This window comes from Streptomyces sp. NPDC006655 (assembly GCF_040703965.1).
GTDB lineage: Bacteria > Actinomycetota > Actinomycetes > Streptomycetales > Streptomycetaceae > Streptomyces.
The window spans coordinates 1-55,400 of the sequence record NZ_JBEYJU010000032.1; the positions used below are offsets into that span (position 1 = coordinate 1).

At 70.3% G+C, this 55,400-nt stretch carries 51 protein-coding genes and 9 pseudogenes (1 of these 60 running past the window's edge); 23 read left to right on the forward strand and 37 right to left on the reverse strand.

Translation table 11 applies throughout. The annotated features are described in order from the left end of the window. Positions 1-186: 186 nt before the first annotated feature. Together AB0958_RS20020 and AB0958_RS20025 are read left to right on the forward strand one after the other, a co-directional pair. Positions 187-509 (forward strand): annotated as a pseudogene (locus AB0958_RS20020) (LLM class flavin-dependent oxidoreductase); the annotation flags it as partial. 121 nt (positions 510-630) lie between these two features. Then, positions 631-930 carry a hypothetical protein gene (locus AB0958_RS20025; RefSeq protein WP_366891867.1) on the forward strand — a complete coding sequence of 100 codons (300 nt, stop codon included), beginning with the start codon at positions 631-633 and terminating at the stop codon, positions 928-930. Here the strand turns inward: AB0958_RS20025 and AB0958_RS20030 are convergent. Both AB0958_RS20030 and AB0958_RS20035 read right to left on the reverse strand, forming a co-directional pair. Continuing rightward, a pseudogene (locus AB0958_RS20030) lies at positions 893-1,343 on the reverse strand (hypothetical protein); the annotation flags it as partial. The gene AB0958_RS20025 and the pseudogene AB0958_RS20030 overlap by 38 nt on opposite strands. Positions 1,344-1,354: 11 nt before the next feature. Beyond that, on the reverse strand, positions 1,355-2,497 hold the full coding sequence (locus AB0958_RS20035) for an NAD(P)/FAD-dependent oxidoreductase (protein WP_366891798.1): 1,143 nt from the start codon (positions 2,495-2,497) through the stop codon (positions 1,355-1,357). Positions 2,498-2,609: 112 nt separating this feature from the next. Here AB0958_RS20035 and AB0958_RS20040 point away from each other — a divergent pair, with 112 nt between their 5' ends. Together AB0958_RS20040 and AB0958_RS20045 are read left to right on the forward strand one after the other, a co-directional pair. Beyond that, complete coding sequence (locus tag AB0958_RS20040) at positions 2,610-3,308, forward strand: TetR/AcrR family transcriptional regulator C-terminal domain-containing protein (protein ID WP_366891799.1); 699 nt, start codon at positions 2,610-2,612, stop codon at positions 3,306-3,308. Positions 3,309-4,992: 1,684 nt separating this feature from the next. Then, positions 4,993-6,519 (forward strand): hypothetical protein, encoded by a 1,527-nt coding sequence (locus tag AB0958_RS20045; RefSeq protein WP_366891800.1) that lies wholly within the window; start codon positions 4,993-4,995, stop codon positions 6,517-6,519. Positions 6,520-7,077: 558 nt separating this feature from the next. Here AB0958_RS20045 and AB0958_RS20050 read toward each other — a convergent pair. Further along, positions 7,078-7,362: pseudogene (locus AB0958_RS20050) on the reverse strand (hypothetical protein); the annotation flags it as partial. 158 nt (positions 7,363-7,520) lie between these two features. Between AB0958_RS20050 and AB0958_RS20055 the strand changes: the two are divergent. After that, positions 7,521-8,314 (forward strand): annotated as a pseudogene (locus tag AB0958_RS20055) (IS5 family transposase). 601 nt (positions 8,315-8,915) lie between these two features. On the opposite strand, the gene AB0958_RS20060 reads toward AB0958_RS20055, so the two are convergent. From AB0958_RS20060 to AB0958_RS20070, 3 genes are all read right to left on the reverse strand, one after another. Next, entirely contained in the window at positions 8,916-9,485 is a 570-nt protein-coding gene (locus AB0958_RS20060; RefSeq protein ID WP_366891802.1) for a DUF4232 domain-containing protein, read from the reverse strand. A 910-nt stretch (positions 9,486-10,395) separates the two neighbouring features. Continuing rightward, complete coding sequence (locus tag AB0958_RS20065; RefSeq protein ID WP_366891803.1) at positions 10,396-10,536, reverse strand: hypothetical protein; 141 nt, start codon at positions 10,534-10,536, stop codon at positions 10,396-10,398. 104 nt (positions 10,537-10,640) lie between these two features. Further along, on the reverse strand, positions 10,641-11,555 hold the full coding sequence (locus tag AB0958_RS20070; RefSeq protein WP_366891869.1) for a zinc-binding dehydrogenase: 915 nt from the start codon (positions 11,553-11,555) through the stop codon (positions 10,641-10,643). Between the two features lie 84 nt (positions 11,556-11,639). On the opposite strand from AB0958_RS20070, the gene AB0958_RS20075 reads away from it, so the two are divergent. Further along, on the forward strand, positions 11,640-12,038 hold the full coding sequence (locus AB0958_RS20075; RefSeq protein ID WP_366891804.1) for a helix-turn-helix domain-containing protein: 399 nt from the start codon (positions 11,640-11,642) through the stop codon (positions 12,036-12,038). 635 nt (positions 12,039-12,673) lie between these two features. Here AB0958_RS20075 and AB0958_RS20080 read toward each other — a convergent pair. Continuing rightward, positions 12,674-13,195, reverse strand: coding sequence for a MarR family transcriptional regulator (locus AB0958_RS20080; RefSeq protein WP_366891805.1), 522 nt, complete (start codon positions 13,193-13,195; stop codon positions 12,674-12,676). Between the two features lie 51 nt (positions 13,196-13,246). On the opposite strand from AB0958_RS20080, the gene AB0958_RS20085 reads away from it, so the two are divergent. Next, positions 13,247-14,179 (forward strand): EamA family transporter, encoded by a 933-nt coding sequence (locus tag AB0958_RS20085; protein WP_366891806.1) that lies wholly within the window; start codon positions 13,247-13,249, stop codon positions 14,177-14,179. Here the strand turns inward: AB0958_RS20085 and AB0958_RS20090 are convergent. Beyond that, complete coding sequence (locus AB0958_RS20090; RefSeq protein WP_366891807.1) at positions 14,137-14,526, reverse strand: transposase family protein; 390 nt, start codon at positions 14,524-14,526, stop codon at positions 14,137-14,139. The two genes, AB0958_RS20085 and AB0958_RS20090, sit on opposite strands and share 43 nt — an antisense overlap. Before the next feature lie 406 nt (positions 14,527-14,932). Between AB0958_RS20090 and AB0958_RS20095 the strand changes: the two are divergent. From AB0958_RS20095 to AB0958_RS20105, 3 genes and pseudogenes are all read left to right on the forward strand, one after another. After that, positions 14,933-15,151 (forward strand): annotated as a pseudogene (locus AB0958_RS20095) (hypothetical protein); the annotation flags it as partial. A gap of 578 nt (positions 15,152-15,729) precedes the next feature. Continuing rightward, a pseudogene (locus AB0958_RS20100) lies at positions 15,730-15,879 on the forward strand (ankyrin repeat domain-containing protein); the annotation flags it as partial. Positions 15,880-15,903: 24 nt separating this feature from the next. Then, entirely contained in the window at positions 15,904-16,299 is a 396-nt protein-coding gene (locus AB0958_RS20105) for a HEAT repeat domain-containing protein (RefSeq protein ID WP_366891870.1), read from the forward strand. A 49-nt stretch (positions 16,300-16,348) separates the two neighbouring features. Here the strand turns inward: AB0958_RS20105 and AB0958_RS20110 are convergent, their stop codons facing one another. From AB0958_RS20110 to AB0958_RS20120, 3 genes and pseudogenes are all read right to left on the reverse strand, one after another. Continuing rightward, entirely contained in the window at positions 16,349-16,531 is a 183-nt protein-coding gene (locus AB0958_RS20110; RefSeq protein ID WP_366891873.1) for a hypothetical protein, read from the reverse strand. Between the two features lie 332 nt (positions 16,532-16,863). Next, positions 16,864-17,223: pseudogene (locus AB0958_RS20115) on the reverse strand (hypothetical protein); the annotation flags it as partial. Beyond that, on the reverse strand, positions 17,220-17,615 hold the full coding sequence (locus tag AB0958_RS20120) for an MmcQ/YjbR family DNA-binding protein (protein ID WP_366891808.1): 396 nt from the start codon (positions 17,613-17,615) through the stop codon (positions 17,220-17,222). The pseudogene AB0958_RS20115 and the gene AB0958_RS20120, both read right to left, overlap by 4 nt. Before the next feature lie 127 nt (positions 17,616-17,742). Between AB0958_RS20120 and AB0958_RS20125 the strand changes: the two genes are divergently transcribed. Further along, positions 17,743-18,675, forward strand: coding sequence for an AraC family transcriptional regulator (locus tag AB0958_RS20125; protein WP_366891809.1), 933 nt, complete (start codon positions 17,743-17,745; stop codon positions 18,673-18,675). A gap of 358 nt (positions 18,676-19,033) precedes the next feature. Here AB0958_RS20125 and AB0958_RS20130 read toward each other — a convergent pair whose 3' ends face one another. Beyond that, positions 19,034-20,014, reverse strand: a complete 981-nt coding sequence (locus AB0958_RS20130; protein ID WP_366891871.1) for a zinc-binding dehydrogenase — start codon at positions 20,012-20,014, stop codon at positions 19,034-19,036. A 159-nt stretch (positions 20,015-20,173) separates the two neighbouring features. Next, entirely contained in the window at positions 20,174-21,610 is a 1,437-nt protein-coding gene (locus AB0958_RS20135; RefSeq protein WP_366891810.1) for a carboxylesterase family protein, read from the reverse strand. 580 nt (positions 21,611-22,190) lie between these two features. On the opposite strand from AB0958_RS20135, the gene AB0958_RS20140 reads away from it, so the two are divergent. After that, complete coding sequence (locus tag AB0958_RS20140; RefSeq protein WP_366891811.1) at positions 22,191-22,448, forward strand: hypothetical protein; 258 nt, start codon at positions 22,191-22,193, stop codon at positions 22,446-22,448. Positions 22,449-22,604: 156 nt separating this feature from the next. Here AB0958_RS20140 and AB0958_RS20145 read toward each other — a convergent pair. Then, positions 22,605-23,113: pseudogene (locus AB0958_RS20145) on the reverse strand (transposase); the annotation flags it as partial. A 22-nt stretch (positions 23,114-23,135) separates the two neighbouring features. Next, on the reverse strand, positions 23,136-23,987 hold the full coding sequence (locus AB0958_RS20150) for a methyltransferase domain-containing protein (protein WP_366891812.1): 852 nt from the start codon (positions 23,985-23,987) through the stop codon (positions 23,136-23,138). 443 nt (positions 23,988-24,430) lie between these two features. Between AB0958_RS20150 and AB0958_RS20155 the strand changes: the two genes are divergently transcribed. Next, a complete protein-coding gene (locus tag AB0958_RS20155) occupies positions 24,431-25,195 on the forward strand; it encodes a MerR family transcriptional regulator (protein ID WP_366891813.1) in 765 nt (254 codons plus the stop codon). Between the two features lie 29 nt (positions 25,196-25,224). Here AB0958_RS20155 and AB0958_RS20160 read toward each other — a convergent pair. The 3 genes and pseudogenes from AB0958_RS20160 to AB0958_RS20170 form a co-directional block, all read right to left on the reverse strand. Continuing rightward, positions 25,225-25,619: pseudogene (locus tag AB0958_RS20160) on the reverse strand (transposase); the annotation flags it as partial. After that, positions 25,576-25,854: a hypothetical protein gene (locus tag AB0958_RS20165; protein WP_366891814.1), complete on the reverse strand. Its 279-nt coding sequence runs from the start codon at positions 25,852-25,854 to the stop codon at positions 25,576-25,578. The pseudogene AB0958_RS20160 and the gene AB0958_RS20165, both read right to left, overlap by 44 nt. Before the next feature lie 755 nt (positions 25,855-26,609). Continuing rightward, positions 26,610-27,446 (reverse strand): hypothetical protein, encoded by an 837-nt coding sequence (locus AB0958_RS20170; protein WP_366891815.1) that lies wholly within the window; start codon positions 27,444-27,446, stop codon positions 26,610-26,612. Between the two features lie 394 nt (positions 27,447-27,840). Between AB0958_RS20170 and AB0958_RS20175 the strand changes: the two genes are divergently transcribed. Further along, a complete protein-coding gene (locus tag AB0958_RS20175) occupies positions 27,841-28,185 on the forward strand; it encodes a hypothetical protein (protein WP_366891816.1) in 345 nt (114 codons plus the stop codon). 981 nt (positions 28,186-29,166) lie between these two features. Here AB0958_RS20175 and AB0958_RS20180 read toward each other — a convergent pair. After that, positions 29,167-29,781 (reverse strand): class I SAM-dependent methyltransferase, encoded by a 615-nt coding sequence (locus AB0958_RS20180; protein ID WP_366891817.1) that lies wholly within the window; start codon positions 29,779-29,781, stop codon positions 29,167-29,169. Between the two features lie 461 nt (positions 29,782-30,242). After that, the gene (locus AB0958_RS20185) at positions 30,243-30,782 is read right to left on the reverse strand and encodes a phenolic acid decarboxylase (protein WP_366891818.1); all 540 of its coding nucleotides are present in this window, start codon (positions 30,780-30,782) and stop codon (positions 30,243-30,245) included. A 139-nt stretch (positions 30,783-30,921) separates the two neighbouring features. Between AB0958_RS20185 and AB0958_RS20190 the strand changes: the two genes are divergently transcribed. Continuing rightward, complete coding sequence (locus AB0958_RS20190) at positions 30,922-31,455, forward strand: MarR family transcriptional regulator (protein ID WP_366891819.1); 534 nt, start codon at positions 30,922-30,924, stop codon at positions 31,453-31,455. A 212-nt stretch (positions 31,456-31,667) separates the two neighbouring features. Here the strand turns inward: AB0958_RS20190 and AB0958_RS20195 are convergent, their stop codons facing one another. Beyond that, positions 31,668-32,726, reverse strand: a complete 1,059-nt coding sequence (locus AB0958_RS20195) for an epoxide hydrolase family protein (RefSeq protein WP_366891820.1) — start codon at positions 32,724-32,726, stop codon at positions 31,668-31,670. Positions 32,727-32,745: 19 nt separating this feature from the next. Here AB0958_RS20195 and AB0958_RS20200 point away from each other — a divergent pair, with 19 nt between their 5' ends. Further along, positions 32,746-33,306, forward strand: coding sequence for a TetR family transcriptional regulator (locus tag AB0958_RS20200; RefSeq protein ID WP_366891821.1), 561 nt, complete (start codon positions 32,746-32,748; stop codon positions 33,304-33,306). A gap of 338 nt (positions 33,307-33,644) precedes the next feature. On the opposite strand, the gene AB0958_RS20205 is transcribed toward AB0958_RS20200, so the two are convergent. Beyond that, the gene (locus AB0958_RS20205; RefSeq protein ID WP_366891822.1) at positions 33,645-34,709 is read right to left on the reverse strand and encodes an aldo/keto reductase; all 1,065 of its coding nucleotides are present in this window, start codon (positions 34,707-34,709) and stop codon (positions 33,645-33,647) included. 117 nt (positions 34,710-34,826) lie between these two features. Between AB0958_RS20205 and AB0958_RS20210 the strand changes: the two genes are divergently transcribed. After that, a complete protein-coding gene (locus tag AB0958_RS20210; protein WP_366891823.1) occupies positions 34,827-35,663 on the forward strand; it encodes a helix-turn-helix transcriptional regulator in 837 nt (278 codons plus the stop codon). A gap of 168 nt (positions 35,664-35,831) precedes the next feature. On the opposite strand, the gene AB0958_RS20215 is transcribed toward AB0958_RS20210, so the two are convergent. From AB0958_RS20215 to AB0958_RS20225, 3 genes are all read right to left on the reverse strand, one after another. After that, positions 35,832-37,301 carry an oxygenase MpaB family protein gene (locus AB0958_RS20215; protein ID WP_366891824.1) on the reverse strand — a complete coding sequence of 490 codons (1,470 nt, stop codon included), beginning with the start codon at positions 37,299-37,301 and terminating at the stop codon, positions 35,832-35,834. Continuing rightward, positions 37,298-38,017, reverse strand: a complete 720-nt coding sequence (gene uppS / locus AB0958_RS20220) for a polyprenyl diphosphate synthase (RefSeq protein WP_366891825.1) — start codon at positions 38,015-38,017, stop codon at positions 37,298-37,300. The genes AB0958_RS20215 and uppS (AB0958_RS20220) overlap by 4 nt, the downstream gene beginning before the upstream one ends. Positions 38,018-38,350: 333 nt before the next feature. Beyond that, positions 38,351-38,599 (reverse strand): hypothetical protein, encoded by a 249-nt coding sequence (locus AB0958_RS20225; protein WP_366891826.1) that lies wholly within the window; start codon positions 38,597-38,599, stop codon positions 38,351-38,353. Between the two features lie 162 nt (positions 38,600-38,761). On the opposite strand from AB0958_RS20225, the gene AB0958_RS20230 reads away from it, so the two are divergent. The 6 genes from AB0958_RS20230 to AB0958_RS20255 all read left to right on the forward strand — a co-directional run bounded on the left by AB0958_RS20230 (position 38,762) and on the right by AB0958_RS20255 (position 44,424). Next, entirely contained in the window at positions 38,762-39,367 is a 606-nt protein-coding gene (locus AB0958_RS20230) for an ABC transporter ATP-binding protein (protein ID WP_366891827.1), read from the forward strand. Next, positions 39,364-40,188, forward strand: coding sequence for an ABC transporter permease (locus tag AB0958_RS20235; RefSeq protein ID WP_366891828.1), 825 nt, complete (start codon positions 39,364-39,366; stop codon positions 40,186-40,188). Before AB0958_RS20230 ends, AB0958_RS20235 begins: the two co-directional genes overlap by 4 nt. Positions 40,189-40,251: 63 nt before the next feature. After that, positions 40,252-42,069: a polyprenyl diphosphate synthase gene (uppS, locus tag AB0958_RS20240; protein WP_366891829.1), complete on the forward strand. Its 1,818-nt coding sequence runs from the start codon at positions 40,252-40,254 to the stop codon at positions 42,067-42,069. Positions 42,070-42,206: 137 nt separating this feature from the next. Further along, positions 42,207-43,019, forward strand: coding sequence for a hypothetical protein (locus AB0958_RS20245; protein ID WP_366891874.1), 813 nt, complete (start codon positions 42,207-42,209; stop codon positions 43,017-43,019). Further along, positions 42,923-43,312, forward strand: a complete 390-nt coding sequence (locus tag AB0958_RS20250) for a cytochrome P450 (protein WP_366891872.1) — start codon at positions 42,923-42,925, stop codon at positions 43,310-43,312. Before AB0958_RS20245 ends, AB0958_RS20250 begins: the two co-directional genes overlap by 97 nt. A gap of 206 nt (positions 43,313-43,518) precedes the next feature. After that, positions 43,519-44,424, forward strand: coding sequence for an oxidoreductase (locus tag AB0958_RS20255; protein ID WP_366891830.1), 906 nt, complete (start codon positions 43,519-43,521; stop codon positions 44,422-44,424). Between the two features lie 180 nt (positions 44,425-44,604). On the opposite strand, the gene AB0958_RS20260 is transcribed toward AB0958_RS20255, so the two are convergent. From AB0958_RS20260 to AB0958_RS20315, 12 genes are all read right to left on the reverse strand, one after another. Next, positions 44,605-45,309: a FadR/GntR family transcriptional regulator gene (locus AB0958_RS20260; RefSeq protein WP_366891831.1), complete on the reverse strand. Its 705-nt coding sequence runs from the start codon at positions 45,307-45,309 to the stop codon at positions 44,605-44,607. After that, positions 45,300-46,328 (reverse strand): aldo/keto reductase, encoded by a 1,029-nt coding sequence (locus AB0958_RS20265; protein WP_366891832.1) that lies wholly within the window; start codon positions 46,326-46,328, stop codon positions 45,300-45,302. Before AB0958_RS20265 ends, AB0958_RS20260 begins: the two co-directional genes overlap by 10 nt. A 46-nt stretch (positions 46,329-46,374) precedes the next feature. Beyond that, complete coding sequence (locus AB0958_RS20270) at positions 46,375-47,469, reverse strand: sugar kinase (RefSeq protein WP_366891833.1); 1,095 nt, start codon at positions 47,467-47,469, stop codon at positions 46,375-46,377. Then, positions 47,466-48,107 (reverse strand): bifunctional 4-hydroxy-2-oxoglutarate aldolase/2-dehydro-3-deoxy-phosphogluconate aldolase, encoded by a 642-nt coding sequence (gene eda, locus AB0958_RS20275; RefSeq protein WP_366891834.1) that lies wholly within the window; start codon positions 48,105-48,107, stop codon positions 47,466-47,468. The genes AB0958_RS20270 and eda overlap by 4 nt, the downstream gene beginning before the upstream one ends. Further along, on the reverse strand, positions 48,104-48,865 hold the full coding sequence (locus AB0958_RS20280) for an SDR family oxidoreductase (RefSeq protein WP_366891835.1): 762 nt from the start codon (positions 48,863-48,865) through the stop codon (positions 48,104-48,106). Before AB0958_RS20280 ends, eda begins: the two co-directional genes overlap by 4 nt. Then, positions 48,862-49,905, reverse strand: coding sequence for an alcohol dehydrogenase catalytic domain-containing protein (locus AB0958_RS20285; protein ID WP_366891836.1), 1,044 nt, complete (start codon positions 49,903-49,905; stop codon positions 48,862-48,864). Before AB0958_RS20285 ends, AB0958_RS20280 begins: the two co-directional genes overlap by 4 nt. Then, the gene (locus tag AB0958_RS20290; protein ID WP_366891837.1) at positions 49,902-50,339 is read right to left on the reverse strand and encodes an RbsD/FucU domain-containing protein; all 438 of its coding nucleotides are present in this window, start codon (positions 50,337-50,339) and stop codon (positions 49,902-49,904) included. Before AB0958_RS20290 ends, AB0958_RS20285 begins: the two co-directional genes overlap by 4 nt. Beyond that, positions 50,333-51,232 (reverse strand): amidohydrolase family protein, encoded by a 900-nt coding sequence (locus AB0958_RS20295; protein WP_366891838.1) that lies wholly within the window; start codon positions 51,230-51,232, stop codon positions 50,333-50,335. Before AB0958_RS20295 ends, AB0958_RS20290 begins: the two co-directional genes overlap by 7 nt. Continuing rightward, entirely contained in the window at positions 51,225-52,550 is a 1,326-nt protein-coding gene (locus AB0958_RS20300) for an L-fuconate dehydratase (protein ID WP_366891839.1), read from the reverse strand. The genes AB0958_RS20295 and AB0958_RS20300 overlap by 8 nt, the downstream gene beginning before the upstream one ends. A 92-nt stretch (positions 52,551-52,642) precedes the next feature. Next, positions 52,643-53,683, reverse strand: coding sequence for an ABC transporter permease (locus AB0958_RS20305; RefSeq protein WP_366891840.1), 1,041 nt, complete (start codon positions 53,681-53,683; stop codon positions 52,643-52,645). Then, positions 53,676-55,241, reverse strand: a complete 1,566-nt coding sequence (locus AB0958_RS20310) for a sugar ABC transporter ATP-binding protein (RefSeq protein WP_366891841.1) — start codon at positions 55,239-55,241, stop codon at positions 53,676-53,678. Before AB0958_RS20310 ends, AB0958_RS20305 begins: the two co-directional genes overlap by 8 nt. A gap of 47 nt (positions 55,242-55,288) precedes the next feature. Next, a protein-coding gene (locus tag AB0958_RS20315) for a sugar ABC transporter substrate-binding protein (protein WP_366891842.1) crosses the window boundary here: on the reverse strand, positions 55,289-55,400 show its 3' portion. 950 nt of this gene lie beyond the right edge of the window; the window shows 112 of its 1,062 coding nt (coding positions 951-1,062); its start codon lies beyond the right edge, outside the window; it ends in the stop codon at positions 55,289-55,291.

The window sequence follows — 55,400 nt, forward strand, 5'->3', positions numbered from 1 at the left end:
GGCGCGCGGGGCGCGGATCCGCGGGAGCGGGTGGTTCGGCATGGGACGTGCTGTCAACCGTGCCGCGCAAGCTCTCTCTCCGCAGAGCTCAGCAGATCTCAGCAGACCTCAGCCGGCCTCAGCCGACCCAACGAGCCCCCGATGTCCGAGTCCCCCGCAGTGACCGCCCGCGGCAGCGTCGGCGTCATGCTTCCGCTCGATCTTCCCGTGGGCGAGGTGGTGCCCTACGTCCGCCGTGCCGAGGAGCTGGGGTTCGACCAGGTCTGGGTGGTGGAGGACCTCGGCTGGCGCGGCGGTGTCGCCCAGGCCGCCACCGTCCTGGCGTCCACCACGCACCTCACCTGGGCATCGGCATCCTGCCCGCCGGGGCCCGCAACGTGGCCTTTGCCGCGATGGAACTGGCCACCCTGGCCCAGCTGCACCCCGGCCGGGTGATCGCGGGCATCGGCCACGGCATGCCCGGCTGGATGCGCCAGGTCGGGTCCTGGCCCGCCAGCCCGCTGACGCTGATCAAGGAGTACGTGAGAGCGCTGCGCCTGCTCGTCGCCGGTGAACCCGGCCCCGAGAACGGCCGGTACGTACGCTGCGAGGGCGTCGTCCTCACCGAGATCCCGGACATCGTGCCCCCGGGTGCTCCTGGGTGTGCGCGGCCCCAGGTCGCAGGCGGTCGCAGGCGAGGTCGCCGACGGACTCCTCCTGGCCGAGCCGGCCGCCCCCGGCTACATCACCGCTTCCCTGCGCAATCTGGGCCCCGACGCCGCCGCGGGCTCTCCGGAGATCGTCGTCTACGACGCCGCCTCCGTGGACGACGACGAGGAGGCCGCCCTGACGCGGGTCCGTGCGGCTCTGGAACCGGTCGGTGAGCCGCAGTGGGCCGCGCACATCGACCTGGGCTGCCGCGGAAGAACTTCAACGGGCCGTCGGCGATGACGTACCGGGTGTTGGGGCTCCGCCGCCCCAGTACTCGAAGGTGAGCATCCATCTGCCGTCCGACATGGGGACGACGTTGGTCATGCCCGGCCGCCGCCGATCTCGGTCTTGCCGCCGCCCATGTCCTGGACGGCCCCGGAGACATCGACGACGGCGTCGCTCCAGCTGGCGCTTCTCCCCTCCCAGGTCCGGTGCACCAGGATCTGGCCATGCGAGTCGGTGGCCGTGTCGTTGGCGGGATCCTTCTTCGGGACGCCGGTGACCGGGTCGAAGCCGGCGTGGTCGTTCTCGTCGGAGTAGGAACAGACCAGCTTGCCGTCGTAGACCATGAGGTAGGGCTCCCACAGGGGGTTCACCCGCCGGTACGTGTTGGCGGCGACGTTCTGCCTGACGGCGCCGGCGCTGCCGCCCCGGGTGTCGCTTGTCACTCGGCCTGGCCGGGGGCGGTGAAGAGGTCGAGGAATCCGGCCGGTGCGTTGTCGCCGATCATGAGGTTCAGCATGTCGTGCGCCTCGGCGTAGAAGGGTTCGGTTCGGGGGAACAGCGCCTCTTCGTAGGCGGTGAGAGCCGCCTCGACGTCGTGGGGGTGAGCGGCGATCGCCTTGCCGAGTTCGGCGCCGTCGAACATCGCCAGGTTTGCGCCGTCACCGGACGGCGGCATCAGGTGTGCGGCATCGCCGAGGAGCGTCACTCCGGGCACGCGCGCCCATCGGTGTCCGTCCGGGAGTGTGTGGACCGGGCGGGCGACCGGAGCGGTCTCGCCGTCGGTGATCAGCGCGGTGAGCTCCGGGGCCCAGCCGTCGAACTCGGCCGCGATCCGGGCGGTCGCGGCGGCGGCGTCGGTGAAGTCGATGGCGGCGATCCACTCGGCGGAGCGGTTCAGCTCGACGTACGTGTGCAGGATGTTCCCCGCCTCGCGGTGCGCGATGATCCCCTTGCCCGGAGCCAGTGCGTACATCGCGCCGACACCGACCGTCTCGGCCGCCGCGGGGTGCCGCTCGTCGGCGTCGTACAGGTAGATGTCGATGAATGTCGTGCCGGTGTAGCGGGGCTCGGCGTCGGAGAGCAGTGGGCGGACCTTCGACCAGGCGCCGTCGGCGCCGACGAGCAGACCGCTGGTCACGGTCGTGCCGTCGGTGAAGGTCAGCTCGTGCAGGCCGCCGCCGAGGGACCGGACACCGGTGGCCTTGTGTCCCCACCGGACCGTCTGATCGGGCAGGGAGTCGAGCAGGATCCGGCGCAGGTCTCCGCGGAGCACTTCGGGACGCTGCCCCGTGCCGTCGTCGGGAGCGTCGAACAGGAGCTTGCCGTCCTGGTCGAGCACGCGCGACGCCTCGGCGCCTGCGTGGATGATCGCCCGGAACTCGTCGGTGAGGCCGGCGTCGGCGAGCGCACGCTGTCCGTCGGCCTCGTGGATGTCGAGCTGGCCGCCCTGCATGCGGGACTTCTCCGAGGGATCGGCCTCGTAGACCGTCGCAGGGATGCCGTGGACGTGCAGGACCCGGGCGAGAGTCAAGCCGCCGAGGCCGGCGCCGACGATGGCGATCGGATGGTGGCTGGTGTTCATGGGCTTCCTCGTTTCCGCACGGCGCAGCGTCGGGCACGCACCCGACATCCATATGGACCGGCGTTCCATTAGGAATATGGAACACCGGTCCATGGTGTGTCAAAATGAGGGCATGCAGCGGACGCGAGGAAGAGCACCCACCGGGGGGCGCGCCGACGCCCTCTCACAAGAGCTGATCGTCGGCGCGGCCCTCCCACTGCTGGACGAGCTGGGCGAGCGGGGGCTCACCTTCAGGCTGCTGGCCAAAGAGCTGAAAACCGGGCCCGGCGCGCTGTACTGGCACGTGCCGAACAAGGACGAGCTGGTCGCCCTGGCCGCCGATCAGGTGCTCGGCCACGCCTTCGCCGCGCACCCGAGCCTTGAGGAAGAGGCCGGCTCCGGGCTGCGCGCGCTTGCCCTCGCCGTCTTCGACGCCCTTGACCGGCACCCGTGGGCGGCGTCCCACGTCTCCGCACCACCCACGCTGGCGAACGCACTGCGCCTGCTCGACCGCATCGGCACTCTGGTCGCACGCACCGGGCTGCCGGCCGACCGGCATTTCGCGGTCTCCACCGCGATCTCCTACTACATCACCGGCGTCAGCGCCCAGATCATCACCCCGCGCATCACCCACGACCCGACCGTCAGCCGCGACGACTTCCTCGCCCGGACCGCCCGACACTGGGAAGAACTCGACCCGGCCGACTACCCCTTCCTGACCCGCACCACCCAGCACCTGCGCGACCATGCCGATCGTGACCAGTTCATCGCCGGCCTCGACATGCTTCTGAACGGCCTGAACACGACCGCGGACCCGCGACCGCCCGCATGACACCGCGATCCAGGCGGTGCGGAGTCGATCGCTCGGCCGTCCGCACCGCCGTGCACCGTGGCGAACTGGGGCAGTGAACTTTGACGACGCATCTGGACCACAGCAGCGCCGCGGGCCCAGTCGCCTCCGCCACCAAGATGTCGGAGGAGTCGCGTACGCCTTCCACCCGCGCAGCGGTCCCGGGAAACAGCACATCCTCAACCGTCTTCTCGCCACGGTAGGAGGCACGTTGCCGAAACGATCCCGCGTTCCTGCTCCCGACCTGGGCATGCACAGAACTGCAGCCAGAGTCTTGGATTCGGCCAGGGCTACCCGTCGCCCCACTTGGGCCGACGTTGAACAATGGTGAGGGGCCCGGTCAGCAGGCTCTGAGGGCCGGACCCTGCGAGTTTGCTCCGTACCGTCGCACGGGCGACACCCGATCATCCAGAATCGGACTTAACGTCCTCTCACTTCCGACGGACGCAAGGGGGACGACGGCACGGCGGGCAGCGACCGACGGCGAGCGGTGACGGTACGGCCGGCCGGGCGGCGGCCGGGGTCCCGCGGGGTCAGGATCAAGACGGCGCCCGCCGGACCGACAGGGATTCGGCAAGGGTGGCGCAGCATCGACTGGGGCAGAGCGGGCACCATCACCGCGGTTGTCGCCGCTCCCGCGGGACTGCTCCTCACGGGCGTCTTTTCGCTCTACGATGCGCTCGTCGCTCAAGGCGACCTGGGACAGGCGCGCCAGACGACCGATCAGGAAACCCGCACCCGGGCGCCACGCGTGTCCTACCGGACGGATTTCTTGACCCTCTTCGTCAAGCGCATCCATGACATCAACAGTTCGTCCGATCCGGTCATCGAGGCCGATCTGCTCCTGGCGCCAGCGGAGGCGGGACAAGTGTGCCCTGGCGGGAGCCCGCACGGAAGGAGACGGTACGCGGCGGCGGCCGGCGGTACGCCCCGGACAAGTGACCGCCGGTCAGAGTCAGCGACGGGCTGGCACGAGCGGTTCGCCAGCTGGTGCAAGAGGAGGGGCGTGAGGTCCCTGGGCGGGCACAATGAGGCCCGTGCGAGGGAGCAGTGGCCGATGTTCACCCGAACGGACCGGCTGATACTCGCTCCCTTGCTGGTGGTTGCGGTGGCGGCGGTGGTCAGGTTTGTGACCGTCCGTCCGCCCGGAATGGAATGGGCGTGGCCCAGGGCCGAGGAACAAGCCCATTGCCGCCGGAGGCCGCGCCGGCTACCAGTCAGCACTCCGGCCTTGGCCATGCTGGCAGTGGGCATAGCCACCGCGTTGATCACCGCGCGTGCCGGATGTGCGCGACGTCGGCGGGTTCGGAGGCCGCGATGGTGAAGGAAGAACGGTCTTACGCCATGAGTCTGCAGCGGCAGATGAGGCTCCACGCGATGGCCGTGAAGGCCAGGAAGTGTTCGGTCCTTGCGTTCGCGCAACGGCCGCCGTAGCCCGAACGGATAGCTCGCGCGGGGCACGGGAGACTCGAGAAAGTGAGGAAAGGAGCCTGGCGGGACACGTGCCGACTGCGCAACGCATGCGACGCTATTGCATGCCATTTCGTGAGTTCACCAGCCTGCACCCCTTGCGACCGCATACGGTGTTCCCGCCCCCGCACACACTGCCCGGCACGGCGGAAAGCGGCGGCGAGCACCAGATGCACGGGACGGGAGACAGACCGGGATGACACAGGCCGCGGTGAGCGATGCGGACGGACGGGTACCGGGACGCCGCTGGACGGTACGTCTGGACTCTGCCGGCCGCGGCAGTGCAGCGGTACGCATCTCGTGCAGCCGCCCCGCCTGTGCCGAGCAACGTCTTCCGTCCGCGGCCGCCGGCCGTGCGCACGCGGTCGCCCACCTCAAGGCCCACCTGCGCGCGGCCCCCGTCCCGACGGCCGGGGCGGACTGCGCGTGCAAGGCCGACGGCTGCCACACACACCTGCCGGACACCGGCAGGCACGCGCGTTCCGAACCATGGCGGTGCGGCGGTCCGGTCGTCCTGGCCGTGATCACCGACCGGGAAGGACGGTGGTGGCACGCCATGGAGTGCTGCTCGCGGTGCGCGGCCGCCACCCCCGGCGCCAAGACCGTGGCCACCTCCCGGGCGGCCGGGCCGCCTCCCCACGGCCGCCCGGCCCCCACAACCACGGGCGCCGGCGCGGGCGCGCCGCAGTTCTCCGACCACCAGGTCATTGCCGGCCCGCTCCCTGCTCCCCGCTCCGCACCTGCGCGACGCCGCCCACAGGCGAAGATCGCCCAGCGCGTCATCCCCCACGACCTGCGGCCCGTGGCGCTGCGCGACGAACTCATCGAACTCGGCAGCCTCTTCCGCGCCTACCAACAGCGCGACGAGCCGGACCTGGCCCTGCTCGCCGGTCTCCAGGAACGCAAGGCCCGCGCCTTCACCGCCTGGGCCGATGTCACCTGCGAGGGCGTCCTGCGGTGGGAGGCCCGGCGAGCCCAGCAGGCCGCTGCCGCCGCCCGCCTCCAGCACCAGCACCGCACCGGCATCGCCGGCGACGACGGGCCGGCCGTGGCCCGGCTGTTGACCGTTCCCACGCAGTGGGAGCACGCGCGCTCTGTCCTGGCGCACGTAGCCGACCATACGCCGCTGCCCGGACCGGACGCACGGCTGCTGGTGCTGATGCTGACCCTGCGCACCGCGCACACCGGCACCGGCAACCTCGTCGGCCAGGACCTCACTGCTCTGGGATTGACCGATCCAGAGGACCTTGTTGAGGACCTGGCCGGCTGCGGCTGGCTCACCCTGCCCGGCACCGCCGACGACCTGCTCGCCTCGAGGCCCGAGAACCCCACCCCGATCAGCGTCCCCTCCCTGGCGCCCCCCAAGGACGGGTCGGGCCCGTTCACGTTCGGCAGGAAGATGAGGCCCAAGCTCTCCGGCTGGGCCCAGAAGGTCGTCTCGGACAAGAAGCTCCGCAAAGCCAAGGCCGCCGCCGGCGCCCGCCTGCTCGCCCTGACACTGGCCACCAGGACCGACGCCTCGGGCATCCTCGGCGCCGGTGGCCAGGGCATCGCCTTGAACACTCTCACCGCCCAAGCCGCGGTAGATGTCGGCGAGCTGCAGCACCTGGTCGACCAGCTGACCGCAGCGGACTGGCTCACCGACGCCACCCTCACCGATGACCAGCTCACCGGACAGCTGACCGAACGCGTGCTCCCGCTCACCTGTCCCCTCCAGGCTTGAAGCAGGACCCGTCCGAGTGAGCCCCCGGTGGTGTCGTTTCGTCCCTGGCCGTGGTTGTGTCGGATGCTGACCGGAACTGGCCCGAGGCGGGCCACATTCCGACCGCCGCCCGGTCCGGCGTACCCATAACGCAAGGCCTTTGTCAGGACCGCCCCTGGCGTTTCGTTCGTCAGGCGATCCGGCGTCGTACGGCCTCTCGATGGGTCGGATCCAGCGCGGGGGCGCTGCCAGGACACCGCGGAACCGGTACCTGCACCAGCCGCAGCAGGGTCGGCCAGTCACATGCAGCGGTTCCATCGAGTACAGCGGTGACGCGAGCTGCCTGAAGACGCCATTGCGAGGCGATGCAGATGTGCTGGGCGGCAGGCTGACCCGCGCGTATGTGAAGCGTGCGCAGGGCTGCCATGAGCCGTTCGCAGCGTGTGCCTGAGTACTGATGCCGTCCAGCACGTCGATCTCGTCCTGGCCGGTGGACGGATGGTGAGACGGCCGCCGTCGGAGCTGTTCCGTCTCCCACACCTTGCGCAGGGGTACGACGGGGCCGTCCCCGCAGGCCCGCGCGAACCGATCGGTGATCTTCCAGGACGGTACCCGGTGGCCGCTCAGCATCCGGCTGAGGTACGACGCCGAACAGCGGGATTGCCGGGCCAGTTCGTGCAGGGGGCAGCTCGGAGGCGCGGGCGAGCGTGGGCAGGACGGCTGCCAGACGGTTGTAGGCCGCGCCGGCGGCTTCGGCTTGGTTGGGGAGGTCGTCGTCCTGCCTGCTCGTGTCCCCAGCTCGCAGTGAGGTCGGCAGGGAGGGCAGGTGTCCCACCTGTGGCAGCCGGCGCACGATGTGGTCATCTGTGTGCCGGCGCCCGGCGGTGTCCTCGCTGATGCTCAGTCCGCGATGTCGGGTGCCCCCCTCTGACAGCGCCTAACACGAGGTGGATCAGTCCTGGTTGCCTTGTCCCGGACGGGAGTTGAGCGTTCGGTCCGGAGTGGGGACGTCGCCGTGGACCGTGTCGGATGAGCTGTCGGACCGTGGAGCCGCTGCTGCTGCCGCAGCGTGAGCGCAGGTTCCGGTATCCAGGTCGCAAGCCGTTGCCGGACCGGGCGGTGGTGTGCGGGATCTTGCATGTGCTGCACACCGGGATCCAGTGGGAGTATGTACCCAAAGACCTCGGCTTCGGGTCGGGCATGCCGTGCTGGCGCAGGCTGCGGGGCTGGAACGAGGCCGGCGTCTGGCAGCGGTTGCACGAGATCCTGCTGGCCGAACTGAACGCGGCCGCACGTCTGGACTGGTGTCCCGCTGCGTGGTCGACTCCTCGCACGTCAGGGCGCTAAAAGGGGGCAGCACACGGGCCCGTCGCCGGTTGACCGGGGACGAGCCGGCTCCGAGCATCACTTGACCACCGACGGCCACGGCACCCCGCTCGCAGTGTTGCTGACCGGCGGCAACCGCAACGACGTCACCCAGCTCCTACCCCTGCTCGACGCGATCCCGCCGGTCCGCGGCCGGGTCGGGCATCCTCGCCGGAAGCCGGACTCGCTGTTGGCCGACCGCGGGTACGACCACGACATCTACGGGGACCGGGTCCGCGCCCGCGGCATCGTGCCCGCGATCGCCCGCCGCGGCACCCTGCACGGCACCGGACCGGGTCCCTGCCGCTGGGTCGAGGAGAGGAGTTTCGCCTGGCTGCACGGCTTCCCTCGCCTGCGCATCCGCTGGGAACGGCGAGTCGGCATCCAGGAAGCGTCGCTCAAACTCGCCTGCCGCCTCATCACCGATCGGCAGCTCAGGGCAGTGCGCTGACACTGGAACCGCTGGGCACACCGTGGATGTCCGTGCGCCCAAAGGCACGGGGTACGTCTACGTGCTCGAGGACACCGGCCCCGCGTCGTACGTCACGGTCGGCGCAACCAGCCAGCCACGGACCCGCTTCGAGGCGCTGGGCTCCGACGCCCACCGACTCGGCTCGGCCGTAACGCGAGCGTGGTTCTCCCCCGCACACCACAGCACCGAAACCAAGCCCTCCGCGCTTGCCGGGCACAATCCTCCACAGCCACGCCACGAGGCGAGTACTCCCCCATCTCACCTTCGGAATAGCACGTCGCGAAGCGATCAAAGCGTCCTCGGCTTCCACGACAGGCCACGAGCCATGCCCACCATCCCCGTAGCAGGACTCCACGAGCCGCTTCCCGCGTGACGGGTGTCCACTGGATCTTGACCGTTTGCCATCGGACTTTGACGGACGCGAGTTTGTGTCATCGGAGTGTGATCATCGCAGGTCAGTGTCTCAGCGCGCCTTCGGTGCGCTGAGACACTGACCTGCACTTATATGCAGTCCTCGTAAACGTGCAGGTCAGAGCCTTGCGATCGTCGTGCAGGCTGCTCGGTTTGTGGGGACGGGGGGTCAGGAAGGCTTGACCGCCGAGACCGGGGTGACGGTCACCTTGTTGTCGCACTCGGCCCACACCCCGTCGTTCAGGGCGACCTGGTGCTTCCCGGAGTGCGGCAGCCCGATGACCATCGTCGGGTACGTCACCGGGTCCTTGCCCGACAGGCAGTAGCCGTCGCCCTCCCCCTGGACCTGGACGAAGGTCAGCTTCACCCACGCCTTGCCGTGCGGCCGGACCGTCACGGCGGCCGCCCTGCCCGTGCGGGTGACCTTGAGCGGGGTGTTGTGGGCGGGGGAGCCGTTACCGGCGCCCGCGACCGTCGGATGGCCCTTCAGGACGCACGTCCTCCGGGAGACGTTGGTGAACTGCACGACCGCCGCCCCGGTCCCGGTCCCGACGGGCCGGTGGACGGCCTGCCAGGCGCTGACCTGGAGGGCGGAGGCCGGGCAGGCGGGCGGCGGGGTGGAGGTGGCGGTGCTCGCCGCCATGGCAGTGCCGGGCAGGATGCCGGTCACCGCCGCCGTGACGGCCGTCACCGCCGTCGTCGCCAGAGCCGCCCTGCGAATGCCGTTGCTGTATCGCATGCTGTCGTCCCCCTGAGTCGTCTCGTCCGCGGGTTTCGGTCGTCGGTTGGTGCCCGCGGTACGCGTGGTCGTGCTACATGAGTGCAGACAGGGCAGGAGAGCGGCAGGGTTCCGGGCGGCGACACCTTGTGACAGAGCGGTGACGACAGGCTGCACCCGTGAAGATGGCCGCTCCCGGCGCGCACCGAAGGTGCGCTGAGTCGCTGGCCTGAGGTGATCAAACTCCGATGACACAAACTCGCGTCCGCCAAAGTGCGATGGCAAACGGTCAAGATCCAGTGGCACGGGACAACGGGGTGCCGGGCGCCGCCATGTCGCCGGGCTCGGCGTAGTCGGCAGACGTCCGTTTCGTGTCACTCGAGGTATAGGGGGGGCGAACGGGCGGTTCCTGATCATGTCCGTTGTGCCTCAGAGTCCTTGCGTCTCTCACCTCGGCACCGTCGGGTGGAGCGAGCCGACTGCACCAGGAGATGATCCTGTGCGTGGCTGAACAGGCAGGGTCAGACGCGGACGACGCTTGTGCATGGGCTGAGAGGCTGGGTTGGGCGTTCGGACTCATAGCGGAGGATCCGGCTGCGAGAGGTGCGGCGATCGTCCATCTGGCGAAGGCCCAGCGGCAGGTCGCGGACGCTCTCGCCCAATCGAACGAGATGTGGCTTCTGACGCGGCACCTGGGAACGGACGAGCAGTACCGGGAGCCGGCCTTTCTGCAGGCGCGCCGGAGGTATGAGCAAGCCCAGAGACGTTCGCTGCCTGATGGGGTGTGGGGTGGTCCTGTGGGCGGCGATATGGCGACGTGGCCGGGGCTGCCCTATGACATCCGCCGACCTCTCGCACTCCTCGGCCTCGCGTGATCACCAAACGGACGCCTGCCGACTACGCCGAAGCCCTGAGCTCCGGGCCGGTTTGTTCAGTGCCAGTAGCTGGGCGTGTTCCCGCCGGGCTGCTGCCACGCCCACACACCCAGAGCGATCACGGCAGCGATGACGACCACGACGAGCAGGAAGCAGCCGAGGCCACCGCGCCGGTTACGACGAGTGAGGTCGCCCACAGATCCCCCGAGGAGTCGAGATGGCTCTGCATCCGAGCGTGACCGGGACCCGGGCTCCCGGGCTCCCGGGCAAGACCACATCCGGGCCTGGATCCACTTGCGCCTTACGGGCATGCCACCTCAAGGACCGCTTTTCCGGGTATCCGCCGCCCGCGGAGCGCCTTCGCCGCCTCGTTGAAGCGGTCCCAGGATCCTTGCCAGCCGATCTCGACGGTGAGGGCCCCCTCGGCCGCCAGCTCGGTGAGGACGGCCAGGTCCGCGCCGGTGTCACCTTCGATGACGAAGGAGGTCAGCGATTTCGACGGGCCGACGGTCGCATACGGAGGGAAGACCGCCGGCTCCCCGGAGGCCCAGCCGACGCTCTGCACACTCCCTCCGGGAGCGAGCAGGTTCCACGCCGCGACCAGCTGAGGGCCGCCGACGCTGTCGATGACCACGTCGACCGGTCGCTCAAGTCCCTCCAGCCCGGTCAGCACCTCGTCGGCGCCGGCTTCGGCCAACCCCTCCCCACGGGCGGCCGAGCCCACTGACGCGATCACGTGGGCACCGGCCCGCGCCGCCAGCTGGACGGCGAACCGGCCGACTCCCCCCGAGGCGCCGGTGATCAGCACCCTCTTTCCCGGCCCGACCCCGGCGGCCCGCAGCGAGCGCAGTGCGGCCACTCCGGCGACCGGCAGGGCGACCGCCTGCGCCGGTTCCAGGTCTTTCGGCAACGCGGCGAGCGCCCCCACGTCGATGGCGACGCGCTCGGCGAACGCCCCCTTGGTCAGGGCCACCACCCGGGTACCCACCCTCGGGCCGGTTCCGTCGGCTGCGGCTCGAACCACCGTTCCCGCCGCGTCCGAACCAAGTACCGCACCTACAGGGACCCGACCGGAGCGGGCGTCGTTGAGGTCGCCGTAGTTCAACGAGGCGTGTGAGACGTCCACCAGGACCTGGCCCGGCCCGGGCACCGGGTCGGCAATCTCGGCGAGGCGGACAGCGGCGGGCGCGGACGGATCGACGACGAGAGCACGCATGGACACGTCTTCTTCCTTTGGTTCACCACGTGTTACGGGAGTCATCATCGGTAACCTTGCTCGTCGGCGGAAGGAGGCACATTGATGTCACGCAGTCACACGCGTGTGGCCGAAGCGTTGAGGGACGAGGCCTGCCCGGTCACCGAGGTACTCGACCGCGTGGCGGGCAAGTGGAGCATCGGGATCCTGATCGCCGCCGCCCACGGCCCGGTCCGCTTCACCGAACTGGAACGCGCCATCAACGGCATCAGCCGGCGGATGCTCACTCTCAACCTGCGCAGGCTGGAGCGGGACGGACTGCTCGTCCGCACCGTGTATCCGACCGTGCCGCCCAGGGTGGAGTACAGCCTCACCCCCATGGCCCGGGAGCTCCACACCTCACTGACCGGGCTGGTGGGCTGGGCCGAGCGGCATCGGTCCGCGGTCGCCGAGGCCCGCGCCGCATACGACGCCACGGCGGAACAAGGAATCGACGCCGACTGAAGCATCGCGCCGCAACGTCGTCGACGCCATCCGTTACGTCAACGACAGCGGTGCAAGTGGCGTGCCGTTCCTGTCGACTTCGAGATTCCGTGGCGCACGGTCGGCCTCGACGGCGTGAAGCTGATCAACAGGCGGAAGCGGCCCTTGGCCGTCGACATGCGGGGCATGGCTCTGGCCGTGAGGGTCACCAAGGCCTCGCCGCACGACAGCCTCCCCGGCCGCGACCAGCTCTTCCGGCTGAGGCTGACGCAGTCCGAACTCGCCCTCTCCTGGGCCGACTCAGCCTACGGCGAGTCCCTCGCCGACTGGTCCCTTCCTCGGGATCACGCTCAAGACGCTGCTCCGCCGAAAGGACCAGGACGGCTCCGCCGTCCTGGCGATGAACGCCGCCTCACCCGCCCTCCCCGACCACCGCGCACAGAGCCGCACCCCGTCGAACCGGTGAAGTCTGCCGCACCCCGAGCCCATACGCCTTCGGATGCGGCAGCCACAGCCGATCCGGCCGGCCTCCACCTCGTTGCGCTGACTGCCGGCCACGCTCGCTTGGTGAGTAATCCGCCTTGTCGTGGTCCCGGCTCTCAGGGCCTGCAGTGCCTGGGTCCCCGATGCACCGGTCACGGTCGGAAGGCGGCGGGTCACTTGTCGGACGGACACGGGGTATCCATCCGGGAGAGCCAGGCGGTGAGCAGCCCTTCGAGCGCCTCGGTCTCCGCGGGCGTCAGCAGGTCCAGCAGGCGGCGTTCGTTGCGCATGTGGTCGGTGAACGCCCGGTCGATCAGCTCACGTCCCGGGCGGGTGAGGGCGACGATCCGGCCGCGCCGGTCGTCGTGGGAACGGCGGCGGGTGACGAGTCCGGCCCGCTCCAAGCGGTCGATTCTCTTCGTCATCGCACCGGTGGTGACCATGGTGTGCGCGGCGAGTTCACCGGGTGCCCGTTCGTAGGGCTCGCCCGCGCGGCGCAATGCGCACAGGACGTCGAACTCTCCCTCAGCGAGGCCGTAACGGCCGTAGACGAGGCAGAGCTCCTCGGTGAGCTGGTCGGCCAGGCGGTGCAGCCGACCGATCACTGCCTGGGGGGTGATGTCGACGTCGGGCCGTTCGCGGCGCCAGTCGGCCTGGATACGGGCCACACGGTCCAGCGGTTGCGGATCGTCCATGAGCACATATTAGCTTCCCGAGAAGCTATATTGTCTTCCATGGAAGCTAATATGGGTTGGGTGACGCTGACCGCTGTCGCGCCGGTGACCTGGGGGGCCAACTACTTCGTCACCCACGAGTTCCTGCCCGCCGACCGCCCGCTCTACGGGGCGGCCCTGCGGGCGCTGCCCGCCGGCCTCATCCTGCTGGGTCTGTGCAGGCAGCGGCCTCGCGGCGCATGGTGGTGGCGGTCCACGGTGCTCGGGATACTCAACGTGAGCGTGTTCTTCGTCCTCGTCTATGCCGCCTCCCAACTGCTCCCGACGAGCATCGCCTCGACCGTCATGGCGGTGTCCCCGCTGGCGATGATGCTCATTGCCTGGGGCCTGGTGTCCGAGCAGCCCGGCATCGCACACCTGGCCGGCGCCGCGATCGGACTCGGCGGGGTCTGCCTCATGCTGCTCACAGGGGTTGAAGGAGTCAGCGTGCCGGGCGTCCTCGCTTCGGCCACGGCCATGCTGGTGTCATCATTCGGCCACATCCTGGCCAAGCGGTGGAGCGCCGATGTGGACGTACTCGCCTCGACCGCCTGGCAGTTGACCGCCGGAGGGCTGTTCCTGCTCCCGGTCGCCGCAGCTGTGGAAGGCCCTCCGCCCGCGCTCTCCAGGTCAGCGCTCCTCGCGTTCGGCTACGTCTCCCTGGTCGCCACCGCGCTGGCCTTCACCGCCTGGTTCACCGGTCTGCGGCGCCTTCCCGCGGGAACCGTGGGCCTGATCGGACTGCTCAACCCCGTCACGGGCGTGCTGCTCGGCACGGTGGTCGCAGGAGAGGTCCTGACAGTCCAGCAACTGAGCGGGCTGGTACTGGTCCTGGTCGGCGTCGTCCTCGGCCGACCAACCCGCGCGGGACGACGCAACGGCAGCCAGGTGCCTCCCCATCCCGCATCCGATGAGCTTGTTGTTCAACCACAGGCGTTCGGCGAGGTCGAGGCAAGGGTGACCTGAGAGATACCGTCGCTCCTCCGCCGACGTCCAACTGGGCAAGGACCAGGCCGGTGGTGTGCTCCAGCGCGGCCAGCAGGTGAACCTTGCGGTCCTTCGCCTTGGCCGCGCCGCGCAGGCTTTTGCCGTCCACTGCCGGGCCTCGCAGCCCCGTCGTTCTCGGGCGTGGGTCGGCGAGCCTGTGCCCGACCGCCCGGCCCAGCCCGTCGCCGTCGGATCCATTCACCGACCGCCAGCAGCGAGGTCGCTCCGGTCGGCACCGCGCACGGGGTGAGAACGAGCACGACGGCCGGCCGGTGGCGCACCCCCCGCGGGTCACGCGGGTCCGGCACCCCGGCCAGCCGCTCCACCGGCCCGGGACCCCCACGGGACCGACCTGCTGGTTCTCACGGAGTCAGCCAAGGGCAAGCCGGCTCAGAGATGATGCGTCGGCAGGCACGGTCTTCCACTCGGATCACAGGGCGTACACAGCTCCATGGTTTTGGGAGACCGTGCCTGTGACCTCCCGGAGGACGATGACCGCCAAGCCGACGGATTGTCACGAACCGAACGCCCGAGCGGCGATGCTGACCCCTTGGGTGAGCCCCGCCAGGGCAATCACCACCTGGGCCATCCGATCGCAATCGAGTTGAGAGGTAGCGCGTCTGTGATCTTCGGGGCCAAGTAGTGCGAAAAAGCTGTCCTGTGGAGCTCTCAGGTGAGCCCTCCTTCGCGGAAGGCGGAAGGCCGATGTCATTCGGAACGGGGGACGGGAAGATGCGCAGCAAGGCGGGACTCGACGGTCGGCTTAGGTTGGCGGTTCGGGCCGGCGACGCCGAGGCCGTGCGCGATCTGCTGGACAGGGGCGCGGATCCGGATACGGCGCACGCGAACGGGCTGCCGGTGCTGTGCGTTGCGGTGGCGGCGTACGACGATGCGGTCGCCGAGGCGTTGGTGGAGGGCGGCGCGGACCCCGACCGGGTGCTGCCGGACGGGACCACGCCTCTGTCGCGTGCCATCGACGGCGGCTCCCCTGCGGTCTTCTCGGCGGTGCTGGGTAAGGAGCCCCGGTTGCGGCTTGCGGAGCCCGCCCGTGAACGTCTGCTCGCCCTGGCGCGGAGCTGGTACGAGGCGGGCGCGGCCGAGGAACTACGGCGCAGGACAGGCACGCCGGTTCCGGTCGCGACGGCCCGGGTCAAGGACGGCGAATACGACCTGGTCGATCAGGTCTCGGTCGGCGATCTCGTCGCGCGGGCTGGGCACGGCGCCATCCTGACCTCGCTGGAGTGGGCCTTCCGTGTTCTGACCCCTGTCGACGAGCTGATCGCCCGCGCTGTCGAGCATCGGGATGAGGAGCATGTGGACTGGTCCGCGGTCTGCTGGATCCTCACCCAGCGTCGCAGCTTCGAGACCTGGTCTGCCGTGGTGGCCTGTCGTCACGACCCGGACCGGATGCATCGCGAGCTCGTGCTGGACTACCTGTGGAGGCGGGAGATCTCCGACATCGGCTCCTCCTACGAGAAGGAGGAGAGCGAATTTCTGGCCGCCTGGGCAGCGAGGAGACGGACGGCGAGATGCTGGCGAAGGTGCTCGACGTCTTCACCGGGCATGACCATCCGGACCAGGAGGCCACCTTCCTTCGCTACGCGGGCCACCGCGACCCGCGTGTACGCCGCGAAGTGCCCTACGCCCTCTGGGGCGACCACGGTCCCCGATCGCCTGCGGCCAGGGCGGCCCTGCTCACTCTCATGAGTGACCCGGACGCCGAGGTGCGGCTCAGGGCCTGCACGCTGAGCATGCGGGACGGTGGCCTCCGCCCGGAGGCCACCCGGGCGCTGCTGCCGCTGGTCGAGGCACCGGATGCTCGTGTGCGAGGCGCGGCCGCGGGGGCGCTGGCCGTCTCCCCGGACCGTACACCTGTCGTCGCCGACGCCCTGGTGGCGTTGCTCGGTGACGAGGACCAACTCGTGCGTCTGGAGGCCGCCTACGGTCTCGCCCTGCGCGACGGCCCGCACACCGGCGAGGCCATCGAGCGGGTGGGGTCTCTCGGAGATGGCTTCAAGGACGACCATCGGACCGCCATGCTCTGGTCCTGGAGATGGCGAAGGCGCACCCAGGCGACGAGTGACGACTGGTCGCCATGAGCACCCGGCGGTCTCGCGGTCGATGTTTGTACGCACCCGAGGTAGGTGGTTAGAACGCTGCCCGGTGTGGCCGCTGGAACGACCCGGTGTGGACCTTGTCCAGATGAGTCCGGAGCGCCGCCCTCAGGCCTCGGGGGTCCTCGACCGCGAGATGGGCGGTGTCGAGGATTTCCAGGGTGGCGTCCGCGATGCCCGACGCGAGCTCCTGGGCGTGCGTGTCGGGGGTGGCCACGCCGTGGCCCCCCCGATGACGAGTGTGGGGGCGGAGCTACGCCTCAGGTCCGTGCGTATGTCGTAGGTGGCCAGAGCGTCGCAGCACGCCGCGTATCCGTCCGGGTCGGCGTCGGCCAGGTTGCGGAGCAGTCTGCGGCCGAAGGGGGTGTTGGCGGTGGCCGGCGTGGCGAACCAGCGGCCGGGGCTGGTCGCCAGCAAGGGAGCGGTTCCCTCGGATCTCACCAGGGCGGCGCGCTCGTGCCAGAGGCCAGCAGTGCCGAAGTGCGCGGAGGAGCGGATCATGGCCAACGACGCGACCCGTTCGGGCCGATGAGCCGCCAGGTGCGCTCCGATGGCACCGCCCAGGGAGATGCCCGCGTAGTGGAACCGGTCCCAGCCGTGGTGGTCGGCGACGGCAAGGACGAGCGAGGTGAGGTCGTCGATCGTCGTGCGGCCGGGTCTGGGGTGTCGCAGGGGGCTGGTCCTGGAGCCGCCGTCACCTACCAGATGGTCCGCACCTACATCGCCACCCTGCGCGCCGCACCGCCGCAGGCGCCTCCTCCTCCACCGACCGTGCGGCGGGTCACCGGACCCACAGACTGGCGGAGCCGATGGACTGCTGGGCCCACCATGCGGCCCAGGGGGGCGTTCGGGGCCTGGAGGTGCTCCTGCGCGACGACATCTGCCAGGTGTGTAGCCGGCCGCGCTCACTGGGCTGCCCGGGTGCCGTTGCCGTAGGTGTCCGGGTCGACGGGCTGCTGGGCCTTGGGCAGGTGGGCGACGACGAGCAGGTAGGAGTCGGTGACGAGTTCCCTCACGAGCTCCTGGCCGACGCCGTCCCCGCCCTCCAGCGTGATCCAGTGCTTCTTGTTCATGTGATAGCCGGGAGTGATGTGACTGTGGTGTTCCCGCAGGGCGAGGGCCTCGCCGGGGTCCGCCTTGAGGATCACGACAGGCCGGCCGGGGACCTCGGTCATCAGCATGAACACCTTGCCGCGTACCTTGAACACCTCCCAGTCGGGCCCGAAGGGGTGCTCCAGGTGGGCCCCGGGAAGTTCTTCCGCGCGGTCGGCGGCGGTCTTCTGCAGGGTCGGTCCGTCCATGGGTGATGGGCCTCCTCGGGTGTATGGGACTACGGCATCAAGGACACGGAGCGCATGTCGTGCGGTCCTGGCGGCACGTCCCATCCTTCCCTCGAAGCCGACACGGAGGGCGGTAGGCTGCGGACACGTGATGGTCGGCAAGCGACACCCCAGCCCGAGCGGACAGGCCGGACCGGCCGCGGTCCCGCTGTACGGTTTCCAGCCCCCGGTCGGCACTCCGTACGGCCTTGAGGTCAACCTCATCGAGGACTTCTTCACCCAGCACGACGACTGGCCGTGGAACCCGCCCCGCCCAGGGCGCGCCAGCTTCCACTACCTGATCCTGATCACCGAGGGTGAACTGCGGCACGACGTCGACCACGTCACACGGACCGTCGTACCCGGCCAGTGGCTGTGGGTGCGTCCCGGACACGCGCAGTGCTGGCATCCGCCCGGCGCAGCCCGCGGCCCGTTCATCCTGTTCGAGCCGGACGTGCTGACCGCCGACACCGCCCGCCTCCTGGCCCCGCTCACCTCGCACGAGGCCCCTGCCGTGCTGAGCCCGCACCCCGACGACGCCTTCTGGCTCCAGCAGACGGCGCTCCAGCTCCTGGACGAACACCGCGCGCTCGGGCGCCGCCCCCTCGAAGTCCACCACGCCCTGCGCCGCAGCCTGCTCGAATCTCTGCTGCTGCGCCTCGCCAACTCCGCCGGCGTCGCCCCTCCCGACACGATGGCCGCCAGGGGGCGCGCTGACACGTACGGACGCTTCGTGGACGCCCTGGAGCTGCACTTCCGCGAACTGCACCAGGCGGCGGACTACGCCGAGCTGCTGGGCTGTTCGGTCCGCACGCTCAGCCGCGCCGCCCGGGGAGCCACCGGCAAGGGGGTACGGGAGCTCATCGACGAGCGGCGGCTGCTCGAAGCCCGGCGTCTGCTGCGAGGTGCCCGGTGGGCCGCCCGGGATGTGGCCGTACACCTCGGCTTCACCGACCCCGCGAACTTCGGCCGCTTCTTCCGCGACCGCACCGGTCTGACTCCGGCCGCGTTCGCGGCCCGCGAGGCCACCACCGACTCGTGAGCAGTAGGCGGCGGCCGCCGACCCCCGTCCAAGACCTCTTGCCGGGGGCGGGCCGTCACGATCCGACCGAAGTGCGCACCTGACGCGGGGGCGCTGGCGCAGCGCGGTCGGGGACGTATGCGGCGCTGCCAGGGCCGCCTGCGCGGCCTGGGTCGGGCGTCGCCGGGTGTGGGTTGGGCAGCGTCTCCGGGTGGAACCCTTCGGCGTACAGCACACCGAGGAGGGCGCGGGTCTTTCCCGCGCCGGCCGCTCCGGCGCGGGACCAGCTTGTCCCGTAGCGCCGTGAATTCGATGTCCTGGAGGTCGTGCAAGCCGCCCTGTGCTGCTCGACGTCCTTCAGCCGTCCGCTCGACGTCCTTCAGTCGTCGAGCAGCACGACGTGCTTGCCCGGTGTCCTTCCCGACTCGACGTCGCCCTGGGCGTCGCGCACCTGCTCCAGACCTCGGTAGGTCTTCGCGACCGGGACGTTGAGCCGGCCGTCCGCGATGGCCTGGAGCTGCTGCTGGAACACCTGGGCGGGCAGGTCGGCGGCCTCGCCCGCGTAGCTGGTCAGCCGCACTCCGCCGGGGATCGTGAACGGGGTGAAGTCGGGGATCGTCCACTGGCCCGCCAGGGCGCCGGTGAAGCAGACGGTGCCGTGCACCCGTACGCATCCGAAGGTGTCAGGCAGGACGGTGCACCCCACCAGTTCCAGCGCCGCGTCGACGCCCTGCGGTACCAGGTCCCGAACCTTCTCGGCAATCCGCCCGTCGTCCACGACCGGATGGTCGACGCCCATCGCCCGCAGTTCGTCGCGGCGTTCGGCGTTGCGGGTGGTGGAAAGGACGGTGGCACCGAGCTCCTTGGCCATCGTCGCCGCACTCAGCCCCACCGTGGAGGTGCCGCCGCGGATGAGCAGCGTCTGCCCGGCCCTCAGGTCCAGGCCGCGGGTCAAGGATCCGTGGGCGGTCTGGAACATCTCCGGCAGCGCGCCGACCACGTCCCACGGCAGGCTGGTCTCGAACGGGATGACCTGACCGGCGGGGACGGTCACGTACTGCGCGTACGCGCCGTCGTAGGAGCGGCCCATGCCGCCCATCATCGTCGCGACCTGCTGTCCCGGCCGCAGACCGCTGTCCGCATCGGCCTCATCGACCACGCCGACACCCTCGATGCCGGGGATGCGCGGGTAGGTGACCTCCGCGTCCGACTCACCCTTGCGAGTGGTGACCTCGGACTCGTTGACGCCGAACGCCCTCACCTTGATCCGCACCCAGCCGGGTTTGCGTGCCGACACCGGCACATCCCTGATCTCCAGGGCGTCCAGGCCACCGGGCCGGGTGACGACGACGGCCCGCATCGTCGCGGGTGCGGCGCCGTCGGTTGCCGTGGGGTGGTTCATGTCGAGCTCCTTGTCGGGGCGCACGCCGGGGTGTTGAAGCGGAGCCGGGTGGGGCCGCCTGGCGCGCCACCCGCGCCACCCGGCTGATCGCGTTGCCCGGCCGTTGTTCGTTGGCTGTCAGGGGCGGTCGATGCCCTCGTAACGGTCGAGAACGGTCTGGTAGTGAGCGGTGGCGTCGAAGGGCGGGCTGCCGACGCTTCCCGACGTGGGCCGGTCGACGACGGCCGGCCACAGGCGGCCCAGCTCGCCGGTGGCGAAGTCGAGCACGATGTCGCGGATACGCCTGTCGCGCTCGGCCTGTTCGGCGCTGCGGCCCGGCTGCTCCTGGCCGACCAGGGCGTACATCTCGGTGCCGTGCACGGCGGGTGCGCTTTCGGCGGGGCCGATCGCCAGCAGGTGGGCGTTGCCGCCCGCGGCGGCATGGGCCAGGGCGCCGCGGGCCGCGGGCAGCGCGAAGACGTAGTCGGTCAGCAATGCGGCGCGGACTTCGGCAGGGGTGCGGCCGCCCTGTTCGTAGGCGGCGACGATCTCCTTGGCGCGGGAGCGCGGGAAGCGCCATCCCGCGAATTCGTCGATGACGGCCTCGACGGTGTGCGGGTCGAACCGCTGGAGGTCGTTCGCCACCCACCAGCCCATGTCGTCGCTGGCGAAACTCAGCAAGACGTCGACGTCGCGGTGCGCGCCCGAGGCGAGTGCGTCCATGGGGTGGCCGGCGAGCAGCGCGCCCGGCTGGCCGGTGTCCAGGACCACGCCGAGGCTCTTGCTGTCGCTGCCGCCACGGACTCCGAGGTCGGTCGGCGTGACCTTGTGCAAGGCGGCCACCAGCGAGGACGTGTCGAGGTCGAGCAGCTTCTCCGGGTTGTCCGCGACGCCGAGTTCGGTGACGAACCGGTGCGCGAGCTCTTCAGCCCACCAGGCCGGCTGGAGCCGGGAGGGACCCGCGGAGAACCCGGCCAGGCGGCGGTACAGGCCGTCGGCGGCGGAAGCGCCGAGCAGCCCGAAGGTGGAGTAGGCGCCGCCGCTGTGTCCGTACACGGTGACGTCGTCCGGGTCGCCGCCGAAGTAGGCGATGTTCTGCTTGATCCAGGTCAGCGCTGCGATGACGTCCCGCAGGCAGAGGTTGCTGGCCTCGGCGAGAGCGCCGCCGTACTGCGACAGCGACACCGCGCCCAGGGCGCCGAGCCGGTAGTTGATCGACACACCCACCACGCGTCCCGTCGCGGCGAGACCGGAGGCGTTCGAGGTGATCTGCGTGTTGGCGCCGTACTCGAAACCGCCGCCATGGATGTACACCGCCACCGGCAGTGCCTTGCCGGTCCGCTGCTCGGGGGCCCACACGTTCAGGTTGAGGCAGTCCTCACCCATCCCGCTGTCCGCCTCCAACCATTCACCGCTGTCGGGCTGGACACAGACGACGCCCTTGCGGTCGTAGGGGCGGTCCGGATCGAAGGCCGCGAGCACGGGCCGCCGGTATCGCCCGGCGGTGGCATACGGGATTCCCCACCAGGACCGCACCCCTGGTGCGGTCGGGGCCTTGGGTGCGGTGGCGGTCATGGGATGTCCTTCCGGCGCGGTGCGGATGTGTCGCGAGGTGTGTCGGCGGCGGGCTGCTCGCTCTCACATCGTCACCTCGGGTCCGCCGAGGAGCCCGGTCGGCAGCGGTCACCTGGTGGTCGCCAGGTGACACTTCTCTGCTCCGTGTTTTCGTGGACCAGGCCGCCGCGGGCTCGCTGGGGTGACCCGAGGTCGGCCATCAGCCGGCCGACCGGACCTCGGCCGGAGGAAGCCCGGCCGCGCAGGACAGCGCGGCAGCCGTGGGGCGGCCGAGCAGGCACAGCGCGGCAGCCGTGGGGCGGCCGAGCAGGCACAGCGCGGCAGCCGTGGGGCGGCCGAGCAGGCACAGCGCGGCAGCCGTGGGGCGGCCGTGGCGGCTGACAAACCCGCGGGCAGGCGGACTGCTCGTTCTCAGGCCGACGGGTGGTACGGCGACCTGGTCATCCGCTCCCGGTCCGTTGCGACACGCATACGCCGAATACGAAAAGCCCGTCCGCGGTGTGCGGACGGGCCCAGTGATCGAGCGCCGGGCAGGCCTTGCACCTGCCGCCCTGACCTTGCTGCGCGCACTGCGCAGTGGATGAGCGTGGTGACGCGCACGACGTCTCCGCTGCGGGAGCGGTGGACCGTCCTGGCTCTGTTGTTCATCGCCGCGGTGTCGGTTCTTTGCGGCGTCGCCGTCGTCGACGACCCCGCCGTGTCCGCCGGGCTGCTGAGCTTCACGGTCACCGGGCTGGGCATGGCCGGCCTCTTCATGATCCCGGCCGCACGCTCCCGTGAGCTGCCGGACATTCTTCATCGGCGTTCTACCGACTCCTCCGACGGTCCGCCGGCGTGATGGGACACGGCACCACGACGTTTGACACGGCGTCGCGTCGCACACATCCACTCCCCGGGGGTACACGCGTGAGGCCTCGGCGCCGCACCGTTCCACGCTGAAGAGTCAGTGCCGCGTAGTGCCGCTCTGGTGGTGTGGTGGCCCCACCAACTCGGTGCCCGGAGTGACGGCGACGGTCGGCGGACGGCCGTTGCCGTGCGCGGCGTGATGGATCTCGGTCGTCAGGCCGCCGCGTGACCGGCCTGTCGCGTGGCCCGCCGGCTCACCCGTGGTCGCCGGGGCCTTCGCTCTTGATGCGGCGGGTGCCCGCGGTGTCCTTCTTCGGCCGGGCTGTGTTCGTGGCGTGCTGGTGGGCCCGGTTCGTCGAGTTGGCTGAGACCGTCCGGCCGATCCCGCCGCTCGAGTCCACCTGGGCGGTCAGCTGCGTCAGAACCGTGTCCCAGGTGCTGTCCGCTGCCCACCTGTGATGGCGCTTCCACACGGTCTGCCAGGGCCCGAACGCTTCGCGGGGCAGGCCCCTCCAGGGGATTGCGGTGCGCTACCGGTAGGTGAGCCCTTCGATGATGCGGCGGTGATCGGCGAGCGGCCGCCCTGCCTTGCCTGCGTTGCCTGCGTTGCGGGGAAGGCAGGGCCGCCAGGCGCGCCCGCTGCTCGTCGGTCAGCAGGCGCGTATGCGCCCGCTCGTGGTCACCGAGGCTGGTAGGCGGTGGCCAGCGCGGAGACGGTGACCTCATCGGGCAGGAGGCCGTCATCGTTCAGGTCTGCACGGCTCACGTGGCGTGCGCTCGGGGTCATCGTCACCAGATCCTGGGCATCCGGCCTGGTCAAGGGTGCGGTGTACTCCACTTGTTCGGTGACGATGCCCTCGAAGAACGGGTCCAGTGCCCGGTGCAGGCGCTGTTCCTTTGCCGGGTCGATCGTGACCATCGCAGGCAGCCGGTCGCGCAGCTCTACCAGGTGCCGCGGGGTGGGACGGACCACGATCAACCGGCCGGTCGGGCGCAGTACGCGGTGGAACTCTGCCGGGTTGCGCGGGGCGAACACGTCCAGCACGACATCGGCCACCCCGTCGGCGAGGGGGAGGGGACGGAAGACGTCCCAGGCCACCGCCGCGGCCCGGTCGTGGGCTCGGGCTGCCGAGCGCAGTGCACGCACCGAGGTGTCCAGACCCAGTCCACGGGCGCCGGGCAGCCGGTCGAGTACGCCGGCCAGGTAGTAGCCCGTGCCGCACCCCACGTCCACGACGGTGGCCTGCTCCGCGGCGGCGTCGGCCGCCAGGCGGGCACCGGCGTCGCGGATGGGCGCGTAGGCACCGGTGGACAGGAACCGGTTCCGGGCCTGGACCATGGCTGTGTCGTCGCCGCTGGTGGCGCGGGTGCCCGTCAGCAGGCCGGCGTAGCCGTGGCGGGCGATGTCGAAGGTGTGGCCTACCGGGCAGCGCAGTGCGCCGCGGCCGGGGTGCAGGCGGCGCGTGCGGCACGTTGGGCAGCGCAACAGACCGAGGGAGAGTTGAAGGGCAGGGGGAAGTTTCACGGGCACGAGGCACTCCTGGCAACGGTGAAGGGAAGGGACCGTGCCTGCGCGTGCTCGGAGCCTCACTGCCTCCGGAAGGAAGGGGCAGCGTCGGGCGCGTGGCTCATGGAGCAGGCACGCCAAGGAGGGCGACGCCGTCCGGCATCGCCCTCAACGTCTTCCGATCACAGGAAGCAGCAGTGCGGGGTGCTCATGAATGCCACATCATCAGTCTACGAGCATCCGCGAAGCCCCTCATGCCCCAGGGAAGTTGAGAGACACGTCCTGGAGTCCCGCATGAGCATCGTGGATACGTCCATAACCGCGGCCGCTGCGGCGCTCAGGGCCTGTCCGACGGGTCGGGCTCTGGTGTCTGTCCAACAGGGTTTCGGGCTTGCACTTTCCGTTGCGGCAACTTCTACGGTCGTGTGTGCGGCCGGAGAGACCGGCCCGGCGGGGGAGGTACCGGCATGGCCTGGTCGATCGCGGAGGTGGCGCGGATGTCCAAGGTGACGTCGCGGACGCTGCGGCACTACCACGAGATCGGCCTGCTGCCGCCGGCATGGATCGGGAGCAACGGGCACCGCTACTACGAGGAGGCCGATCTGCTGCGGTTGCAGCAGATCCTGCTGATGCGGGAGCTGGACCTGGGGCTGCGCGAGATCCAGGCAGTCCTGGACAGCCGGCTCGACCAGGTGGCCGTGCTCCGTGAGCACCACCAACGGCTGCTCGCGGAACGGGACCGGCTGGAGACGCTGGCCCGTACGGTCGGCCGCACCATCGCCGAACTGGAAGAAGGTAGGGACAACGGCAAGATGACGAAGATCAACAAGCCGGAGAACCTGTTCGAGGGATTCCAGGCCCCCTCCGAGGCAGAGGCCGAGGTACGGGAGCGGTGGCCGCAGGCGTGGGAGCAGTCCCGGCATGCAGTCGAGGCGATGACCTCCGAGGACGCGGAGCGCTGGCAGCGTGAGGTGACGGCGCAGATGATCCGTACGGCAGAGTTCATGGTGGCCGGCACGCCGGTCTCCGACCCCGCGGTACAGGCCGAGGTGGACGCCAACTATCAGCAGATCTGCCGGTTCTGGACCCCGAACGCGGCCGCGTACAAGGGAGTGGGCCAGACCTATGTCGACGACCCGCAGATGCGGGCCAACTTCGACAAGATCGCCGACGGTCTCGCCGTCTACCAGCGCGATGCGATGACCGTGTACGCCGATGCCCGGCTGAGCTGACCGCACGTGCCCAAGGGCCGTTCGGCGGGTCATGAGCGCAGCCAGAGGCGAATGGCTGCGACGGTCATGGTGCCGTGGAAGATGTATGCCCTCTTATCGAATCGGGTGGCTCGGCACGGAAGCCCTTGAGGACGTTGAACGTTCACTCGACTTCATTCCTGCACTTGTAGAGCGTCTTGTCGAAGCCGGTGGGCCGACCGCCCCGGCTGCCACGGTGCTGTCTGTGGGCCCGCTGGTTCCTCGGTTCGGGGATGGTGTGCTTGATCTGGCGCCTGCGCAGGTACCGGCGGTTACGACGGGATGAGTACGCCTTGTCGCCACTGAGGTGATCCGGCCGGGTGCGCGGGTGACCGCCACCCGGCCGTGGTACGCGAACGCGCTCAAGGACCGGGATCAACTGAGGTGCGTCGCCCCACTGCCCTGGCGCCTGGGTCGTCGCGGTCGTCGATGGTCTCGGTGATCTCGCCGAGCCGGCACGTCGTCCAGGGGTCGAGGACGATTGTGCCGCGGTGCTCCAGGAGCAACCGGCCGATCCGTTGGGCGACGGGACAGGGTCGTTCCGCTGCGCGCTTCTGGTGTTCGCGGGCGTTGGGTGTGCGGCGCTCGCCGGGCTCGCGAACCTGTCCGGCCTTCAGCCGCCGCGCCTTCTGGTACGCCACCTACTGGGAGGTCACGCACAGTGCCTCGGTGACGTGGTCCCAGGGCACGCCGGCGGGCCGGCCGTCCTCGATCGCCGTCAACGGAGGTGTGCGGTCGACATTGTGTCGGAACAGCAGAAGACGACACGCCTGCGGTCAATTGCCCGATCCCGGAGGATCAGCGGAAGGCGCAGTGTTAGCTGTGGATGTGGTTGTGAGGCAGGCGGAGACGACACAGGCCGCGCGCTAGCGTGTGCACCATGCAACGACCCTGCCATCGCAACAAAACAACGAACCCCCCCAACAGGGTGATCTCTCGGCCGCTTGGCGCTCCTGCCTCCGTTCCGTCGGAGGTGGGCGGCCCGGGGCCGAGGTCCGGCAGGGGACGTCGGCCCCGGCCAGCAGGTGGGCGGCCGACGACAGCCGGTCGGGGCGTGAGCGGTGCACTGCGGCTGTCCGTCGCTTCTGGCAGGAGCGTCGCCAGCAGTTGTCCGGGGGATGTCCGGCGCGGCGGGCCGCAACAGTGGTGGGGTCGTCGGGACGCTGGGCGCCTGCCAGGGCCGCCACCGGTGAAGGGGCGCGGCAGCATCGGGGAGTGCAGGTACCGGGATGCTCGCCCGGTTGGCGTGGTGGTGTACAGCGGAGGGCAGGAGGGGCAGGGCGGGGCCGATCAGTTGGGTGTGGTGCGATGAGCCTGAGTGTCCACAGCCTTGCCGACAGCTGCCACGCCGGTGTCCCGCCTCCCCTCAAAGTGGCGGGGCACCGGCGTGCTGGGGTCAGCCCTGCCGGCTCCGGGCGTTCTTGATCCTCTCGGTGAGGTCGGCGGTCTGGGCGGCCGGTGGCGCCTTCACCGGGGCGGTGGCGCCGAACTTCTCGAAGTCCATGGTCACGGTCGCCTTGCCGAACCCCTCCTTCAGGCGGACCGGCAGGTCCTTGGCGCCGATCCACACGTCCATGGTCACCGAGTCGGCGCCGCCGGTCAGCGAATTCATGCCGGCACTGCCGTAGGCGTCCTTGTACTTCCCCAGCTGCGCCTTGTCGACGACGGCCCGGTAGTGGGTCGTGCTCTGGCCGTCGACGGTCTCCTTGCCGAGTTCCGTCACGTGGTTCGCGTACTTGAGGTACTTCAGCGTGGCCGCGGGGTTGCCTCCGCTGCTCCCGCTGAAGGCCTGGGCGGCCTTGTCCCCGAAGAGCGCCGACGCGTCGACCTTCATCCATTCCTTGCCCTTGAGGGGGCCGGAGGCCCGGGGGTCCACGTTGTAGTAGTAGGCGCCCTTCACAAACAGCGTCCGGATCGTCGCGCGGTGCTGGAGCGCCTGCATGTTCGCGGCCTTGGTGTCCATCAGGACATCCATCGCCAGGCCGTCTCCCCAGGAGAAGGTGCCGTTCAACGTGATCGGTGCGCTGCCCGTGCCGGGGTCCGTGCTCACCCTGACCTTCGCCGAGCCGAGCTGGTCGGTCCGGTCGGTCGCGTGCGACAGCATCGCCATGATCTTGTCCGCGTTGTTCACGGCCGAGACGGCCGTCTTCGCGCCGCTGGAGCCGCACCCGGACACCGCGACCGTCGCCGCCGCCGTGAACCCCACCCAGGCAGCGGTGTACTTCAGCTTCATGAGTCCCCACCCAATTGCCGTGATTCGTTTGCGAGTTCTGCTGTCGATGACTCTAACGGGACACACTGACAGGTCCGGAGAACGGACGTCCTCACGTTTTTGACGTCGGCCACGACCATGTCGTCGGAGGATCTCCCCAAGCGCGCCAAGCTCCCGAGTGCTCCCTTGCACCCAGCCGTCCCGGTACGGCCGTCCCAGGGATGCAGCCCCGAGCCAGGCGAGACGTCCCCGCCGCACCCGGTCACCGTCGCGCACGTCGACGCCCGACGGGCCTCCGTACGGCGGGCGCCGGGAAGGACCCGCCCGCGCCGCCTACCGGGCCCCGAACAGGAGCCGGAACGCGGCAACCTCCCTCACCGAGAAGGACGCCCTGCACCACGGCGCCCATCTGGCCATGATCTACCTGCAGTTGGACGACAGGCGCCTGGCCAGGTGCACGCGCAGGTCATCGCCCGCTTCCTTGAACTGCAACCTGAGACGACGGGTTCTGAGCGCCGGCGCGCCCTCCTGGCCGCACCGGGTCGAGCAGTCAGGCGTCAGTCGCCGTCAGCCAGGCGATGCACGTACCGCCCTGTGCCCGGCCCAGGTGAAGGTCCTGCGTGTGGTCGGCCGTGCGTGGAAGGTTCTGGCCGGCCGCGGGGGTGTAGAGGCACTGGCGCGCGCCGTGCTCGTCGAGCTCGTGGACGACGTCATGCCGATCGCCTCCAGCATGCGGCACGAGACACGGCTGGCCTTCTGAGTGACCGTGACCAGCGAACCACCGCCGGGGACGGCGTCCGTCCACCAGCCGGCGGCCGCCGCGAAGGCCTCCCTGCCCAGCCCTTCGCGGCAGGCGGCGGAAAGCGGCTGGTAGGACATTCCGGCGGGGCTCTCGCACCTGTGGTCGACGCCGTTGGTCGCCAGGCCGATCGGCCGCCGGTCGGCGACGCGGACGACGGTGATGCCTCGGTCCACGCGTGTTGGTCCTGGTTCAGGACCGGCCGGACGAACATGTGCCGTGAGCAGGGCAGCACCATCACTAGCGCCCGGACCTGGTGCCGTTTCCCGGCGCGGGGGTTGGTGCACTGGCCCAGGAAGCCGTGGTCGATCTGGGCTTCCTCGCCCGGCTCGATCTCGTCGCGCAGGACGGTGACCCGCGACTGGCTCACCTCGTCGGGCAGCGTGGCCTGCACCCGGCGGGGAACGAGGAGATCGACACTTCAGCTTGTGCTCGTCCCGCAGCCGCTGGTGGATCGTGGAGACCGTCACCGTTCTCGGCAAGTCCTGGATGCAGGCGCGGTGTTGGTCGATGTCGGACCCAGGTGACCTGCCGCAGTCTCCGCTCGACGAGGCCGGGGAACCGCCCCTCGATCAGCCCGGCCCAGTCGGCCTCGGTCATCGGCGGTCAGCCCGAGGGGATCCCGGAGGCCTCCGCCGGGGCCAAGGGCCAGGTACTTCCTGACCGTCTTGCGGTCCACCCCCAGTGACGCGCGGCCAGCGCGCTCTTCGACCGGCCCACGTGCACGGTGATGTCGACCACGACGAACGTTCTCCTCGCCATCCCGGCCGACTGCCCATCGGCCTGCCGAACGACGGGACGAGGAACACGGACAGCTCCGCGACGACCAGGTCCCTCGATCTCGGACTCCGCGCTCCCCATGGCCGACAAGGCGGAACCGCCACGGAGAACCACATGACGCTCAAACCGCGCCGGGTAGTGAAAAACGCCATTGGTGCCGGATCAGTCGGCGGGCTTCTCCCAGGTCAGCGAGTACCGGCGCAGCACATGTCGGCGGTAGCGCACGCCGGGCAGCAGCCGCCTGGCCGCAGCCCGTACCTGCCCATAGCTCATCTGCGGGTCGGCGACCGGCATGCCCAGCGGGCCACGTGCGTGACGCAGCACCTTCATGATCCGCACGATCGGGGCAGCGGCAATCAACGCCGCCCACTCCGTCACGCTCGCCTCGCGGGCCAGACCGACCACCACCAGCGTCCCGCCAGGCCGCAGCAGCTCACGCATGCGGACGAGGGCCGCCTCGAAGTCCATGTGATGGATCGTGGTCACCGAGCAGACGAAGTCGTACTCCGCATGGGGAAGCTCCGCGGTGAGGAAGTCACCCTCGATGAAGGTGAGTTGTGGGTGGCCGACAGCGGACTCACGTGCGCAGGCGATCATGTCCGGCGACTTGTCGATCCCGGTGACGTGTTTCGCGCGCCCGGCGAGTTTCCGTGCCAGCAGCCCGTCCCCGCAGCCTACGTCCAGGGCGTCGCCGCACCCCTCGGGAACAGCCCGGAGGATGCCCGGGTACCGGGCCACGTTGGTGTTCCAGTACGGCTCTGCGGCGGGCTGACGCATCGGAACATCGTAGAGCCGGTCCCGGTCTGGCGGGTGCACACCGACGGATTCGCCGTCCCATGGGAAGTCGTGATCGCCATGATGGGGAATTACGTGAAGCTGATCATGCAGATCGTGGGGAATTACCTGATCGTCGACACCTTGACGCGGCGACCTTCCGTCATGCCAGTAGGTCGCGCTCGCGGAGAAGCTGGAAGCCTACTCGCGCGAGGTCGCGGTCGATGCCGGCGGCGGGGGTGTGAGGCCGGGCAGGTCACGTAGAAGGTGCGTCGGCGCCAGTCGTCCCGACCGTACGTCTGCCCTTGGCTCACTCCCCCACGTGGCCGACCTACACGCTCACGTCGTACAGCGTCTGTTCCTTCACGGTCCCGCGGCTTCCCGTCGGAACGGGGACTGAGTTCGGCACCGGGGCCGAGCAGCCGGAGAGCCGGCGCCTTCGGCGCCTGGCCGTCGCGGGCCTGTCAGTTGACGCGGTCGGCAAAGCCCTCGGGCAGGTCCTCGGGGCCCACCGCCACGACACTCTCGTCGTTCTCGCCGACGTGCTCGAACAGGGTGATGCGGGCGAACTCCGGGACGACGTAGATCGGGTAGGTGGGGCCGGCGTCCCGGTAGGCGCGCATCTCGTCCAGGTGCTCGTTCTGGTACAGCACCGTCTTGCTGCCGTCCTGCTCGATCCACTGCGGGAAGAAGATGGTGCCGTGCAGGACGCGGCGACGGGGCAGCACGTTGACGACGACCGAGGTGCCGGTCGGCTCGTTCCACGAGACCTTGTAGACGTCGTCGGCGAGCTGCACCAGATCGACCTCCTGGTCCTTCACCCAGCGGCCGCCGACCATGCCCGAGTGGATGCGGTAGTCGATGGTCGTGGGGTTCTTCACGTACATCTCGTACTGCCAGCCGTTGGCGTACGTGTAGATGAACCGGTGCCCGGTGATCCCGGACAGGTCCTGCGGCGGAACAGGGTTCTCGACGGTGGTCGGGGTGTCGTGGCCGGTGTTCATGTGGTGCTCCTTGCTGTGCTGTCGAGCGGCGGGCCGTCCGGCGTGCGGTTCAGGCCGTACCGGTTCGCCACTCACACATCACTGTGCCACAAAATATGTTTGTCACAAAACCCTACCCTCCCGGGTTCACAATGGAGGCATGCGTGACACAGGCAGGACAGCGAGAGGGAAGGGCGGCGCGGACGCGCCCGGGACGCCAGGGGCGGCCCGGGTGGCCGCCGGACTGGGTGGGCTGCTGGGGCCGTTGCGGCGAGCCGTACTGCGCGCCACCCGCACCGCCGAGGGGCTGCCGGACCTACCGGAGGCGCAGATCGAGCTGCTGCGGGCACTGTCCTCGTCACCCGGAGGGCTCAGCCCGGGCGCGGCGGCCGCCCGCCTGAGAGTGGCACCGTCCACGGTGAGCAACCTCGTCCGGGCGATGTTCGCCGCGCGGTTGGTGGAACGGGTCCGGCCCGAACACGACCAGCGGACCGTGGTACTGACCGCTTCCCAGGAGGCCCTGAAGCTGCTGGAGCGCTACGACCGCGCCAGCACCGCGGCGCTCGTCCGGGTGGTCGAGGAGTTGCCCGACGCCGACCGGGCGGCACTGGACGAGGCGCTGCCCGCCCTGGACCGCCTGGTCGCCGCACTGGAGGCCACCAACGGCGGCGTGGGCGGCGCGTCGGCATCCTGACGGCCGGCCGGTCCGGCCCCGACTTCGACGGGCCGTTCATGACCTTGCGCCTACGAAACGAAGCCGCTTCGCCTCCGGCAGATGCCGGGTTCGTACCAAGGCCTGGTCCTGTCGAGCCGGACGTCGATGTCGAGGCCGATGTCGAGGCCGAGGCCGATGTCGATGTCGAGGCCGATGTTGAGGCCGAGTTCCGCCCATACCGTTTTACCGTTTCAGCCACTCAGTTCGACCGCACGATGCACGTCATTGGCGTAGGCCTCCGGCTGCTCCCAGGCTGCGAAGTGGCCGCCGGCAGGGTGTTCCACGTAATCGCAAACGTTCAGGAACGCCTCGGCGTAGCTTCGCGGCTCCGGTTTGATGTCACGCGGGAACACGGAGAGCACGGTCGGCGTGTCGACCCGGCCGGGGAGGGCGACCGGTTCCGCATAGGTGGTGAAAGAGGTGCCGATCGTGCCGGTGATCCAGTAGGCGGTGACCCAGGTCAGGAGTTCGTCTGTCGTGAAGGCCGACTCGTCGGACCAGGACTCCAGTTTCTCGACGATCCACGCCGCAAGGCCGGCAGGCGAGTCGCCGAGGGCGACGGCGAGCGTGTTCGGCCGCGTCGACTGCTCCGCGATGTATCCGCCCTCGGCCCGGAACCACTGCGCCGACCGGCGGAGGTAGGCCGCCGCGTCGGGCTCGAACTCCGCCGGGTCTGCGGTGAGCGCACGCTGCGGGGCAACGTTGGTGAGGTGCAGGGCGGCCACCCGGTCCGGGTGTTCGGCCGCGAGGAGTTCGGCGACGGTGCCACCCACATCTCCGCCGGACACCGTATACCGTGAGTAACCGAGCTGATCCAGAGCGGCCGCGACGATCCGGGCGATCCGGTTGACCGACATGCCGGAACCGGTGAGCGGGGCCGCGAACGGGAAGCCCGGCAGTGCGGGGACCACCACATGCAAGTCCGCGAGCAGCGGCAGGACACGCTCGAACCGCAGCACCGAGTCCGGCCAGCCGTGCAGTAGCACGACAACCGGGGCGCAGGGATCCGCGGACCGCTGGTGGATCACACGCAGGTCGGCGTCGCCCGTCCGCACCGTAACCCAGGGGAACGCGCCGATGCGGCGCTCGTGCACCCCCCAGTCGTACCCGTTCGCCCAGCGCTCGAGCAGTTCATCGAGGCGGGCGCCGCGGATGCCGCGCGTCCCGTCGTCACTCCACGGCGTCGCGACGCGCCGCGTCCGCCGGAGTCGTTCCCGCATCTCCTCGTCCATGTGTATCAGCGTACACATGATGTGTACGCTGATACACATGACTTTGCGCAATGCAGCCGCCACCCGGCAGCGGATCCTGGGCCACGCACGACGATTGTTCGCCCAGCACGGGTACGCGGCGGTGACGGTCAAAGACGTGGCCGACGCGGCCGGTGTGTCGCCCAACCTCATCACCCGTTATTTCGGCGGCAAAGAGGGACTCTTCCTGGCGGCCACCCGCGTGGAGATCCCGGTCTCCGACTCCTTCGACGGTGACCGTTCCGGGCTGGGTGCGCGCCTCGCGGCGAGCATCGTCCAGCGCTGGTTCGGTGCGCCCGGCGAGGATCCGTTGCTCGTACTGCAACGCGCCTCCGGCGAACGCCCGGAGGCGGCGGAGGCGCTGGCCGCCTTCCTCGACACCCATTCGTTGGAGCCGCTCTACCACTACCTGCGTGACAGCGGCCTGGACGAGGAGGACGCCGGCAGCCGAGCCGCAGCGATCGACGCCTTCGTACTCGGCGTCTCGACCCGCCGCCGGGTCCTGCGTTCCGAGCTCGACGACCCCGCCCGCCTCCAGGCCTGGCTGAGCACCACCATCCAACGCCTCGCCGACGGGTGAAGCACGGCAGCCAAGAAGTACGCAGAGTGAGAGGTGGAATTCGATCGGGTGATGCTCGTTGAGCACGCTGCGGAGGATAGACGGGGAAGCCTCCGGGGCCGGTTGGCCTCGGAGGCTTCGTTGTCCCTGTGATCGTGGCCCGTTGGGCCCGCGACTCCGCTACCGCCGGTGACGGCGCTGCGCCCGCTGATCCGGCCGGTGCGTGACGAGGAGACCGCAACTCGGTGGCATATCAGTGGGTGCGGCCGGTGGGACTGCTCACCGACGGCGGAAGTGATCCGGACGTGGCTCACCCGGACGGTGAACAGACCCCGGCTCCCGCCGCTGGCGGCCGGCCGTCAGCGGCGGGTCTCGATCTGCAGGCCGCCCGTGGTCACCCGGCGGATGTGGTCGCTCGTCAGCAGATCGTGCGGCTGACCGAGCTCGATCGGGTTCGCCGCGTCCAGGCGGGCCAGCTGGGCGGCCGTGAACTCGACCTCCAGGGCGCCCAGGTTCTCCTCCAGCTGGGCGGGAGTGCGGGCCCCGATCAGCGTGGTCGCCACGCCCGGTTTGTGCAGGGTCCAGGCCAGCGCGACCTGGGCCGGGGTGCGGCCCAGCTCGGCGGCGACCTCCCGGGCGACCCCGGCCACGGCGAGGTTACGCTCGGTGAGCGTGCCCAGGGCGACGTTGAGGCCCCTGCGGGCGCTGTCACCGGTGCCGGCGCCCGTCGCGGTCACGTCGTCCCGGCCGTACTTGCCGCTGAGCACCCCGCCGCCCAGCGGTGAGTACGGGACCACGCCCAAGCCCATCTCCTGGGCCATCGGGATGAGGTCGCGCTCCGCGGTGCGTTCGATCAGGCTGTACTCGAGCTGCAGCGCGACCAGCGGCGACCAGCCGCGCAGGTCGGCGATCGCCTGCATCCGGGACACCTGCCAGGCCGGGGTGTTGGAGATCGCCACGTACAGCACCTTGCCCTGCCGGACCAGGTCGTCCAGGCCGCGCAAGACCTCCTCGACCGGCGTCCGGAAGTCCCAGACGTGCAGGTACAGCAGGTCGATGTAGTCGGTGGCCAGCCGTTGCAGGCTGCCCTCCACCGAGCCGAACAGGGCCTTGCGGTGACCGCCCCCGGAGTTGGGGTCGCCGGGGCGGCGCAGCGTCGAGTACTTGGTCGCCAGCACCAGGTGTTCGCGCTCCTCGCGGGCGAACTCGCCCAACAGGCGCTCGGAGCTGCCGTCGGTGTAGGTGTCGGCGGTGTCGAGGAGGTTGCCGCCGAGCCCGACGTAGTGGTCGAACAGCTTGCGGGCCTCGGCCCGTTCGGCACCCCAGCCCCACTCGGTGCCGAAGGTCGCCGTACCCAGGGCCAGCGGTGAGACCCGCAGTCCCGAGCGGCCCAGCAGCCGGTAGGCGTCGAGAGTCAGTGCCATCAGGTACTCCTGTGCTCGTGGTCCGTTGCCGGGACCGAGTCTGTGGTGGCGGCGACCCAGGGGTAAGGGACGGCATTTCCTGGGAAGACCGGTCCCACCCTGGCGGTTGGACCGCTCATGACGACCCGAACCATGGACACCGCCCAGGAGCTGGCCGCCTTCCTGCGGAGCAGGCGCGAAGGCCTCGACCCCGACCGGCTGGGCCTGCCGTCGCACCGGCAGCCCCGGCGGACGCCGGGGCTGCGCCGAGAGGAGGTCGCCGAACTGGCCGGGGTCAGCACCGACTACGTGGTCCGGCTGGAGCAGGGCCGCGGGCTGCGGCCCTCGGCAGAGGTGCTGGCGGCGCTGGCCCGTGCCCTGTGCCTGGATCCAGGCGAACGCAACTACCTGTTCGACCTGGCCGGACACCGCCGCCCCGGCACCACCGGTGGGCCGGCCGCCGGTGCGGTGCCGTCGCTGGCCCGCCTGGTCGGTGACCTCTCACCGCTGCCTGCCATGCTGCTGGACCACCGCTACGACATGCTCGCCTGGAACCCCGAAATGGCTCGCCTGCTACCGGGTTTCGAGGCCGTGCCGCCGTCACGGCGCAACGCGATGTGGCTGTGTCTGCTGCACCCGGAGATGCGCGGCTTCTACGCCGACCGGGAGCAGGTGCTGCGGGACGGGATTGCCCACCTGCGCGCGGCATGGGCCGCGCACCCGGAGGACCGGGAACTGTCCGGCCTCATCGCTGAATTGGTCACGCAGGACGAGGAGTTCGCCCGCTTGTGGTCGGAGCGGGAGGTCGGCGTGAACGGACGCGGCCGGAAGTTGCTGCGGCATCCGGTCGCCGGTGCGATCACCATCGACTTCGAAGTCCTGCTGCCGCTCCAGGACCCGGAACTGCGCCTCGTGGTCTACCGCGCTGCGGACGAGGAGAGCCGCGCGTCCCTGGACCGGCTGTGCGCGCGGTGACTGGGCCGAGAAGAGTGAGAGGGCATTGACGTGCTCACCGGCCTGTGGTCCAGGGATTCCGGCCTGGGCCGTCTGGACCGGCACTCCAGCATGCCGACGAACGCGGGCCACCCCGCGTCGTGCACGGTACGAAGCGTGCAGGCGTGGCCGCCGGCATGCACGAGTTCGTCAGGCGTCGGCGAGGAGGGGGTCGTACGCGGTGTTGCGGCGGCGGCCGGACATGAAGGAAAGGAAGTCGCCCACGAAGGCGCTGCGGCCGTAGGTACTGTCGGTGGTGGTGAGGTCGCGGTGGAAGGCGGTGCGGAAGAGCGCCCGGTGTTCGTCCGCGTTGATGGTCCCGCTGCCGTCCTTGTCGGTGGCGTCGAAGAGCACCTCGGCGACGCGGATGAGGGCGGGACCGGCGAGGGAGGGTACGGCGGTGGCGTACTCGTCGGCGCTGACACGGCCGTCGCCATCCGTGTCGAGGGCAGCCTGGAGTTCGCGCCACCAAGCGGCGAAGGCGTCGTAGAGCCGGGTCTCCTCGGGTTCGTCCAGGTCAAGGCGGGTGGCCAGCTCACGTGCCATGGCGGCGAGGTCAGGCCAGTCGAGGTGGCCGTCGCCGGTCTGGTCCAGCACCTGGCGGAAGAACTCCTCCGCCGAGCGCCGGCCCTCTCCCGTGGCCGCCGAGGTGGCCGGGACCGGTTCGGGGCCCGTGTCACCGCTCAGTGGTGTGAGGAGGCGGAGCAGGGCCGACGCCCGCTTCACGCGGGCGCTCAGCGCGGTCACGGTCCGGGCGCGGGGGTCGTCGCTGTCGGGCGAGAGGGAGAGGGCCTCGATGATGGATTCGGCGTTGATCCAGCCCTCGGGCAGGAAACGGGCGAGGCCGGCGGCGACGTAGGCGCCCTGCATGAGGGTCGGGGCGCCGGGCGTCTCGGGCAGGGCGGCCCTGCGCCGGTAGGGCTCGGGAAGCGAGGCGACGGTGATGGCGCCGAGGAGCGGACCGACGACGGCCCGGCCGGCCGCCCACAGTGTCGGCGCGCCGTCGAGCAGTGCCGGGGCGGGCAGGTGGTCGAAGAGCCGGTAGAGGATGATGCGGGCCGCCTCGGTGTTCTCCAGCTCGTCCTCGACGACCCCGTCGAAGTACCGCCAGAAGTCGTTCAGGTCCTCGGGAAGTTCCCCGGCGTCGCCGTCGAGCGCGGCGAGGAACGCGCGGTACTCGGCGTACATGCGCTCCATGGTGTCCTGGTCGAGCGGCTGACCGCTCAGTCGGCACATGGTGACGGCACTCTCGTAGAGGGTGGCGACCACCCAGGCGCGAGTCGCACGGTCCATGGCGTCGTAGGCGCGGCCGCGGGAGTCGGAGCCGCTCATGCGGGCGTGCAGCCTGTTGAGCCGGGCGGCCTCCCGTTCCCGTACGGCCGGGTCGCCGTCGAACATGCGTCGCATGCTGAGGAAGGTGTTGCGCAGCCGACGCCAGGGATGGGCGACGAAGGTGGAGTTGTCGGCGAGGGCGGCGCCGATCCCTGGGTGGGCGGCCTCCAACACGGTGGCGCGGATCATGGCCAGCGCCCAGCGCGGGTCGTCGAAGAAGGCGCGGAACTGGGATCCCGGGCCGAACAGGGGTGCCTCATCGGCCGTTCCCGTGGTTCCAGTCGTCATGACGGGTCTCCGTTCGTCTGGGGCGGCACGCCGCCGAAGCGGCGGTCACGGCGCCGGTAGGTGTGCAGGCAGGCGAGGAAGTCAGGTGCCCTGAAGTCCGGCCAGAGCGCCTCGGGAAAGATCCACTCGGCGTAGGCGACCTGCCAGAGCATGAAGTTGGAGATGCGCTGCTCGCCGGAGGTGCGGATGACGAGGTCGACGTCGGGGGTGTCGGGGAACGGCAGGTGGTCCGCGAAGAGCCGCTCGGTCACGTCATCGGCCGGTGTCCCGTTGCGGATCAGCGACCTGGCGGCCTCGACGATGTCCCGGCGTCCGCCGTGGTCGAAGGCGACGGTGAGCGTCATCCCCTGGTTGTCGGCGGTCAGCGTCGCCAGATCGTCGAAGTCCTGGGCCAGTTCAGGGGGGATGCGCGGGTCGGCGGCCCCGAGGAATCGGCAGCGGATGCCGCGGGCGAACAGCAGCGGCGCGTGCTTGCGCACCACCCGGCGGACCAGACGCATCAGGTAGTCGACCTCGGTGCCGGGCCGGTTCCAGTTCTCGGTGGAGAAGGCGTACAAACTGAGCCACTGGACTCCGGCCGCCCGGGCCGCCTCGATGATGTCGATGACGGTGGTCTCCGCGGCCCGGTGGCCCGCCGTTCGTGGCAGCGAACGCCGCTGAGCCCAGCGGCCGTTGCCGTCCATCACACAGGCCACGTGCCGCGGTACCGCACGCACCGGCCCGTCGTCCCGCCGCTGCTCGTCGCTGTACTGTCGCCCACCCGGCCGGTCCCCCGTCGCCGTGCGTGCGCGATGGACGCCGTGGTCCGTCACACCCAGCCCCGTCTCGCCCGGAGCGGCACGGGTTGGCCCTACCACGCTCGGCCACGCCCGTGTCGCCCATATGCACGCCCCACCGGAGCGTTCCCTCCCAGGAGTCTGACGGCACGGAAGGGTCCTGACCGGCCGAACGGGGTGGACGTCACCCTTGACTCATATGCCCGATTCCTTCGGCGTCGGGAGCTCTCTCCGGTGACCACGATCGACAACCTCGTCGGCCTTCGCCTCCGCCTACGGGCGCTCCCGGCTGCCCGTGCTGGATCGCGGTCCGGGGTGCACAGCGTCGTGGGCTTCGGCGGCCGGTCTGCTGATCGTCTCGTCGGCGGTGATGTGCTCGCCGACCTCGGCGAGCGCATCAGCCAGGGCCAGGCCCTTCTCACGAAGACGAAGCCACAGGCCCGTAACGGCGAGGGTGGCCAGGGGAGGCTGGAGGAGACCCCGCAGCGTGTTGCCGCTCGGCCCACGACAGTGACCGGACATCGGAAGAAGCCCGGTTGCTCACACGGACAGACCTGCCCGTGTGGTGTGGGGAGCCTCGGCCCGCCGCGTCAGAGAGCTGACGTCCCCGCGTGGCTGCGTGCCTGTGGCCGGTCGGGTTCGTTAGAGCCTGTGGTCGTCTAGGCAAGTCAGTGGGGGCGCAGCGTGGAAGTCGTGGATGTACACCATCGCTACGGCAAGAGGCTGGTGCTGCGGGGTGTCGACTTCACTCTGCCCGCGGGATCGCTGACCGGGGTCGTGGGTGAGAACGGTGCGGGCAAGTCCACCCTGCTGAAGATTCTCGCCGGGGAGTTGCGCCCTGCGCGGGGCAGGGTTCGTCACGTCGGCCGGTTCGGGTACTGCCCGCAGCAGGTGGTGGTCAACGACGCACTGACGGTGCGTCAGCATTTGGCGTACTTCCAGGCGGCGTTCCGTCTCGACAGCCTTGGTCATGCGAGGGAGGTCATGGATGTGCTCGGTTTCGCCGACTACCTGGACGAGCGGGCCGGCGTACTCAGTGGTGGGACGCGGCAGAAGCTGAACGTGACGCTGGCGTTGATGCACGACCCGCAGGTGCTGCTGCTGGATGAGCCCTATCAGGGCTTCGACTGGGATACCTACCTGCGGTTCTGGGAGCTTGCATCCCGGTTGCGCGAGCGGGGGCGTTCGGTTCTGGTCGTCTCTCATCTCGCCTACGACACCGAGCGCCTGGACGAGTTGTGGCGCCTGGAAGGCGGCCGCCTGCGGGCACAGGGGAAGGGAGCGGCATGAGGGAGCAGGTGATGTTGCTAGGCACGGCCACGCGGTACGCAGTGGCCGAGCACGCACGCAACCGGTTCGCCGCGGTGCTCATCGCGGTCTTCCTTCCTGTGTGGACGCTTCTGGCGTATGTGTCGATGCCCGACAGTCCGGTACGGCTGCGGCTGCGGGCGACCGGGGAAATCCTGGCGCCTCGCGGCAACGAGCTCACCGCGGTCAGCGGTGCGCTGAACGCGGTCACATTGATCACCGGGTTCTTGATGTTCGCCGCGACGTTCAGCGGCAGCCTGTTTGACCGGCGCCTTGTCATGGCCGGCTATCCACGGCCTCATCTGATCGCGGCGAAGTTGGTCGGCCTCGCTCTCGCGTCTGCTCTGGTGGCCGGCTACGCGACAGCCGTCATGTACCTGGCCTGGGCACCGCGTCAGCCGGCCCTGCTCGCCGCGGCGTTCTTCAGCGCGGGGCTGACCTACGGCATCCTCGGAGTCGGCTTCGGCGCCCTGCTGCGCAAAGAAGTGGAAGGTATGTTCGCCATCGTGATGACCAGCGTCGTCGATCTCGCGCTGCAGAACCCCATCACCAGTTCCAGTGCAAACAGCGCCATCACGCACTACCTGCCTTCCTACGGCGCCATGCAGGCAGCCACCGCGGCAGCCTTCTCGCACACCACCGTCCCCGTGTACCTGCTCGTGGAGCTGACCTGGTTCGCCGCGGCAGCGCTCTTGGGCCTGCTGACCTTCCAGTGGCGCACCCGCAGCACCCTGTCTGCCACCCCGGCTTTCGCATCGACGCAACCGGGGCCCGCCGGACGGTGGACGCTGCCGGACAACTGACCGACCACCACGGCCCTTTGACCCTTGGCACAACCTGGCCGCTCTGCTCTCGTTGTCATCAGTATGCTCTCCACCTCTTCAGACGGGCAGCGACCTGCCGCCCTGCGGACCGGGCGCCGCTCGGCAAGATCGCTATGGGAAGCGGTCGGTGACAGCCCGGAGCTACGCGCGGCGTACCGGCTCTGTCGGATCCGGACCAAACAACAGGACCCGGCGGAACACGCGCTGATCCAGCTGGTGCCTGCGGTGATGCGCCCGGCGTGCTGGGCGCTGTGGGCGGCGGCCAACGCCATCGACGACCTCGCCGACGACCGCACGGCCGACGCAGGGCAACGAGCCGCCCGGGTCGGAGAATGGATCACCGCGCTGGACCGTGAACTGGCAACCGGCACAAGCACGGACCCGGTCCGTCTGGCCCTGGTGGACACCGCCTGGCGCTGGCGGCTGGACATATCGGGGCTGCACGACGCCATGACGCTGGTCCAGCACGACGCCCACGGCAGGCGGTTCACCGACTGGAGCAGCTGGCGTGCCTGGGGCCGCGGTAACCTGCTGCCCTGGTTCGACCAGGTCCGCGAACTCTTCGACAAGGCCGGCGTGGCGGTGGCACTCCGCCTGGACAGGCAGGACGTCTACGAGCAGTTCCTCGACGGAATCCGGCTCACCGACATCCTCACCGACCTGTCCGCCGACCTCGCCCAGGGCGACCTCCTCCTGCCCGGCCAGGTCCTCAATCAGTTCCCGGGAGCTGCCGACGACCTGGCGCACCGGCGCTGGAGCCCCACCGTTGCCGCCCTGATCACTGATCTCACCCAGCTCGCCCACCGATGGGTGACCCAGCCCTCCCTCGCCCATGGCATGCACCCCGGCCCCGCAACAGTCCTCGACACCATGGCCGACCTGCTGCACGCACAGCTCGATGCCGTCGACGCCGCCGGTCCCGCTCTCCTGCGCACCCGGCCCAGGCCCTCCCTCGTCACCATCACCCGTCTCCTCGCCCCGGCCCGGGCGCGGGCGGCCCTCGCCTGGAGCCTGACCCCGCTCACCGTGCCACCACCACGGCACGCCCGGCACCTGGCCGTGCCCCCACAGCGTCCGCCCGCGCAGCGCACGGTCTTCCACTCGCCGCCACCGCACCCCAGCGGCGAGCGTCCACCACGGATCCCGGCCGACCAGATGCCCACCCACGTCGCAGTGATCATGGACGGCAACGGTCGGTGGGCTCAGCAACGCGGGCTGCCCCGGTACGAAGGCCACCGCACCGGCCGCACCGCCGCCAATGAGATGGTCTACGGCGCTCTGGAAATCGGCCTGCGGCATCTGACCCTCTACGCCTTCTCCACTGAGAACTGGAAGCGCGATGGCGAAGAGATCGGCGCCATCCTCGACCTGCTACGCCAAGAGCTGCGCGAATATCCCTTCCAGGACCTTGACGTCCGAATGCGCTGGCACGGCCGCCCGGACAAGCTGCCGCAAGACATGGTCGACCTCATGAGGCTGCGTGAGCGCAGCACCCAGGACCGCACCGGCCTGACGCTGACCACCTGCATCAACTACGGCGGCCGGGACGAGATCACTCGTACCGCTGCCGCATTGGCCCGCCGGGCAAGAAGCGGTGACCTTGATCCCGACCTGATCAGTGAGAGCGACGTCGCGCAGCACCTTCCCCAACCGGACATGCCAGATGTTGATCTGCTGTGGCGCACGGGCAATGAGCAGCGCATCTCGAACTTCCTGCCGTGGCACACCGCCTATGCCGAGCTGTACTTCACCGCCGACTACTGGCCCGACACCGACCGGCGCCAGCTGTGGCAGGCCGTCTCCGAATACACCCGCCGACAACGCCGCCACGGCGCCGCCCCCGGCAGCTGCGTCCCATGAGCCGCACCCCCAGGCATCGACCGCCCGCGCCCGCTACGGCCGGCGAACGCACCGCTTCGACACTGCGCCCGATCCCGGCGATATCACGACAGCACCCTCGCTCCTCGCTGACCTCCCATCGAACCGGAACACCTCCGATGACCGAGAAGCTGCCGCTCAAGCCGCTTGCCACCCCCGCCGTCGTGCCGATCATGGTGGAGCGTCTCCTGTCGGGCCCCCGCTCCATGGAACGCCACTTCACCCGACACGGCGCGATCGTCCCCGACTGGGCGCCGGGTGTCAGAATCGTATGGCTGCGTGACCCGCGTCTGATCGAGCAGGTCCTGCGCAACCCCGGAGTGGAACACAACACCACCGGCCGTCTTCTGGGGCGCGTGATGGGTTCGACAGTGATGGGTTCGACAGCGATGCTGAACCAGCTCAGCGGCGAAAAGCACCACACAGCAAGCCGACTGATGATGCCCACCCTGCGCGGTGACGCCCTGTCCGACAGCCGGGCCGCCATCGCCGCCGCCGAAGCCACTGTCAGAGCCTGCCTCAGTGTCGACGACCCTCGCCTCCTGCACACCTGGGCCAGGGCCATCGCTCGGCTCCGCCAGACCACGGTCCGCCCTGCGGCGATGGCCTGCGCAGCGGGCATGCTGCCCTGGTGGCCCACGGGGCACAGGGCTTGGAACGCCTGCCTACACCTGGTGCGCGAGGAAGTCGCACGGCTGCCCAGGCACCCGCTCCTGCAACAGCCTGGGTCGTCGAGCGCGCCGCGCGCGCACCACACGTCTGGCACCAGCTGGTCAATGAGGCATCCACGCAGGTTGACAGCGCTCCCTACACAGACGCGGTCATCCGTGAAGCACTGCGTCTACGACCGCCGGTCACAGCCATCCCCTGGCTGCTGCGCGAGCCCTGCGACATTGGCGGACACCACGTACCGGCCGGGACATACGCCGTAGCAAGCCTGTGGGATCTGCATCGAAACCCCGATCTGTACCCAGATCCTGAGGAGTTCCGTCCCGAACGATTCCTGCACAACCGACCCCCTCGGGGCGCCTGGCTGCCCTTCGGTACCGGCCCGCACGCTTGCATCGGCGGTCAATTGGCCTTCATCCAGGTCGCGGTGCTGGTACGCGCACTGATCCGCCGTGGGCAGCTCCTGCCGGCGATGCGACAGGACGAGGGGATCGGCCATCGCGCCAGCACGGAGATTCACCCTGCCCAGGGTTGCCAGGTCACTCTTGAGCCTTGATTCGAGGGCGTGCCCGGCCGGCGGGGTGGTGATCGCCTTGTCCGGCCGCGCCGACCGCAGCGCTCTTTCATCAGGTCCAACGGATCTGTGGCGATGGTTGGTTCCCGATAGCGACGTGACGTTTCGCCCAGCCCGTTGACCTGTCCCGGCAGACCGAGACGGCGCCATACTCCAGGACCTGACAGACCGACGGGCGAAGGAGCACAGTGAGCGCAGCGGCGACGGCAGGTACCTGGAAGCTCGGGGACCTGGAGGTGAATCGCATCGGCTACGGCGCGATGCGGCTGACGGGAAACGGCATGATGGGGAACTCGGACGGCACACCGATCGACCGCGATGCCGCCGTCGCCCTGCTGCACAGTGCGTTCGAGCAGGGCGTCAACCACATCGACACGGCCGCCTTCTACTTCTCACCACTGCGGTCCGCGAACGAGATCATCAACCGCGCCCTCTCGTCCTGGCACGGCGACGTGGTCGTGGTGACCAAGGTCGGCCCGGCACGCGACCCCTCCGGCGAGTGGCTCGGCACGGTCCGCCCCGACCAACTGCGTGGCCAGGTCGAGGAGAACCTGCGCCAGCTCGGCCGGGACTGCCTGGACGTGGTGAACCTGCGCGCCGGCGGCCCGCGCACAGCCTCGATCGCCGAGCACTTCGGCGCCCTCGCCGAGCTGCGCGACGCCGGCCTCGTCCGGCACCTCGGGCTCTCCGCTGTCCTGCCCGAGCACATAGCCGAGGCCCGGACGATCGCGCCCGTGGTCTGCGTGCAGAACTCCTACGGCCTGGACTGGCGCCGCGCCGACAAGAGCGGGCTGGTGGACCTGTGCGCGGAGCAGGGCATCGCCTTCGTCCCGTTCTTCGCGGTCTCCGGGCTGCGGCGCGAGGCAGCGGCAAGCCAGGAGCAGGACGCGCGCGTCCAGTCCGTTGCCCGCGCCCATCATGCGACGCCGGCCCAAATACGGCTCGCCTGGACCCTCCACCGCGGTCCGCACGTGCTGGCCATTCCCGGCACCACGAACCCGGCGCACCTGACAGAGAACATCGCCGCCGGAAGCCTGCGCCTGACCGAGGAAGAGTTGGCCCTCCTCGACAAGCGGGACGAGAGCACCGCCTGAGCCTGTGCCCACGATCCCCGGTGAGCAGTACGTGCGCGGGGGGGGAGAGACCCCGCTCGGCTGCTGGCTGGCAACGGCCCGTTCCTCGTGATCGGGGTGGTGTCGGCGGTCACTGTTACGGGTGCCTTCGGGAGGTCAGCGGCCCAAGACCGTCGCACTGCCGGCACCCGCCAAACCTCGCTACGGAACGCGGCCGAGGTCCGCCCACAGGTGCTCTTTCAGCCACAGTTCGGTGTTGCTGACGTGCAGCAGTGCGGCGGCCTGGCTGAGGGAGGCGTCGCGGACGGAGAGGGCCCGGAAGATCGCTTCGTGTTCGGCGAGGGTCCGGTCCGAGGCCTGGGTGTCGACCAGTCCGCGCCAGACGCGGGCGCGCAGGGTGCGCCCGGAGATGCTTTCCAGGAGCGTAAGGAGGGTCTCGTTGCCGGTGGCCGAGATGACGGCTCGGTGGAACGCGGCATCGTGCGCGTTGAGTTGTTCCACGTCGTCACGGGCTTCGCGCATGGCCTTGAGGTGCAGCTCGAGCTCGGCCAGTTGCTCGACGGAGATCCGGGTGGCGGCCAGCGCGGTGGCGGCCGGCTCCAGCAACCGCCGTACCTCCATGAGGTCCTGCAGCGCGGTCGAGTCGCCCTGCAGCAGTTCCACCGCACCACCGAGCCCCTCCAGAAGCAGGCTCGGTTGCAGACTGGTCACGTACGTGCCGTCGCCCCGCCGGACCTCCAGGACCCGGGCGACGGCCAACGCCTTCACTGCCTCCCGGGCAAGGTTGCGGGACAGGCCGAACTGGGCGGCCAGCTCCGGTTCCGGCGGGAGCTTCGAGCCCGGCGGCAGTGCTCCGCTGCGGATCAGCTCCCGGATCTGCGCTATGGCCTTGTCCGTCAGAGACACCGCACACTCCTTCCGGGCCCGTGCACCGCGGGCACGTCCGGCCTGATGAGTCCCCGGTCGCGGAGATCGTCCCAGAGACCTTCAGGGATGTGCTGACGGTGGAGTCGCACGTTCCGTCCGACCTGTTCCGCGGTCCGCATGCCGAGGGTGACATTGACGATGCTGGGATGGCTGTACGGGAACGCGACCGCTGCCGCGGGCAAGGTCGTACCGTGCTCCGCGCAGACCTCGGCTATCGCCCTGGCGCGGGTCACCAGGGCCGAGGGAGCCTGCCGGTAGTCGTACTTCATGCCCTCGGCGGGCCGGTCGCGGGAGAGCAGCCCCGAGTTGAACACGCCGACGGCCACCACGCTCTTGCCGAGTTCCCGTGCCGCGGGAAGGACGTCGTCCAGCGCCGACTGGTCGAGGAGGGTGTAGCGACCGGCCAGCATGACCACGTCGGCAGCGGTCTCACGCAGGAAGCGGGCGAGCATGGCCGACTGGTTCATGCCGGCGCCGATCGCGCCGATCACTCCCTGGTCGCGCAGCTCCGCCAGAGCCGGCATGGCCTCCTCGGCGGCCTGCCTCCAGTGGTCGTCGGGATCGTGCAGGTAGACGACGTCCAGGCGGTCCAGGCCGGTGCGTTCCAGCGTGTCCTCGATGGAGCGGAGCACCCCGTCCCGGCTGAAGTCCCACTGTCTGCGCAGGTCGTCGCGGACCACGAAGCCCTCGGTGTCGGTGCCACGGGGGTGCTCGTTGGGGACGAGCAGGCGGCCGACCTTGGAGGACACGACGTAGGTGTCACGCGGCCGGTCACGCAGTGCGGCGCCCACGCGCTGCTCGGAGAGGCCGAGGCCGTAGTGCGGTGCGGTGTCGAAGTACCGGATGCCCGCTTCCCAGGCCGTCTCGAGTGCGGCCTGGGCGTCGTGGGCCGGGGTGACCGCGTAGAGGTTGCCGATGACGGAGGCCCCGAAGCCGAGTACGGTGAGCTCCACCGGGGTGCTCGCGATTTTCCGGCGCCCGATGCTGTGCGGTGTCAACTGTGCTCCTTCGGAAGCGGCGACGGCGTGCGCCCTCATGGGCCTGTCACCTTCTGACGGCGGCCGAGCCGCCCGCCATGAGTGCCTCGACCTCCGCGAGCGAGGCCATGGACACGTCGCCGGGGGTGGTCATGGTGAGGGCGCCGTGCGCGGTGCCGTAGGCCAGGGCGCGGCTCAGTCCGGCGGTGTCGAGGTTCGCCATGGGTGCGGCACGGCCCGCCGGTCCCGCCTCGTCACCGCCGACGGTCAGCAGTGCGTAGATCAGGCCCGCCGCGAAGCCGTCGCCCGAGCCGATGCGGTCCAGGACGTGCAGGCCGGCCAGTTCCGGGCCGCGGACGAAGCCGGTACGGGGCGACCAGGCCGCGGAGGACCAGTCGTTGACGCCGGCCGAGGGCACGTCCCGCAGGGTCGTCGCGACCACCTCGGCCTGGGGCAGCAGCGCGGCCACGTCGACGAGGGCGTCTCGCACCTCGTCCGCCGCGACACGGACCGCCCCCGGGTACGGCCGTGCCAGGCCCAGGGCGCCCACCACGATGTCGGCGTGGCGGGCGAGCCGCAGGTCGACCTCCCGGGCCCGCTCGGCGCCGCCCCTGCCGGCCCAGAGACTGGGGCGGTAGTTGGGGTCGTAGGACACCCTCGCACCGTGCCGTCGAGCGGCCGCCATGGCCTCGTCCGCGACGTCCACGGTGGTGTCGGACAGACCGGCGAAGATGCCGCCGGTGTGGAACCAGCGCACACCCGGGGAGAAGACCGCGTCCCAGTCGACGTCCCCCTTGCGCAGTTGCGAGACGGCGGTGTTCGCGCGGTCGCTGACGCCCACCGCGCCCCGGATGCCGTAGCCGCGCTCGACGAAGTTGAGGCCGTTGCGGGCGGTGCGCCCGATGCCGTCGTCGGGCACCCAGCGGATGAGGGAGGTGTCGACACCGCCCTGGAGGATCAGGTCCTCGACCAGCCGCCCGACCTGGTTGTCGGCGAGGGCGGTGACGACGGCCGTACGCAGGCCGAAGCAGCGCCGCAGTCCGCGGACGACGTTGTACTCACCGCCGCCTTCCCAGACCTGGAAGGTGCGCGCGGTGCGGATCCTGCCCTCACCCGGGTCGAGACGGAGCATCACCTCGCCGAGGGCCACCACGTCGCTCACGTCGCACTCCCGTGCACGGCCTCGGCGGTCAGCCGGCGGATCTCGCCGTACGCGCCGCGCTCCAGATGGGCGGCGGTGGCCAGCCAGCTGCCGCCGACGGCGAGGACCGCCGGGACGGCGAGGTAGGCGGGCAGGCGCGGAGCGTCGATGCCACCCGTCGGCACGAAGCGTGCCTGGGGGAAGGGGGCCGCGAGGGCGCGCAGCATCGGGACGCCGCCGAGCGGTTCGGCGGGGAAGAGCTTGACGGTGTTGAGGCCCGCCTTCAGGGCGCGCATCAGCTCGGTCGCGGAGGCGATGCCGGGCACCACGGGCACCGCCAGCTCACGGCACCTGACGACGACGTCCTCGTCGAAGCCGGGCGAGACGACGAACCGGGCGCCGGCCGCCACGGCACGGTCCACCTGCTCGGGCGTGAGGACCGTACCGGCGCCGACGGTCAGCCCTCCGTGGGCGGCCATCGTCTTGAGCACCTGCTCGGCGTCGGGGGTGCGGAAGGTGACCTCGGCGCACCGGGCGCCGCCCGCCACGAGCGCGTCGGCCAGCGGGCCGGCGGTCGCGGCGGAGGGTACCGTGAGCACCGGCAGCACGCGGGCACCGTCCAGCACGACGGCCAGGTCGGTGGTTTCGGTGGCACTCATCGGCCGAGCCATCCGCCGTCGACGGGCAGGACGACGCCGTGGACGTAGGCGGCGGCGTCCGAGGCGAGGAACACGGTGGCACCCGCGAGGTCGTCGGCGCTGCCCCAGCGGGCGGCCGGGATGCGGTCCAGGATGGCCTTGCTGCGTACGGGGTCGTCCTGGAGGGCCTGGGTGTTGTCGGTGGCGATGTAGCCGGGCGCGATGGCGTTGACGTTGACGCCGTGCGGGGCCCACTCGTTGGCCAGGGACTTGGTCAGTCCGGCGATGCCGTGCTTGGCGGCGGTGTAGCCGGGGACGGTGATACCGCCCTGGAAGCTGAGCAGCGACGCCGTGAAGACGATCTTTCCGTGGCCACGGGCCACCATCGGCGCGCCCACCGCGCGGGACAGGGCGAACTGGGCGTTGAGATTGACCTGGAGCACCAACTCCCAGTCCTCGTCGGTGTGCTCGGCGGCCGGGGCACGGCGGATCGTCCCCGCGTTGTTGACCAGGATGTCCACCGGGCGCTCCCGTCCCGCCAGGTCGTTGCCCAGGGCGCGGACGGCTTCGGGGTCGGCGAAGTCGGTGCGGATCGCCTCGAAGGTGCGGCCCGCGGCCAGGACGTCCTTCTCCACGTCGCTGCCGGTCTCCTCCAGCTGGGCGCTGACGCCGATGACGTCCGCGCCGGCCTCGGCGAGGGCGCGGGCCATGGCCCGGCCGATGCCGCGCCGGGCCCCGGTGACGACGGCGAGCCTGCCGGTCAGGTCGAAGGCGTTCACTGGTCGGCTCCCTGGGATTCGTCGGTGCAGTCCACGAGGATCTTCATCACGTCGCCGCCGCCCTCCAGGGCCTCGAACGCGTCGGGCGCCTGTGCCATGGGGACGACCTTGCTGATCAGTTGCTCGGCAGGAACGGTGCCGTCGGCCACCAGGGTCACCGCCCGTTCGAAGTCGGTGCGGTCGTACAACCGGGCGCCCACGAGGGTGAGTTCGCGCCAGAAGAAGCGGTGCAGGTTCACCTCGCGGGGCCGGGAGTGGATCGCGACCAGGCACAGCCGCCCGCGCACCCCCAGCACATCGACCGCCGTGTCCACTCCGCCTTGCGCGCCGGAGACCTCGAAGGCCACGTCCGCACCGGCGTCGCCGGTCCACTGCCGGACCAGCTCGGGCAGGTCGTCGGCGGCCGGGTCCCAGGTCGTGAGCCCCAACTTCTCGGCGAGCCGCCGCCGGTGAGGGCTCAGCTCGACCACCCGGACGTCGGCTCCGGCGGCCCGGGCGACCAGGGCGATGAGGATGCCGACGGGTCCGCCGCCGACCACGACGGCCTTCTCGCCGCCGAGGACCTGGGCCCGGCCGACGTCGTGCACCGCCACTGCGGTGGGCTCCACCAGGGCGGCGTGGTCCAGGGGCAGGGAGTCGGGCAGCCGTATCAGAGTGGAGGCGGGCACGGTCCAGCGCTGCTGCATCGCGCCCGGCGAGTCGATGCCGATGAAGTCGAGGTGCTGGCAGATGTGCTGGTGGCCGGCGTGGCAGGCCGGGCAGGTGTCGTCCCAGCGCAGCGGCATCACGGTGACCGCGTCACCGGGTGCCCAGTCCTCCACTCCTGCACCCACCCGCACGATCCGCCCGGACATCTCGTGCCCGAGGACGGCGGGCGCGGCGACCCTGGCGTCCATGTCACCGTGGAAGATGTGCAGGTCGGTGCCGCAGATCCCGACGTAGGCGGGGGCGATCTCCACCTCGTCGGGACCGGGGGGCGGGCTCTCGGCGAGTGCGGTGTCCAGGGTGCGGGCGGCGAGGTAACGGACTGCGAGTGTCATCGTGTTCTCATGGTCCCTTCAGCGCGGACGCCGATCGTGAGCAGCAGGTTGGCGTAGGTGCGGATGTCGGCGGTGACGACGGCGAGAGCCAGGTCGGGCGAGCGGGCGGCGTCGTAGAACGCGAAGCGGCCGAGCGTCTCGACGGGGGCGGGCGCCAGCATCGAGCGGTACTCGGCGATGGCCGGCGGCTCCGGTTCACCCTCGGGCGGCACCATCACGTGCGCCGACTCCACGGGCAGAGCCCGCAGCAGAACGTCGAGCACGGTGGTGACGTCGAGCAGTCCCGGCGCCAGGTTGAGGTGGACGGTCCTGGCGCGCGGGCCGGTGGTGGTACTCGCCGGGTAGTGGCCGTCGGCGAGCAGGACCCGGGCGCCGTGCCCGGCGCTCGCCAGGGCTTCGAGGATGCCCGGGTGCAGGAGTTCGGTCATCAGCATGGGGTGCCCTCCTGTCCTCGAGCGGGGTCGAGGCGGTAGAACGTGGTGGCGGTACCGGCGAGGACCGCCTCGGTCTCGGCGGTGGAGCAGCCGGCGAGGAGTTCCTCGACGGTGGCGGCCCAGCGGTTCCAGCCGCCGCCGAGGACGCAGACCGGCCAGTCCGAGCCGAACATCAGCCGGTCGGGGCCGAAGGCGGAGATCAGGACGTCCCACACCGGGCGGATGTCGGCAACGGTCCACTTCTCGAGGTCGGCCTCGGTGACCAGGCCCGACACCTTGCACCGCACCTGGGGATGCGCGGCCAGCCGCCGCACGCCCCGCTCCCAGTCGGCCAGGTCCCGCCCGGCGATGGGTGGTTTTCCGGCGTGGTCGAGGACCAGGGGAAGGTCGGGGATGTGCTCGGCCAGGTGGATCGCCTGGGGGAACTGGTGGCTGCGGATCAGCACGTCGTATCCGAGTCCGCGTTCCGCGACCGCTCGCAGTCCCCGCTCGACGTCCGGCCGCCCGAGCCAGTGCGGGTCGGACTCACCCTGGACGAGGTGCCGTACGGCCCGCAGGCGGGTGCCGCCGGGTCCGGCGCACAGGTCGTCGAGTACCTCGCCGATCGCCGGGGACGTCAGGTCCGCCCAGCCGACGACCGCGCCGATGAGCGGGTCGCCGTCGGCGAGGGCGAGGAACTCGCGCGTCTCGTCGACCGACGCCACGCACTGCACGAGCACCGTGGACTCCAGCCGCCGTCCCTTGATCGGCCTGGTCGCGGCCGTGCGCAGGTCGGCTGTGCTGAAGTTGCGGCGGATCGGCTCGTGTCCGGGTGCGTTCAGCCAGGGCTGCGGTCGCAGCTGGAGATCCCACAGGTGGTGGTGGGCGTCGACGAGCACCTGGGCGTCAGACACGGGTGATCCAGACGGGTCCGTCGGGGTAGGAGTACTCCTTGAGGGATTCCGGGTGCATCTGTGCGCTCAGTCCGGGAAGCTCCGGTGCCAGGTAGTGGCCGTCGGCGATGCGGACCGGGTCGATGAAGTGTTCGTGAAGGTGGTCGACGTACTCGATGACCCGGTCCTGCAGGGTGCCGGAGACGGCGATGTAGTCGAACATGGACAGGTGCTGCACCATCTCGCACAGACCGACGCCGCCGGCATGCGGGCAGACCGGCACGCCGAACTTGGCGGCGAGCAGCAGGATCGCGATGTTCTCGTTGACGCCCCCGACGCGCGCGGAGTCGATCTGCACGATGTCCACCGCGCCGGCCTGGAGGAGTTGCTTGAAGACGACGCGGTTGGCGATGTGCTCGCCGGTGGCGACCTTGATCGGGGCGACGGCCCTGCGGACGGCGGCGTGGCCGAGGATGTCGTCGGGTGAGGTGGGTTCCTCGATCCAGTAGGGGTCGTAGGAGGCCAGGGCGCGCATCCAGTCGATGGCGGGCTGGACGTCCCATCTCTGGTTGGCGTCCACCGCGATGCGGATGCCGTCGCCGACCGTCTCGCGGGCGGTGCGCATGCGCCGTATGTCGTCCTCCAGGGACGCGCCGACCTTCAGCTTGATCTGGGTGAAGCCGTCGGAGACGGCCTCGCGGGCCAGGCGTGCCAGCTTCTCGTCGGAGTAGCCGAGCCAGCCCGGGGTGGTGGTGTAGGCGGGGTACCCGCGGTCCAGCAGCCGGGAGATGCGCTCCTCGCGACCCGGCTCGGCGCGCCTGAGGATCTCCAGCGCCTCCTCCGGTGTGAGCGCGTCGGACAGCCAGCGGAAGTCGACCTGGGCGACCAGCTCCGCGGGCGACATCTCGCCGAGGAAGCGCCACACGGGCTTGCCCGCACGCTTGGCGGCAAGGTCCCAGGCGGCGTTGACGACCGCCCCGGTGGCCATGTGGATGGCGCCCTTCTCCGGTCCGAGCCAGCGCAGTTGGGGATCGTGCACGAGGGAGCGGCTGAACCCGCCGAGGTCGGCGCAGACCTCGTCGACGGAGAGGCCGACCACGTGCGGGGCGAGCGCCGCGATGGCGGCGGCCTGCACGTCGTTGCCGCGGCCGGTGGTGAAGGCCAGGGCGTGGCCCTCCAGTCCGTCGCCCGCGTCGGTGCGCAGGACCACGTAGGCGGCGGAGTAGTCGGGCTCGGGGTTCATCGCGTCCGAGCCGTCGAGGTGTTCGGAGGTGGGGAACCGCACGTCCAGGACGTCCAGGGCGGTGATACGGGCGGATGAGGGCACGGTGGAGGACATGGCGGCAACTCCTGGGAGGGCAGGGGCGGTACGGCCCCTGGCGACGGGACGTGAACGCGGCGGAGGTCGGGCGGCCGGTGGGACCGCCCGGGTCACTCCTGGACCTTGCCGCCGGTGATGCGGGAGATGGCGAGGGCGACCAGGATGATCAGACCGTTGAGGGCGCCGATCCACTGGGCGGGCACGCCCGCCAGGGTGAGCACGTTCTGGATCATGAAGAGCAGCAGGATGCCGCAGAACGCGCCGAACATGGTGCCCTTGCCGCCGTTGAGGCTGATGCCTCCGATGACGGCGGCGGCGAAGACGGTGAAGATGTAGCCGTTGCCCTGCGCCGAGGCGACGGAGGCCAGGCGTCCGGACAGCAGCAGTCCGGCCAGGGCGGCCAGCAGGCTGCCGGTGACGATGACGATCCACAGCACCCGGTCGGTGCGGATGCCGGCCGCCTTCGCGGCGTCGACGTTGCCGCCGATGGCGTACAGGGAGCGGCCGAAGCTGGTCCACCCGAGCACCACGATCGCGATCGCGAACAGCACCAGACAGATCCAGATGGAGGCGGGCATGCCGAACCATTCGGCGGTGCCGGGGTAGAGCATCGACTGCGGCAGCTGGAAGAAGGTCTGGCCGCCGGAGATGCCGGTGAGGATGCCGCGCAGGACGATCAGCATGCCGAGGGTGACGATGAAGCCGTTGAGGCCGAAGCGGATGATCAGCAGGGCGTTGATCACGCCGACCAGTGCGCCCACGGCCAGGGTGACGGGGATGGCCCAGGCGCCGGGGAGGAGCCCGAGGCCGTGACCGGCACCGGCCGGGACGACCAGCCAGGCCGCGACGCCGGGCGCGAGGCCCATGGTGGACTCCAGGGACAGGTCCATCTTCTTGACGATCAGGATCATCGTCTGGGCCAGGACCAGCAGGGCCATCTCCGACATGGTCTGCAGGACGTTGATGAGGTTGTCGGCCTGCAGGAACACCGGGTTGACGATCTGTCCGACGACCGCGATGACCACGATCGCGGGGACGAGCGCGAGGTCACGCAGCCGGGCCAGCGGGATGCGGCCGCCGAGCAGCGCGGTGCGCCTGGGCCCGGGTTCCGCGGCCTGGGCGGCTGTGTCCGCGAGGACGGTTTCAGGCATCGAGGTCCACTCCTTCCATCGCGGCCACGAGGTCGTGGTCGTGCCAGCCGCGGGCTATCTCTGAGGTCACACGGCCCTGGAACATCACCAGGATCCGGTCGCACATGCGCAGGTCGTCGAGTTCGTCGGAGGCGATGAGCACTCCGGTGCCGGTCCCCGCGGTCTCCTCGACCTTGCCGAGGAGGAACTCCTTGGACCGTACGTCCACGCCCGCGGTCGGGTTGATCAGCACCAGCAGCTTCGGATCGTCGGCCAGGGCGCGGCCCATGACGACCTTCTGCTGGTTGCCGCCCGAGAGCGCGGAAACGGGCAGTTCGGGCCCCGGCGTCTTGATCGCCAGGTTCTCGATCATCGTCTCGGCGAGCCGGTCCCGTCGCTCCCGGCTGATGAATCCGTTCCGGCCCAGTCTGCGGGGAACGGACAGTGTGGCGTTGTCCGCGATCGACATGTCGGGGACGAAACCCTGGTGGTGCCGGTCCTGCGGGACGAACCCGGCGCCCGCGGCGAGCGCGGCGGGCACACTGCCCGGCCGGGGCCCCTTTCCGGCGATCACCACCTCACCGGCGTCCGCGGCCCGTAGGCCCACGACGGTCTCGGCGACCTCGGTGCGCCCGCTGCCGGCGGCACCAGCGAGCCCGACGATCTCCCCCGCGCCCACCTGGAAAGTGACGTCGTCGTAGGTGCCGTCGCTGCCGAGCGCCCGCACGGACAGTGCGGGCGTCACGGTGTGGTCGAGAGTGCTCGACCGCACCTGCAACCGGTCGATCGCCGCCTCGCCGGTCATGGCGGCGACCAGCTCGGCGCGGGGCAGCTCCGCTACCGGCGCGGTCACGATGTGCCGGGCGTCGCGGAAGACCGTCACCATGTCGCAGATCTCGTAGATCTCCTGCAGATGGTGGCTGATGAACAGGAACGTCACGCCCTGCCGTTGCAGGTCGCGGATCCGGCCGAAGAGCCGGTTGATCGCCGCCCCGTCGAGCTGGGCGGTCGGCTCGTCGAGGATGATGAAACGCGCCCCGAAGGACAGCGCTCGGGCGATCTCCACGAACTGCCGCTGTTCCACGCTCAGATCACCGGCGGACGTCTGCGGGTCGACGTCCACCGACCAGGCCGACAGCAGGTCCTGCGCCCGCCGGCGCACGCCCTGCCAGCTGATCAGCCGGTGGCGGCCGTGGTCGTGCCGGTTCAGAAAGAGGTTCTCGGCGACGGTCAGCGTGGGAATGATCGTCGACTTCTGGTAGACACAGGCCACGCGCTGCCGCCAGGCGTCGCGGTCCGTGAGCCGTGGTGCGGGGCTGCCGCCGAAGGTGACCGTTCCCTCGTCCGGGGCCTGCAGGCCGGTCAGGACGGACACCAGGGTCGACTTTCCGGCCCCGTTACGGCCGACGAGTGCGTGGGTCTCGCCGGGCCTGATGGTGATCCGGGCGCCGTTGAGAGCCACCGTCGGACCGAATCGTTTGACTATGCCCGTCGCCTCGACGACGGGCGGGCCCACCTGGGACCGTCCGTCGTCCGCCGGGGCGGGCGCGGGGCTGACTGCTCGCTCCCCGTCGCTCATCACAACCGCCTTGCACTCGTTAGCCGTTGGGTGCCTGACACGACAGGTCAGCCGAGGTTGTTGCCCCACAGGGCGTTGTCGCTGCTCTTGATGCTGGTCACGCCGTCATAGGTGCTGCCGTCGACGGTGACGAGCGGGGCCGAGAGCTGGTCCTCGAGC

Bases quoted from the DNA above. Each gene is read 5' to 3' on its own strand.
- AB0958_RS20135 (WP_366891810.1), bottom strand. From the start codon at position 21,610: ATGACCGCCACCGCACCCAAGGCCCCGACCGCACCAGGGGTGCGGTCC.
- AB0958_RS20235 (WP_366891828.1), top strand. From the start codon at position 39,364: ATGAGGGAGCAGGTGATGTTGCTAGGCACGGCCACGCGGTACGCAGTG.
- AB0958_RS20085 (WP_366891806.1), top strand. From the start codon at position 13,247: ATGGGTTGGGTGACGCTGACCGCTGTCGCGCCGGTGACCTGGGGGGCC.
- AB0958_RS20225 (WP_366891826.1), bottom strand. From the start codon at position 38,599: ATGTCCGGTCACTGTCGTGGGCCGAGCGGCAACACGCTGCGGGGTCTC.
- AB0958_RS20170 (WP_366891815.1), bottom strand. From the start codon at position 27,446: ATGAAGCTGAAGTACACCGCTGCCTGGGTGGGGTTCACGGCGGCGGCG.
- AB0958_RS20215 (WP_366891824.1), bottom strand. From the start codon at position 37,301: ATGACGACTGGAACCACGGGAACGGCCGATGAGGCACCCCTGTTCGGC.
- AB0958_RS20070 (WP_366891869.1), bottom strand. From the start codon at position 11,555: ATGCGTGCTCTCGTCGTCGATCCGTCCGCGCCCGCCGCTGTCCGCCTC.
- AB0958_RS20300 (WP_366891839.1), bottom strand. From the start codon at position 52,550: ATGTCCTCCACCGTGCCCTCATCCGCCCGTATCACCGCCCTGGACGTC.
- AB0958_RS20130 (WP_366891871.1), bottom strand. From the start codon at position 20,014: ATGCGGGCCGTCGTCGTCACCCGGCCCGGTGGCCTGGACGCCCTGGAG.
- AB0958_RS20040 (WP_366891799.1), top strand. From the start codon at position 2,610: ATGCAGCGGACGCGAGGAAGAGCACCCACCGGGGGGCGCGCCGACGCC.
- AB0958_RS20105 (WP_366891870.1), top strand. From the start codon at position 15,904: ATGAGTGACCCGGACGCCGAGGTGCGGCTCAGGGCCTGCACGCTGAGC.
- AB0958_RS20185 (WP_366891818.1), bottom strand. From the start codon at position 30,782: ATGAACACCGGCCACGACACCCCGACCACCGTCGAGAACCCTGTTCCG.
- AB0958_RS20060 (WP_366891802.1), bottom strand. From the start codon at position 9,485: ATGCGATACAGCAACGGCATTCGCAGGGCGGCTCTGGCGACGACGGCG.
- AB0958_RS20200 (WP_366891821.1), top strand. From the start codon at position 32,746: ATGACTTTGCGCAATGCAGCCGCCACCCGGCAGCGGATCCTGGGCCAC.
- AB0958_RS20285 (WP_366891836.1), bottom strand. From the start codon at position 49,905: ATGACACTCGCAGTCCGTTACCTCGCCGCCCGCACCCTGGACACCGCA.
- AB0958_RS20180 (WP_366891817.1), bottom strand. From the start codon at position 29,781: ATGCGTCAGCCCGCCGCAGAGCCGTACTGGAACACCAACGTGGCCCGG.
- AB0958_RS20045 (WP_366891800.1), top strand. From the start codon at position 4,993: ATGACACAGGCCGCGGTGAGCGATGCGGACGGACGGGTACCGGGACGC.
- AB0958_RS20155 (WP_366891813.1), top strand. From the start codon at position 24,431: ATGGCCTGGTCGATCGCGGAGGTGGCGCGGATGTCCAAGGTGACGTCG.
- AB0958_RS20290 (WP_366891837.1), bottom strand. From the start codon at position 50,339: ATGCTGATGACCGAACTCCTGCACCCGGGCATCCTCGAAGCCCTGGCG.
- AB0958_RS20035 (WP_366891798.1), bottom strand. From the start codon at position 2,497: ATGAACACCAGCCACCATCCGATCGCCATCGTCGGCGCCGGCCTCGGC.
- AB0958_RS20120 (WP_366891808.1), bottom strand. From the start codon at position 17,615: ATGGACGGACCGACCCTGCAGAAGACCGCCGCCGACCGCGCGGAAGAA.
- AB0958_RS20305 (WP_366891840.1), bottom strand. From the start codon at position 53,683: ATGCCTGAAACCGTCCTCGCGGACACAGCCGCCCAGGCCGCGGAACCC.
- AB0958_RS20175 (WP_366891816.1), top strand. From the start codon at position 27,841: ATGATCTACCTGCAGTTGGACGACAGGCGCCTGGCCAGGTGCACGCGC.
- AB0958_RS20140 (WP_366891811.1), top strand. From the start codon at position 22,191: ATGAGCGTGGTGACGCGCACGACGTCTCCGCTGCGGGAGCGGTGGACC.
- eda (WP_366891834.1), bottom strand. From the start codon at position 48,107: ATGAGTGCCACCGAAACCACCGACCTGGCCGTCGTGCTGGACGGTGCC.
- AB0958_RS20210 (WP_366891823.1), top strand. From the start codon at position 34,827: ATGACGACCCGAACCATGGACACCGCCCAGGAGCTGGCCGCCTTCCTG.
- AB0958_RS20195 (WP_366891820.1), bottom strand. From the start codon at position 32,726: ATGTGTACGCTGATACACATGGACGAGGAGATGCGGGAACGACTCCGG.
- AB0958_RS20205 (WP_366891822.1), bottom strand. From the start codon at position 34,709: ATGGCACTGACTCTCGACGCCTACCGGCTGCTGGGCCGCTCGGGACTG.
- AB0958_RS20245 (WP_366891874.1), top strand. From the start codon at position 42,207: ATGACCGAGAAGCTGCCGCTCAAGCCGCTTGCCACCCCCGCCGTCGTG.
- AB0958_RS20310 (WP_366891841.1), bottom strand. From the start codon at position 55,241: ATGAGCGACGGGGAGCGAGCAGTCAGCCCCGCGCCCGCCCCGGCGGAC.
- uppS (WP_366891829.1), top strand. From the start codon at position 40,252: ATGCTCTCCACCTCTTCAGACGGGCAGCGACCTGCCGCCCTGCGGACC.
- AB0958_RS20080 (WP_366891805.1), bottom strand. From the start codon at position 13,195: ATGGACGATCCGCAACCGCTGGACCGTGTGGCCCGTATCCAGGCCGAC.
- AB0958_RS20190 (WP_366891819.1), top strand. From the start codon at position 30,922: ATGCGTGACACAGGCAGGACAGCGAGAGGGAAGGGCGGCGCGGACGCG.
- AB0958_RS20075 (WP_366891804.1), top strand. From the start codon at position 11,640: ATGTCACGCAGTCACACGCGTGTGGCCGAAGCGTTGAGGGACGAGGCC.